Genomic DNA, 57,671 nt, shown 5'->3' on the forward strand with positions numbered 1-57,671 from the left:
TAAACATCCACCTTCATAATCAAAATAATATCAGGACTCAATCCATATGCTTTATTTTTCTAAAAATCATGCTCAACACCTATTTTTTGCGCTAACACTAATAGCTTTGGTTCCAAGCATCTGTCACGCCGAACTAGAAGAACAGATCGAGCAAGTGCTATATATTGATGCCACATTAGATGGCAATGAAGATGCATCTATTTATCCTGAAAACTGGTCAGATGAGAAAAAAATCCGCGATAAAAAATATAATCCGCATGAAGATTCTTCTCAGAATTTTTTAAGCAATACCCGCTATTTTGTGATCAATGGACAAAATGCTGTGCGCTATTATCCCTTATCGGATGCTGCAAACCCTGCACTTTTATATACCAAAGTGGGCAGTAAAAATTACTTTGCAATCGTGCAATCTTATGGGGCGACCATGCAGCCAATTATTCTTAAACCCCAATTAAGCCATAAACTGAAAGATCACCAGCTCTTTAGCATTCAGCCGCATGATAAAAACCTAGTGCTGGTTTTCCGCAGCCGATATTTTCATACTCCAGCAGAAATGGCGCGAAATATTGCTCTAGATCCCAATTTTAAAAGCTATTTATACCGCACCAGTTACGAACTGATTGAAGTGACGCCGCAAGGTAAAATCCTGCACCGCAGTCAATTTACAGCACCATCTCCAGAGAACGGTTTAGGTTTTGGCCCAAAACTCAATGAACAAAATGGCGATTACGAAGACAGCAGTATTGAATACACCACCAGCACACCTGGGGTTTATCAAACCTTACACCCTTATGACATTGACTATAGCTACGTCTATTCTCACGGAACATTCACTAAACATACACAAAAACGCCTGCTGACACCCAGTGAACGTGCAGCCATTAAACATGAGCATGGCGGTGTAAACGCTGAAAATATGCAAGATGAGTATGAAGAAGCGAACATGGATCGTGTTCCAGCACCTAGCAGCTGTTTAGAGGATTATTGGGTCTATCATGACAAGGCAGCAGCAAAAAATGTGCGTTGGGGCAATCCTTGGCTGCAGCAGCAGCCTGCTTTATATCAAACCTTTTTTAAGGATTATGAAAAAGCTAAAAGTTATACATGGCCTAAATTCAGACAGCTTTTTTGCAATTTAGAACAATAAACACTTTTAATTAAAATTCATCCTAAAAATGAAATGCTGTATCGCTTTTATGCTATTTGCCGCACCATAAGAAAGTTTTACACTTGTTTCAAGTTAAAAATATTATAGGAATAAAACCATGAATGCATACCTACACCGCAGTGATTCACGCGGTCATGTGAAAATGGGCTGGCTTGAATCTAAACACAGCTTTTCGTTTGGCAGCTGGTATGATCCAAAACACATGGGCATTAGTGCACTGCGTGTGATTAATGATGACTTGATTGATGGTCACCAAGGCTTTGGTCAGCACCCGCATGACAACATGGAAATTTTAACCTGTGTATTAAAAGGCACCATTACCCATCAAGACAGTATGGGCAATCATGGCGGGATTGCTGCCGGTGAATGGCAGCTGATGAGCGCTGGTACAGGTATACGCCATAGTGAAATGAACCAAGGCGATGAACAGGTGCATTTACTGCAAATTTGGGTCATTCCAAATGTGCGTGATGCAGAACCGACGTATCAGCAAATTCAGCTTGATCCACGTGAACACCCAAATCAATGGCATTTGATCTGTGGACCGAATGACAATGCACCGATGCATATTCGTCAAAATGCTGAAGTGAAAACTGCTGTACTTGAAAAAGGCAAAACTTTAGATGTGCAAGCAACGCAGCACATCAATTACCTGCATGTAGTTTCTGGTTCAATTCAGGTTGCAGAACATACTGTTCATGCTGGTGATGCAATTGCATTTGTAGATCCTGCTCAAATTGAAGCGCTGGACGATGCGCAAGTCATCTGGTTTGATTTGGCTGAAAACATTCAGTAATGTATGAATACAAAAAGCCTTCTTTATGAAGGCTTTTTTATTTTAGGCGCAGATGTAGAAAAGATAAACCGCGCCTAAACAGCTTAACCCATAGTACGGTTATGCAGCTGATTTTCAGCTTTACGGTTTTGCTCATACTGAACAGGATCAAATGCGCAAGCCGTTATAACACTTGTCATCAATACAACAGCCATTAATTTCAACATTTCAATGTCCTCATAGAATTGATACGGGAGATCGCACAAAACCTGTGCTTGAACTTCAAATCTTATGAGCAGGAAATATACAGACAAGTTTTAAATTTAAAAAACTGATTATTTTAATACATATAATCTATTTTTTAAATCAAAATTAAAATGAGGTTAATGCGCGAATAAAAATCAAGTTTATAAATAAATGGTCTTGCGGCAGGACTATGGCGAGACAATTAAAACTCATCCCCTTTCAGCCCCATATACATTTGAGCTCCAAAAAAGAAAACTACTTCGTTGCAGAATCATTATATAGCGCTTTTTCTAAAGATTTAAACCCTAAATTAAGCAAAGAAAACTGAGTTCAATATTGTTGTTCTATTCGTTATTTAAACTTAGACAGCAACCTAAATAAACTGATAATTAATTATAGAAGCTCACTTTATTCAATCTTTTCTATGCCTATCTGAAGTCGTTCAAAGAATTGACGAACGAGTCCATTTAAAAAATCCCATAAAAAAAAGCCCCTGAATAATCAGAGGCTTTTTGAATTTGGCGGAAGCGGTGAGATTCGAACTCACGGAGGGGTATAAGCCCTCGTCGGTTTTCAAGACCGGTGCATTAAACCGCTCTGCCACGCTTCCATGTGCGCCATAATATAAATAAATTGTGCTTTAAGCAAATGCTTTTCTTTCTTTTTATTCTGACTGATCAAAATAAAAACAGAATAATTAACATTCTTTTCAATGAATATGCCGCAAGGGCAAACATCAGCTTTTTTGCGCTCCTAAATATGAGATGAACTGGAATGTACTGCGCTGCATTTCATCAACATGCAGATTTCATAATAAAAAGCCAAGATACGCAGGTATTCTCTTCCGCGCTTATTGATGTATACGCCTCTATTATTTTAAAGTGAACGCATAAAATATTGTGCATTTGGAGTTTTTCTTGAATCGTAAATTGCTTACTGCAGAGGGCTATCAACGCTTGCAAGATGAATTAAATGATTTGGTCCGTAAAGAGCGACCTGAAATTACCAAAATCGTCTCATGGGCTGCCAGTTTAGGTGATCGCTCAGAAAATGCAGACTACCACTATAACAAAAGAAAACTGCGTGAAATTGACCGAAGAATTAGATTTTTGACCAAATTATTTGAAGTTGCGCATAAAGTGGAATACAACCCTGAGCAGGATGGCAAAGCTTATTTCGGGGCATGGGTTGAACTGGAAAATGACCATGGAGAGTCAATCAAATTCCGCATTGTAGGCGACGAAGAAATATACGGCCGTAGAGACTATATTTCATTGCAATCCCCTATGGCCAAGGCATGCTTAGGCAAAATGGTGGATGACGATATTCAAGTGAATACCCCGCATGGACTTAAGCATTGGTATATTATCAATATCGAATACGGCCTCCATGACGGTGGATAGGCTAAAATAATACGAACTGCAATTGAGTGACGCCTTACCCAATAGAAGCCCCATCACACAAGCACTCTACTAAGTCAGAGATATAAATTAGCGTATTTTATTTTTATGTAAATTTTCTAAGATTTCAATCATTTTAGATGCTCTATATTCATTCACAATTTATCAATTTGAATGCTTTGCTTTTGATTTCTTTATGATTAAAACCAGCAATAAATCATAGATATGCTTTTAATTATGGTAATTTTCAACTTTTTCAACAATAAGGAAAATTGATACACAAACAATACAAAAATATGCATTTTTGTACTCGCTTTGCCTAAAACCGTTTTATTATTTTTTTTAATTCAATAAAAACAACAATTTAAATGTTAATTTTAGAATATTTCATGTACAAAATTTGACAAGCTATTTTTTCATCTTTATTATTCGCACATCTTTTGATATCGATTGTTTTTTAATCAATACAGTTTTTTCTGTATATTTTCCCAATCTAACTTAGTCATTTTGAATGACGTCATGACTGCCCAACCCTTATCGCATTTAGCTGACTTGTAAAGTACGAAGGCAACCGCCTGTGCTTTTAGGGCATAAATACCTGTAGCGGAGACAACATGCACAGTAGTTCAACTTCTGGGTCGAGGCTTAGCCTTAACTCATTAAAATCTCTCCCGATTAAAAGCCTTGCCTTTAGTACTTTACTTCTCCCATTTCATAGTATTAATGCAAGTAAGACGGCGTATCAGTTTGATACGGTCGTAAACAACAACAAGCTGGTTGTTGTGTCTGTGGCGAATCCCACAACTGTATTTGAAGACAGTGATCATCTGCATGGCTTTGGCTATGACTTAGTGCGTAACTATGCAGAGAGCCTAAATGTGCGCCTTGAGTTTAAAACAGTGGATGACAATGCCACTGCCCTCAAATGGGTGAAACAAGGCAAAGCCAACTTCGCGATGACTACTGCAAGTATTCAAAGTATCGAAGCGAAAAAGCTGACCTCTTTTTCTGCATCTTGCGGCGATACCGCATCACTGCAAAAAAATGGTTTGAATACCGATTTGAATTGGGTATTCAAAGCTGCGGATGATCCATTAAGTGAAACGGCTAACGGCTTTATCTGCCGCTCTAAACAAAGCGGCACACTGCAGCAGCTGGCCTCATTTTATAACCGCAATGTGATCAAGCAAGAATCATGGGACATTATTCAACGCGATTTGAATAAGCGCATGCCAATTTATAAGGCTAATTTCCAGCGTACCGCCAATCAATACGATATTGATTGGCACTTGCTGGCGGCCATTGGCTATCAAGAGTCTTATCTTAAGCCAAACTCAGTATCACCGACAGGTGTGCGCGGCTTAATGATGCTGACCAACAGCACTGCGAAAGCAATGGGTGTAACCAACCGTACAGACCCAGCGCAAAGCATTCAAGGCGGCGCGAAGTATTATGACCAGATGCTGGATAGATATTCGGATATTCCCTATCCCGACCGCAATTGGTATGCCTTGGTTGCATACAATATGGGTCCAGGCGCCGTGAATCAGATTCAGAACCGCTTAAAGGCGCAAGGCAAGAATCCAAACAAATGGGTGCATCTATATGCCTATTTGGAGCGTAACAAAGCCAGCAATGGCCGTTACCGTCAAGCAGCGCAATATGTGACGCGCATCCGCGCTTACTTGGAACATATTAAAACGACGCCGCAGCTGGTAAATATTTAATATCCGCAGCTTATGGCAAAAAAAAGCTTACCTTAGGGTAAGCTTTTTTTATGAGGTGCAATTAAGCAGTTTGCTCAAGCACTTTCTTAAATAAATCTTTTTGCTCTTGGCTTGGTTTTGCGGTTTGCAATGCCATCAATTGTGACATATCGCCTTGAACTTTTATTTTGCCCGTCATGAATGCCTGCATTGCCGCAGCCATATCAAACTCAAGGAATACTTTACGTAAAGTTTCCGCATCCATGTTCAGCGTGGTTTTTGCATTGCCCGAAAGGCCTTTTTTAATCGCGCCGCCATCTAAAGATAATTCAGTATTGCCAGATGTATCTGCAACAACCAAATTGATTGCGAGAGTTGCCAATGCAGGCGGTAAATTTAGGTTACCTGCTTGAGCAGTAAGTGTTTCGACAGTTGAAAACCAATCATCAGTTAAAAAAGCAGGCATGATGTTTCCTCAATTTATTTGTACATTGTGTGAAGCCTATCCAGGCCGCATCTTTTGAAGCTATTTTGCTTGAAGCCTGTTATAGCATGTAATTAAATTTTATGCCTAAAGTTTTTTGTACGCGTCGTTCAGTTTTTAAACTTTCTATACATAAATGATAAAAATCAAAAACATAAAAAAAGCACCTTTATATAAAAGATGCTTTTTTGCAGCATTCCTGCAAATTAATCCGCAGCAAATCCTAAGTTCACCATATTAATGCGCTTGCTTTCAGCAGCGGCATCTTCAGTTGAGCAGCTTTCTTTAAAGTCAAACTCTCGTTCACTGTCCAAAGCTTCAAAATCAAACAGCTCACGGTCAGCCAGCTGTGATGGCGATACATTTTGCAATGCGCCAAAGATGCTGTGCAGGCGTTTCGGATAATCTTTATCCCATTGACGCAGCATATCGTTCAGCATGGCGCGCTGCAGATTTTCCTGCGAACCGCATAGGTTGCAGGGAATAATTGGGAATTTGCGCATTTCTGCATATTTGATAATGTCTTTTTCTTCAACATAAGCTAAAGGACGGATCAAAATATTCTTTTTATCCGACGATAAAAGCTTCGGCGGCATCGCTTTTAAACTTCCGCCATGGAACAAGTTCAAGAAGAAAGTCGCCAAAATATCATCACGGTGATGGCCAAGCGCAACTTTAGTCGCGCCAATTTCTTGCGCAAAGCCATACAAAGAGCCGCGGCGCAGGCGTGAGCAAACAGCGCAGTAAGTTTTGCCTTCAGGCGTCAGCTTTTTGGTGATGCTGTAGGTATCTTTTTCTAAGATGTAATACGGAATGTTATTTTCTTCTAAATAACGCGGCAATACATCTTCAGGGAAACCAGGCTGTTTTTGATCCAGATTTACAGCAACGACATCAAAATTAATCGGCGCGATGCGTTTGAACTGCAGCATGATATCCAGCAAAGTATAGCTGTCCTTCCCGCCTGACACACACACCATCACTTTGTCGCCTTCCTCGATCATTTTAAAATCACGGATAGCATGACCGACCTGACGGCGCAGTTTTTTCAGCAAACGATAATACGCAGAGCTGGTAGGCAGTTCTGGTTTGAAATTAAATCCTTGATCGGACTCAACTGGCGAGAACATAGACGAGTTAAACCTTAAAAAAAATACCGCGCAATTTTATCTGATTCGCAGCTTTCTCGCACCTAAAGAATTTAATTTCTCAAAATTGAAAAATCTGTGTCATGAACACGTCATGCTGCGCATGATAATTTTGAACGTTTCAGTTCATTTTTTATCCAAGATGCTTATCTTTTGGACTTTTCCACAGTTTTCCACAAAAGCTGTGGATAACTTTGTGGATTTTACAGTGCTTGACAGCTTGTCTTGCCCTGACTTTAAGGCTTCTATTTAAATTGATCATTTTTTGATCAATTTAAAATACATTTAAAAACAATGGTTTAATGCTGTCAAGTTATGCTGGCTAAAAAAAAATTAAATATTTTTTTGATTATTGATGCATCAAAATGACTTGCTTTTTACAAACTCTTTGAGAAATCTGCCGCGCATGTCTTTCCAACCGGTTTTTTTTTGTTAAACTCTGAATAACTGTTGGGGACAAAGTTTTTTTATTACTACAATGAACAATAAAATTGGACTATTTGCATTAGCGATTTGGGGCGCGGCATCTATCAGCATAGGTGCTGTTTCTGCGCATGCGGGTCAAATCTATATCTATAAAGACAATAAAGGCAGTACGCTACTGACCAACCGTAAAAGTTCTGACCGTTCACTGACTAAAGTGAAAGCCACCTATTATCCGGACAGCAATATCCACAGCTACAGTAACTGGGGCAGCAGTGAATCCTCTGTGCTGCCCAGCTACAGCCGCAATAAAAATGCCTTTGACCATATTATTAAGCAGGCATCCCAGCAGCATGGCATCGCTGAAGGGCTGATCAAAGCCGTCATGCACACTGAATCAGGCTTTAACGTTAATGCACGCTCTCCAGTCGGCGCACAAGGGCTGATGCAGCTCATGCCTGCTACAGCACGGCGCTTTAACGTATCCAATGCTTATGATCCATATCAGAACATTATGGCGGGTGCAAAATATCTGGCTTGGCTCAAGAAACGTTTTAATGGGAACACGTCTTTGGTCCTGGCTGGCTATAATGCTGGCGAAGGCAATGTGCAAAAATACGGCGGCATTCCGCCTTTCCGTGAAACTCAGGATTATGTACGCCGTGTGACCAGCCGTTTTAACAACCTGTATTCCAATGGCAGCAATATTGCCAGCGATATCCCTAGCGCTTCTCAGGATAAAATTATTGCCAGTTCTGAAAATTATCAGCCTGCGCCTTCGACAGAAATCAAAGCGCCTAAATATTCACGCCAAGTGATTCAAACGGCTGATGGCAGCTTTACTGATGCGCCTGGTTCTTATTCTACGGCCAATGCTTCAGCCTCTGCTCGAATTTATTTCAACGAATAATGACCCAACTCGGCTATTTTTATACTTTATTTACGATTTTTTCCTTGAAAAAAGCGTAAATTCACCTCATATTCAGTTTAATGATTTTTATTAGTAAATCAGATTATTTTTATCTAATATAAGGATTTTCTCAATGATGCGGATTGGTTTGTTTTTGCTGACCAACCTCGCGGTACTGGTTGTAGCTGGCATTATCTTGTCGCTCTTCGGTGTCGGCAGTTACCATGGCGCTGGTGGCCTGAACATTGGTAACCTGATGGTTATCTGTTTTGTCTTTGGTATGGTGGGTTCTTTAATTTCTCTATTCATGTCTAAATGGATGGCGAAAAAGACCACGGGTACTGAACTGATTGACCCTAACGCTCCTCGCAGCCAAGCTGAAGCTTGGCTCTTGCAAGAAGTTGCTCAGCTTTCACAACGTGCCGGCATTAAAATGCCCGAAGTGGGCATCTTCCCGTCTTACCAGTCAAATGCCTTCGCGACAGGCTGGAATAAAAATGACGCTTTAGTAGCCGTTTCTACTGGCTTGCTTGAACGCATGAACAAAGACGAATTACGCGCTGTGCTTGCGCACGAAATCGGCCACGTTGCCAATGGCGACATGGTGACCCTTGCCTTAATCCAAGGTGTAGTAAACGCTTTCGTGATGTTCTTCGCACGTATTGCAGGCGACTTTATCGACCGCAATGTCTTTGGCCGTGAAGAAGGCGAAGCGCCGGGTATCGCTTACTTTGTTATTACCATTGTATTAGACATTGTGTTTGGTATTTTGGCTTCTACAATTGTGATGTGGTTCTCCCGTCACCGTGAATACCGCGCAGATGAAGCTGGCGCCCGTTTAGCAGGCAAACAAGCAATGATTTCTGCTTTGCTCCGCTTACAGGCAGAATCAGAATTGCCAGATCAAATGCCAAAAGAAATGAAAGCATTTTCAATTGCGGAAGGTAAGGAACAAGGTTTCAGCTTTGCTGCCCTATTCCATACCCACCCAACCATTGAACAGCGTGTAGCTGCGCTGCAGCAGCTAAATTGTCCTTAATTGGCAACACGCAGATCTAAAAAAAGCCTCCAAATGGAGGCTTTTTTTAGATCTGTACTGCAGAGCCTTTATAGATAATTCGGCGCTCATCTTTTTCGTTGACTTGTATACAACGCAATAAGCTACCATTGATATCAATGATACAAAATTGCGAGATTTCCTCAAAATTTTGTATCTCGGTGATTCTAGCTGCAGGCCAATCCTGCCAATTCAACCCAGACCAATACTCATAATAGCAATGCAGGTCTTGTACCCGAATACAGGCGCTATGCCAAGAGTGTTTAGCATCCAAACTAGGATGGTGAAAAAACTCCAGCAGCATGCCGTTGCCTAAGCGCATGATCATCCATTCAGAAGATTGATAGTGCACACTTAACCCCAGATACTGGTAAAACAGTGCAGTTTCCGAAAAATCTATAGCTGGTAAGTTGGCAGTAATTTGCCCATCAAATTGCATGCTTTTATCCTGCTGCCATCGATTGATACCATTGCCAAAGCCACATGCCCCCAACCCACATCGCAAAGGCTAATAAGGCGATAAACATCAAGCCTAGCAGATCAGGCAAATGAATCCAGAACCATGCAACCACGGGATTACGCCAAAATGCAGAATTTTGCTGCTTCTTTTCGAGACTTTCGTGCAAAAACGGGTGCACAACATGCGTTTCGCTATGAATATTGTATTCTGTACGGATATGTTCATGCACCACATCTAAGGCTTTTCGGCTTGGCCGGATAAAAATATCAAACACCGTACCCAATATAGGAATAAAGCCAACTACAGCGTCTGCCATTGCCATTCTAAGCACTGGACTGAGTTTTTCCTGCGGTACACCAATCTGTTTAGCTTTATAAATGGCATAGCAGGTCAGCACAAATCCAGCGGCATCACCCGCAATTGGAATGGTGCTTAAAGCCGCATCCGCCCCTACCCCTTGTTTGGTGAACGGAATACGCACGACTGAATCCATCATATTGGCAAATTTAGCTAAATCCCGCTCTAAACGGATGACTTCCTGCTGCGATAGTTTTTTTTCTTGGGTTATAAGCGCCATGATTGATCCAAAGCCATTTAATTTATTAAAGATAATGTATTTTCATCAGCCAAAGTAGTGTCATTTCATTAACTGAAAATTGTGCAGTTTTTTTTAAAATATTGGTACTAACCCATCAAACACTGGCATCCATATCCATATAGATGTCAGTGTTTGATGAAGTTAAGGACATATTAAAGGCTTTTATTTTCAACTTTAAAACAATAATTGTGAGGCAATGAAGAGATAAATCAACACCCCTGTCGCATCGCAAATTGAGGTAACTAAAGGCGCAGATGCGCTGGCTGGATCCATGCCAATCCGATTGAGGATAAAAGGCAAACTCATGCCGATTAAACAGCCCATCATGACAATGGTCATCATACTGAGCGCCAGAACCAAAGCGACCATTTCATCGCCGCGGTAATAGCCTAAAGCAGATACAGCGAACGCCATCGTAGCGCCTAAACACAGCGCGACCAAACTCTCGCGGCCAAGCAGCATAAACCAGTCTTTGAAATGCACATCACCGGTCGCCAAAGCCCGCACCATCAGCGTTGCAGATTGTGAGCCTGCATTACCGCCGCTGCCGACTAAAAGCGGGAGGAAAAATACCAAGACAATATTGGCAGTAATAATATCTTCAAAATGCGCAATGCCTAGACCTGACAGCAAGCTGCCGAATACCAGAAACACCAGCCAATATACGCGGCGCTGATACAGTTTCAAAATAGGCCCTGTCTTTAGGCTTAGTTTGCTGTCCGCATTGACCGCGCCCACTTTCAGGAAGTCTTCCGTCGCTTCTTGGCTGGCAACATCCATGGCATCATCATAGGTTACAATTCCGACCATGGCCCCTTGCCGATCGATGATTGGCAAAGCCAGAAAGTCGTATCGAGCTATGGTTTTCGCGACTTCATCCTGATCAGTATCGACAAAAGCCGAGACCAAATGGGTCACCATGATTTCTGCAATATTCTGTTCTTCTTTGGCCAATACCAGCTGCTTTAAAGACACCACGCCTAATAATTTGCGTTCATCATCTAAAACATAAGCAAAATAAATACTTTCTGTATCGGGCGCTTCCAGACGCAGCATGCTGATTGCATCTTTAACCGATAATTCTGGCTTTAAAGTCGCATACTCTGAACGCATAATCGCGCCCGCTGTGCCCTCAACATAGGAAGACAATAGACGGATATCTTCGCGCTCCGCCTGAGCCAATGCTGGAAGCAAAGCATCCTGTTGTTCGGGGTTGAGGCTTTTAAATAAATCGGCGCGTTTATCGGATGACATTTCACCGACAATTTCCGCAAGGGTTTGACGCGGCAGCAGATTGGCAAACTTCATCTGCGTTTCGGGAGATAAATATGAAAAAACATAGCCGCGGTCTGGCAAATGCTGCAGTAAAATTTGACTGTTTTCTACAGGCAGCTGACTCAGAATGTCGGCTAAATCTGCAGCGCGGAAAGTTTTCACTGAATCTAATGCAAGCTGCATATTTTGATTTTTCAGTGCATCATTTAAAAGATATAAAAAATTATTTAGGCCCATCTAAGCCCCCTGTTCTATGATCCTGCACAGCAACAAGGGATTCATGCACTCTTTTTATTTTATGGAATGCACAGCCCCGTCATCCTGTACAAGATGAATTTCGCAATTTAAAAATATGAATGAATGACAACTTTGCCTGTCCATTTAGAAAATAAATCCTCATTAAACCGCTTATACGGCGCGCAAATACTACAAATTTTTTGCATCAAGCTCAACGCCTGATGCAAAACTATAACAAGCCAAGTGCATTAAGCTTTTTGCTTCTGTTTAAAGATACTGCGAATCAAAACGTACATAAACGGAATAAAGATCAGTACCAGTACTGTGCCAAAAATCACACCGCCTAATACGCTGACACCAATTTCCTGACGGCTGGCTGCACCCGCGCCAAGAGCAATAACCAAAGGAATAACACCTGCGCCAAAAGCCAATGAAGTCATAAGAATAGGCCTTAACCGCAGTGCTGCACCTTCCAAAGCTGATTCAACCACGCTTTGACCTTTATCTTGCGCCAGCGATGCAAACTCCACAATCAGAATTGCATTCTTACACGACAGGCCTATGGTGGTCAGCAATGCGATCTGGAAATAAATATCGTTTGGAAAACCCGCAAAATAACTGAAAATAATATTGCCGCCGATCCCTAAGGGTATTGCGCTCATCACGGCCGTTGGAATGCTCCAGCTTTCATATAATGCAGCAAGGCATAAAAAGATAAAGCCAATCGAAATCAGATAAAGCCAAATGGCCTGATTGCTGGATTTCTGCTCTTCGTAAGACAGTCCACTCCACGCTACATCAATACCTGATTCCTGATCCGCCAAGCGCTGCACATCTTTCATCGCCTGGCCAGTACTGACATTCTTCGCTGTATCTGCTTCCATCTGCAGTGCGGTATAGCCCATAAAGCGATTCACCACTTCCGGACCGCCCGTCCAATCCACAGTAGAAAACTGATTGAACGGAATCATCTGGTTTTGATCATTGCGCACATGCCAGTATTGCAAATCTTCAGGCTTTGAACGGAACGCTGCATCGCCTTGCATCATCACCCGCTTGATTCGGCCGCGGTCAATAAAGTCATTGATATAACTGCCGCCCCATGCAGCTGACAGCGTGCTGTTCACCGCTGTCGGATTTAAACCGGCAGCCATTGCCATTTTTTGATCGACATTGACTTTGAGTTCGGCTTTATCGGGATTGGATTTTTTATCCAGATTTTCAAAACTGCTGTACTGAGCTGAATGCGACTTCAAGGCCTTGAATTTGTCTTCTAAATATTCACGGCCTTTGCCGTCCATATCTCGAATCCAAAACTCAAGGCCATCTGTTTGGCCAAGTCCGCTCACGGAAGACGGCATATTGATATTGATCTGCGCATTCGGATTTTTCTTAAAATATCGTGTCGCGCGCTCGCGGATTGCCTGCGCAGAATTGTCTTGCCCAGTCCGTTCATCCCAATGCTTCAGTGCAATAAAACCCTGACCTAAGTTTTGCCCCGTACCAGAGAAATTACGGCCATAGCGGATCATCACCAGATTCACATTGTCTTTTTCATGCTCCAGAAAGTACTGGCGGATAGCCTCACCCACTTCTTTGCTTTTAGACATCGGCGCACCATCCTGCAGTTTAAACTGCACAGACAATATGCCTTGGTCTTCGCTGGGAATAAAACTGGTCGGAAGCGCACGGTAAAACAATCCAAATACAGCAATCAGCGCGGCAAACAGCACCAAGCACACTGCTTTATTTTGAATCGTCAGCTGCGATAACTTTAAATAGCGATGCTTTAAAGCATCCAGTTTTTCATTAAACCACTCTGCCCAGCGTGCAGGCTGCGGATTGGGCTTAAGAATAATCGCGCACAGCGCAGGTGTTAAAATAAGCGCAACCAGCAATGATAGCCCCATTGCCGCGACTAAAGTAATGGAAAACTGCCGATAGATAACGCCTGTAGAACCGCCAAAAAATGCCATCGGAATAAATACGGCAGTCAACACCAAAGTAATACCAATCAAGGCACTGCTGATTTCATGCATGGACTCGATAGATGCCTGTTTAGCTGTAAGCTGCTGTTCATGCATCAGCCGCTCTACATTTTCTACGACGACGATGGCATCATCCACCAGAAGGCCAATGGCCAATACCAGCGCAAACAGCGTTAAGGTATTGATGGTCATACCCGCTGCATACAAAATAGCCAGCGTGCCTAAAATTACTACAGGCACCGTAATGGCTGGAATGAGTGTCGCACGCCAATTTTGTAAAAACAGGAACATCACAATAACAACCAGCGCAACCGCTTCAAAGAGCGTTTTCACTACTTCTTTAATGGATTCCTGCACAAAAGGCGTATTGTCCCGCGGATAAACAATCTTATAGCCGTCTGGCAGCTGCGCAGATAAATGATCAACTTCCTGCTGAATTAAAGCCGATGTTTCCAGCGCATTGGCGCTTGAAGCCAGAGAAATGCCCATCCCCGCAGAGGGATAACCGTTAATGCTGTTAAAGGACTGATAATTCTCTGCCCCCAATTCCACTCGGGCCACATCTTTTAAATAGACAAAACTGCCATCGCGGGCAGATTTCACAATAATATTTTCAAATTCTTCTGGTGTTTTTAAACGTGAGCCTGATGTGACTTTGGCATTCAGATACTGGTCTTGCGCTACTGGCAAATCCCCGACTGCGCCGGCTGCCACTTGCGCATTCTGCGATTCTACCGCGCTGCGGATATCACTTGGCATTAATCCATATTGCTTCAGCAGCAGTGGATTCAGCCAAATCCGCATTGCATATTGTGAACCAAAGACATCGACCTCACCAATACCTTCAATACGGGCAATATCCTGTTCCAAATGCGTCATCATATAGTCAGAAAGTTCAATATTTGAACTCTTGCCTGTCGAATCATACAGTCCTATGACCATATGGGTATCGCCCAGTGATTTATAGACATTCACGCCTTGGCGCTGCACATCATCCGGCAAACGGTTAACCACCCCATTGATGGCATTCTGCACCTGTACTTGAGCAGTATCTGGATCAGTGCCATTTTCAAAACTGATGCTGATGCGGCTGCGCCCAGAAGAATCACTGCTGGAACTGAAATACAGCAAGTGATCAATGCCCTTAATCTGCTGTTCCAGCACCTGAGTGACACTTTCTTCCACCGTTTCTGCCGACGCGCCTGTATATGTAGCGCTGACATTAATTTTAGGCGGTGCGATATCGGGATAACGCTCTACAGGCAAATTTAAAACGGCAAACAGCCCTACCGCCATGACAATAATGGCCAGTACGCCTGCAAAAATAGGTCGATGGATAAAGAACTTAGACAGCATCAGGCTGATTCACTCGTCATATGGATTGTTATTTAAAACACTGAAGATTAATAACAAATAATTATGGATAATCAGTGACTAAAGTAAAAAAAACAACCCTCTTCTACACAAAACCTCGAAATCAGCAGCAATGTGGAGAAACTGTGAAGATCACCTGTTTCTACTGTCCGTGTATTTTACTCAGGAAAAATGACAAGAAATGTTTCTTCATACGGCAAATGGCTACTTAAAAACTGATTTTCAGGTGTTGCAGATGTGAGATTTTGATTAAATACCGTTGGGCGTAGTAGCACATTGCCATCATGCAAAGCCGTAATTTTATAAGCACCCAGCTGTATGCTTTGAAATCCTGCAGCTTGATGCATCCTAGCTGGAACTGGATCTAAAGTATTGGCTAAAGAGAACCCTGACAGCGCCGCCATCGCCATCGCCATCGCCATCGCCATCGCCATGCAATTTTTTTCCATTCTTTGCCTTTTATGCACGATATGAATATCTATTATGTTTTATTCATTATTAGAATTTTGCGGCACAATTCTGCCTGAAAATCAGCCATCTTTTTAGCATTAAATCTTTAGATCCCAGCTTTTTATATTTTTTGATCAGCATTTTTTTATAATTTCAAAGCATTTTCAGAAATCTTTCAGATTCGGAACTTAAAATAAACGAAAAATCTGAACAATTTAAATATGAACGAGACATCCCCCTTTAAAGGTAAAACAGGCGCTAAGCGTGTATTGAATGCCACTCAGTATTCATTATCTGGCTTTAAATCCGCGTTTCAAAATGAAGCGGCTTTTCGTCAAATCACATTCATCAATCTCATCCTTATTCCAGCCACATTCTTTTTAGATGTCAGCCGGACAGAACAAGCCCTAATGATTGCGGTTTGCCTGCTGGCGCTGATCGTAGAATTATTCAATTCCGCAATTGAAGCAGTAGTTGACCGCGTTTCTTTAGAACGGCATCCCTTGTCTAAAAATGCCAAAGATATGGGCAGCGCTGCACAATTTGTTACTATGAGCATTATTGCAATCGTTTGGGCTTTAATTTTATGGCCTTAATTGATTGGCTTCCCTTAATTTTACAGCAAAAATGTACAGTTCTTTGCTGAATTTTTAGCACATAAATTTAATGTTCCGAATCATACTTCGCCTTTAAATTTGCACCAATTTTCAAATACAAAAAACCCAGCTTTCGCTGGGTTTTTTGTTGAATCAGTTCAGTGCTTAGTGAGCAGAGAATTGGTTCATTGTGTTTTTAGCATCATCGTGCGCTTTAAGAGCGTTGTCACCAGAGAAGATTTCTTTGTGATCATCACCGATGTCAGAACCAGCCATTGCTTGGTGTTTAACACAAGCGATTGTGCCGCGGATTTCTTTACGTTGAACGCCAGCTACATAAGCAAGCATACCTTGGTCGCCGAAGTAACCTTGAGCAAGCTCGTGAGTAGAAAGAGCAGCTGTGTGGTAAGTCGGAAGTGTGATCAAGTGATGGAACACGCCCGCTTCACGAGAAGCATCTGCTTGGAATGTACGTACTTTTTCGTCAGCGTCAGCAGCCAATTCAGTCGCATCGTACTCAGCGCTCATTAGTTTAGCGCGGTCGTAAGCAGAAACGTCTTTACCTTCAGCAACCCAACGGTCATAAGACTGTTGACGGAAGTTTAAAGTCCAGTTGAATGAAGGCGAGTTGTTGTAAACAAGCTTAGCATTTGGAACTGTTTCTTTAACACGGTTAACCATGTGAGCGATTTCTTCAACGTTTGGCGTTGCAGTTTCGATCCAAAGAAGGTCAGCGCCGTTTTGAAGGCTAGATACACAGTCAAGTACAACGCGGTCGATTTGCGTGTCTGGACGGAATTGGTATAGGCCAGAAGCAAGACGTTTTGGACGGTGTAGTTTACCGTTACGCTTGATTAGGATTTCGTCTTCTTGAGCATCAGCAATGTCAATTTCAACAGTATCTAGGAAACCGATGTATTGAGAAGCGATGTCGCCTGGCTCTTTAACCACTGGGATTTTTTGAGTCAAGTCAGCGCCTTCAGAGTCAGTACGCGCAACGATGATACCGTCGTCAAGGCCCATTTCTAAGAATGCATAGCGAAGTGCATGGATTTTAGAGATGAAGTCTTCGTGTGGAACTGTAACTTTACCAGCTTGGTGACCGCATTGTTTAGCGTCAGATACTTGGTTTTCGATTTGAAGTGCGCAAGCGCCAGCTTCAATCATTTTCTTAGCAAGTAAGTAAGTCGCTTCTTCGTTACCGAAACCAGCATCGATGTCCGCAATAATTGGCACAACGTGAGTTTGGAAACCGTCGATTTGAGCAGTGATTTCAGCAGCTTTAGCAGTATCGCCAGCTTCGTTTGCTTTTTTAAGCGCACGGAACAAGTCGTTTAATTCTTTTGCATCCGCTTGGCGAAGGAAAGTGTAGATTTCTTCGATCAATGCAGGTACTGAAGTTTTTTCGTGCATAGATTGGTCAGGAAGCGGACCGAATTCTGAACGAAGCGCAGCAACCATCCAGCCAGAAAGGTAGATGTAGCGGCGGTCAGTTGTACCGAAGTATTTTTTGTTCGCAATCATTTTTTGTTGTGCGATGAAACCGTGCCAGCAGCCCAAAGACTGAGTGTATTGGCTAGAGTCAGCATCATAAGCTGCCATATCACGACGCATAATTGCAGCTGTGTATTTAGCAATATCTAAACCAGTTTTGAAACGGTTTTGCATTTGCATACGCGCAGCATCTTCAGGACTGATGTCTGCCCAAGTGCTGCCGAATTTTGCTTTTAATTCGCGGATTGCATCAATCGCTGTTTGGTATGTAGTCATGATATTTTCCTGTATATAATATTAGGATTTTTCTGCAGCGCGGCTAAAATCAACCCTCAATGATTTGTTCAGATTTACAGCACATCGCTTCGATGAACTTAGAGTAGATTGAGCGGAATAATTAATCCAATATCCTGCATTAATTTTCGGTATTTATTTAAAAAATGGGTAGATCAAAGTCTAATTATATTTTAACCAAAACAATATATAACTATGATTTTTATAAAAATAATATTATAAGTAAACGATACTTTTCGACTATATTTTATGCATTAGACTTAAGTCTGGTCAGTTCAAAAAAGCGCTTGCATCTTCCCAATAAATAGAAAATTGACCCAAATGACAGCACCTTTACACATAATTGCAAAGTTTATTTTTCAATCATGATGTTGCACTTTTTATACTTTGGTACAGTCCCTCAAGCTAAAGGGCTCTGCCTTTTATACAATCATATGTATGCTTTAGCCTTAAACCAATCAAATCTACAAGCACCATTTTATTGTTGCAAAAGGCGCTCAGCACAGCCTATTGCGGCTGGAGCGCTAAGGCCTTTTTTTCATCACTTTATTACACAAGCCGTGTGGCTTATGGCATAATCAAAACAATTTCATGATTTTATTTTCGGTATTTATTTTATGAATCTGGAGCGGGTCGATCTTAATCTACTAATTTACTTAGACGTTCTTCTTCGTGAAAAAAATGTGACTCGAGCAGCTGAACAGCTGGGCGTCACTCAGCCGGCAATGAGTAATATTTTACGCCGTTTGCGTAACTTATTTAATGATCCGCTTTTAATCCGTTCTTCCGAAGGCATGACGCCAACAGAACGCGCTTTAGAATTGCAGCCGCGCATCCGTGATGCCCTTGCTGACTTATCGATGATTTTAGAGCCGCGCACCGAGTTCCGGCCTTATACGTCAAACCGCGTTTTCCGCATTATGACTTCGGACTATGCCGAAGCAACACTGGTTCCGCGCCTCGTGAAAGCGTTGCGGTCAGAAGCGCCGAATGTGGTTCTGGACTTTTTAACACCTAGTGATGTGTCTTACAGAGACATGGAACAAGGTAAAGTTGATCTTGCCATCAACCGCTTTAATGAAATACCGCAAAGCTTCCATCAAGTGCTGGTTTGGCGTGACAGTTTTTCTTGCCTGCTCAACAATAAGCACCCCGCTGCAAGCAACCTGAATTTAAAAAGCTATTTAGATGCACAGCATATCTGGGTATCTAAAACCGGCATGGGGGTAGGTTTTGGCGTAAACCCAGAAAAGCAAGCTGGATTAGGCTGGATTGATCAAGCTTTAGAACGGATTGGTCAAAAACGTAAAATTTCAGTCTTTACCCGCCATTATCAAATGCCGGGGCTGTTGGCTGCAAATGTGGATTTAGTTGCAACTTTGCCGACTCGTATTGCACGCCTGCAAGCAAAAAGTCAAAACCTGCTGCTAAAAGATCCGCCATTTTATATTCCAGAATTTGAATTAAAAATGGCGTGGTGCCCGCTTTTGCATCATCACCCTGCGCACCGCTGGCTGCGTCAGCTGATTTTATATGTGGCGCGCCAAATGATTGAAGAAGAGAATCGTGAATTTTTAATAAATAACTCTCAGTTTTCCCACTATTAAACATAATTTTTCATAAATTCTTCTTTTTTAAGCCTATACTGGAGCCTGAGGAAATAATTGACTTATTCCCTCAGGTTTTTTTATGTTAAAAATATTGATAATAATGATGATCCGCAGGTGGATTCGTGAGCCTCTTCCAAAATATTGTAATCATCGTCATCCTTATTGCTGGGGCCGGTTTTTTATCCTTAACAGAAATCGCGCTTGCTGGCGCACGCAAAGTTAAACTCAAAATCCTTGCCGAAACTGGCGATGAACGCGCTCAGAAAGTTTTAGAGCTGCAAGAAAATTCTGCTGACTTTTTTGCAGCCTCCCAGATTGGTTTAAATACTGTGGCCATTTTAGGCGGTATTTTGGGTGAAGGCGCTTTTCGCCCTTATTTCTTAGAACTGGTTTCACGCTTTTATGTAGGGCAATGGACCGAATCTATCAGCTTTGCGCTCTCTTTCACTTTAGTCACGTCATTATTTATCTTATTTGCAGATCTGATGCCTAAGCGTCTGGCCATGATTGCGCCTGAAAAAATTGCGGTTTCCGTGATTAATCCTATCCAGATTTTCATTGTAGTCTGCAAGCCGCTAGCGTGGTTTATTAACGCGATTGCCAATATGCTGTTCCGCTTATTTAAAGTGAACACAACCCGCGAAGACAATATTACGTTTGATGATATTTCGGCGGTCATGGATGCAGGCGCACAGGCCGGCGTACTGCAAAAGCAAGAGCATCACTTTATTGAAAATGTGTTTGAGCTGGAAGAGCGTAATGTGCCCTCCAGCATGACCACACGTGAAAATGTGGTGTTTTTTACGCTGAAAGAACCCGAAGCCAGTATCCGTCAAAAATTAGCAGAATTTCCTTATTCTAAATTTGTCGTCTGCAGTGAAAATATTGATGAAGTGATTGGCTATGTAGATGCTAAAGATATTTTAGTCCGTATTTTAAACAATCAGTCATTATTGCAGCTGAATGAAAACACCATCCGCAACGTACTGACCATACCAGACACATTGACTTTATCTGAGGTGCTTGACCGCTTCCGCTCCACCAAAGAAAAATTTGCCGTGGTAATTAATGAATATGCGCTGGTTGTTGGTGTCATTACCCTCTCAGACATTATGATTACAGTGATGGGCGACTGGGTGACTCCAATTGAAGCTGACCAGCAAATTATCAAGCGCGATAATAATTCATGGCTGATTGAAGGCAGCACGCCGATTGAAGATATGATGCATGCGCTGGAAATTGATGAAATGCCCGACACGGACAATTACGAAACACTGGCAGGCTTTATGATGTATAAGCTGCGCAAGATTCCGCGCCCTGCTGATACCGTCATTTATGGCAACTATAAATTTGAAGTTGTGGATGTTGATCATTTTAAAATTGATCAGCTGCTGGTCACGCGATTGTTAGAGCAGCCCGATCCAGCCAAAGAAGAGTCAGAATAATCTGACTCTTCTGAATTAATTCAAATCAGCAGCAGAATTAAAAACATGATCCTTTCATTCCGAGCGCTTGCAGCCTGTTTCTGTTTTTATTCTGCTCTTTATCTGGTCTATGCTTTTTTCTTTAAGGGAAATAATCCTTTTTATATAATCGCTGCTTTAGGGCTTTTTGCAGGGTCATGGTTTTTTACGCCCTATTCTTATGAAGAACGCCAGCGCCAAGGATTCGACTCAACATTAACCTTAGGGTCTATCTTTTATCATCCCTTACTTTTTTGGGGACAATTTTTCAGCTGGCCAATTCGTATTTTGCTGTCCCTGCTCCGGGATTAAGCACTCGCTTATTGCTATTTATGCTGCAAACTAATGCCCATAACAGCCGTTGCTGGCATTGATATAAGCAGACCTATTGTTATTTAAATGTAACTCCAGCATTCATTTTTGCTAAATAGTAAAAAAACTCATTTTTGGACGGCTCGTAACTTATTCATTTATAAAAACCATTTTTTGATTAAATAGTGATGCAATTCACATTTTTGTCATATTGTTTTAGATAGCCTGTTTTTCTTCTATGCTCCTTTGTGAAAAATTACTTCATTAAATTGAAAAACTCAAAGGACTGAAAACCATGCTCACCCTCTTAGGCCTAGGCATGATTATTTGCTTCATGTATTTAATCATGTCACGCCGTATGAGCCCGCTCGTTGCGCTCACGTTAATCCCGCTGCTTTTTGCTGTTATTGCATGGTTGCTTGGTTTTTATTTTGACAGCCTGTCACACATTCAAATACATGAAATTGGCGAAATGATGATAGAGGGCGTTAAGAAATTGGCGCCTACAGGCATTATGCTGCTGTTCGCAATTTTATATTTTGCCATCATGATCGATACTGGTTTATTTGATCCTTCGGTTAAATTTATCTTACGGATGGTTAAAGGCGATCCGCTCAAAGTCATCTTAGGAACTATTACCCTCACCATTATTGTATCTCTGGACGGTGACGGTTCTACCACCTATATGATCTGTGTCGCGGCGATGCTGCCGCTCTACAAGCGTTTGCAGATGAGCCCGCTGATCATGGCCTGCTTAATGATGCTGGCAAGCGGCATTATGAACTTAACCCCCTGGGGCGGTCCGACCGCACGGGCAGCCAGCGCCTTGCATGTAGACCCAAGCGCTGTATTTGTGCCAATGATTCTGCCTATGCTGTGCGCAATTGCTTGGCTGTATTTTTTGGGCTATATGTATGGACGCATGGAACGCAAGCGCTTAGGCATCATTGAACTGGACATTAGCCATGGCGACAACATTCAGATTTCAAATAATCCAGAAGCCAACCGTGCGCATTTGCGCTGGTTTAACGGCCTGCTGACTCTTGCTTTAATGATTAGCCTGATCATGGGTGTATTGCCTATGCCTGTGCTATTTATGGTTGCACTGTGTATTGCACTGGTTGTGAACTATAAAAATATTGATTTGCAGAAAAAGCTGATTGCAAATCATGCAGGCAGCGCACTGAACGTCGTCGGTATTATTTTTGCCGCGGGTATTTTTACCGGTATTTTAGCCGGTACTGGCATGGTTGAAGCCATGTCTAAAGAACTTGTTGCTGTTATTCCAGAAAGTATGGGGCCTTATTTAGCGCCTATTACCGCTGTCATCAGCATGCCAATGACCTTCTTTATGTCGAATGATGCCTTCTATTTTGGCGTACTGCCCATTTTATCGGAAGCGGCAATGCATTACGGTATTGAGCCTGTTGAAATGGCTCGAGCGTCTATTGTCGGACAGCCAGTGCACCTGCTGTCTCCATTGGTTCCATCGACGTATTTGCTCTGCGGTTTAGCAGGAATTGAATTTGGTCAACATCAAAAATTCACCATCATTTGGGCGACGGTTACCTGCTTTGTTATGCTGGCTGCAGGATTAATTTTTGGCATGTTTCCCTTTTATTCAACCCTCGGTTAGTTCATTCACCATAAAAAAGCGCCTTAAGGCGCTTTTTTAATATTTAAATCATTATTTGCGAATCAGCGCATCGAGTACGCCTTGATAATGAATGGAAATATCTTCAGCTAATATTGTGTATGCATTATCAAACTGCACCATTGGCCAGCCTTCTTTCCAAAAAGGGAAGATATTATGCAAATCGCGGGTTACCACTGCATCTTCGCGGATAATTGCCTGCGCAACTTGGGCAAGCACTTGGGCCGTTTCAGCTCCATCAATCGCCATATAATCAATACCGCGCACTTTTAAAATACGGATACGGTCTTTTTTATAACGGATTTTTTTGCTTTGCCCCTCGTTCAGCTGCAGCGCCAAAGTCACAGCTTCTACAAATTTGTCTTCAAAAGATTGGTTTAAAGCTACCAATGCTTGTTTATGCGACTCCTGACGCCCCGCTTTACCGCCTTCACGAATAATGACTTTTGCTTCTGCGCACAAATCATCGTCTTTCATGGACGTTAAAATATCTAAGATTTCAATATCACTTAAATTTTCAGGAGATTGCTCAGCCATGGCCTGCCTTTGAATAGGTATTTAAAGCATTATTTTCTCATATTTCTGATGACAAAAGTGGAATATCTCTTGCGGGCAACCATCTAAAATTCAATTTGAAAAAATCATGCCGATAAGCAAAAAATAATTTATATTATTCAACACGTTTTACAACGCTGCTTTTTGCATGATTAAAGATAAACAGGCCGCTCTCTTTTTAGAACAGCTGAAACTGCTCTACCCTGCCGCATTTAAACATAATTATATTTTTTACGGCATGATGAAAACCAAAGGCATGCTTGATGAATTAAAAGAATTAATTCCTTGGGTGCTGGCGGCGATGATTTTTGTATCGATCAGCCTCAGTCTAGGCAGTTATCTAGAAATGCTTTGGCCGCATTTAGCCGGATTCCGCGCCAAAGGCCTTGCCGTTTTAGCCATCATGCTGTTTTTCATGCTGACTGCCCCGCTTATTATTAAGCAAATGAAGCACAGTTCAATTTCACTGTATAAGCAGCTTTGCAATACGCCTATTAAATTGGCTGGTATTATTCTGCTGCAGGCGCTGAACATTGCGTATATTGAAAGTACATTCCTGCAATCGGTACTGTTTTTCTTTGCCTTAAGCTTTGGTTTTGTGCGTTTTTACAAAGAGAATCTGTTTCGGGAGCATAGCGACAATCTGCAATTCCACTACCTGCAAGAAGCTCGCCGCGTATGCTTTTGGTCTTATAAGCAAATGCTGAAAATTAAATGCCAGCTTTTTTTCTGTCAACGGAATTCAGAAAAGTCTGAATTGTTAAAACAAAAACTGAAGCATCTGCAAGAACTGCATGCGCAAACCATGCGTTTCGAAAACCAGCTGTGCAAAAGCTTTAAACACATTGATCTAGAAACTTATTTAGACGATTTAATGAAATAGAAGATTAATCTGCAATTGAGCCTTCTATTTCATTTCTATTGCCTGTGCCCTTATGCCGACTGCGCTAAGCTGTGCACAGGCTGTAATTGCACTTTTGACGCAGATGTTACATCCGTATCGCTGTTGCATGCCGTCAAACTGATATAGATAAACCTACAGCGCCGAAACCCGCTAAAGTGCGTTGAATCATTTCACGGCGTGTCATTTTTAATTTTCATCTTATCGCGACCTATTTTTTTTAAATCAGGCTAGAACAATATGGCTGCAATTTAATCTCAATTTAATTAAGCAATGATAAAAATATCTCCACAGTATATTCTGCACAAAAAATTGAGCTCATTTTTAAATATAAATGACTGTTTTGGCTGTATTTAAATCAATTGTGCTGATTTATGCTTGCCAATCTAAGTTTCGTCTATTAATATTGCGCACATGCCCGAGTGGTGAAATCGGTAGACACAGGGGATTTAAAATCCCCCGCCCACAAAGCGTGCCAGTTCGAGTCTGGCCTCGGGCACCATTTTAATACTTCTTAAAATGGTGCAATAAAAAATCCAGCATTAAGCTGGTTTTTTTATGTCTGAAATGTAACAACGATAAAACTTAAAATCACGATTATTCAATATTTTGATATAAAAATATCACCGTGTATCTCAATTATTCGTTAGCAAATGATAATACTCCCGCTATCGATCAAAAAACCATTCTATGGTCTTCTTATAGACTCATTCGCATTGAAGAATCATCAACTCCACCTTCTAAGCTGCTAAACAATAGATGCTGAAGCGTTCAGCCATACATCTAAAGATGCAGCATATTAGAAAAATGATGCAGAAATATAATAAATTTACGCTTTGTTAAATTCAAATACAGACATGAAAAATGCTGAGTGTGTGATGACAGTGGATAATACTGCAGAAAAATACCCGAATAGAACCTGTCATCCCACTGAATTATTGAATCATTGCAGCAAACAATCTGACGTGAATCACTCTTGAGCGCATCAAATTCAGAGCGTGTATTACCACTCTCTATTTGATACTAACTCTTCCATTTCAATATCCATATAGCCATGGTCTTGCGCTATCATCATCATCGCTTCAGCAATATAATCCGCAGCGCTATCATCTAACGATGAATCCAAATCTTCAAATTGCAGCTTCATGGCATTAATAGCAATCACTGCCACATGCGCATGGTGATATACATCACCTTCTGACAATTCAGACTTGGCCAATTTTTTTGCAAACTGTTCGATGTGCTGCTTTACTTCAGCAACAAGAATATCTGGATAATATTCATCATCAAACATAGGGAGAAGTAATTCTGCAAGCATTACAGGTACTCTAAACACACTAAACTTTAAGCGTGTGTATATAACATACCCATACAAAATTACCAACTAAAACCCATATAAATTGAAATTTACAGCATTTTTACAGACTGCTTATTCAAATATCTGCAATCAATGCGCAGATTCCATCGCTTTCCATACATTAATGGCATCTGTCATAGCTTTGACGTCATGCGCGCGAACCATGCACGCGCCTTGCTGTATGCTGAACATATGCGCAGCCACTGAACCCACAGCGCGGTTTTGTGCATCTGCACCATTTAAGGCTTCACCTATAAAACGTTTCCGTGACAAGGCTGATAAAATTGGATATCCCAATTCATGCAGTTTATAAAATTCATTCAGCAATTTCAGATTTTGAGATGCATTTTTTGCAAAGCCGAAACCGGGATCAATCATAATATTTTCTGGCTGTACGCCAGCTTCTAAAGCATCATCTATACGCTGCTTCAGCTCTGCTATCACATCCAGAGTTACATCTTCATATTGATCCAGATTATTCATGGTGGTCGGCTCACCGCGCATATGCATAATCATCACAGGGATATTCAGTTCAGCAGCAGTTTTTAAGGCATTCGGCCGAGTTAATGCCCGTACATCATTCCAGATATGTGCTCCCGCATTAACCGCAGCACGGATTACCGCTGGCTCTGAGGTATCAATTGAAATTACAGTATTCAGCTTTGCCAGCTCTTCAACAACTGGCACTACACGGCCGATTTCTTCTTCTATAGGCACTGCAGATGCGCCTGGACGTGTTGATTCGCCGCCAACATCAATCACTGTCGCGCCATCAATAATCATTTGCTTAGCATGCGCAAGCGCCTGCTCTTTGCCATTATGCCTGCCGCCATCGCTAAAGGAATCTGGTGTGACATTTAAAATCCCCATAACATGCGGTACAGACAAATCTAAAGATAAATTGCCGCACTTTAAGACTTTATGGGGTAATGGCATCAGCTGCATTGGAATACTCCTTCTATTCTGCATGCATATTAACAATATTCTCTAAACCCAAGCTGAAAACTTTTCAAACACCGCTGGAATTTTCAGCAAAAAAAAGCCTCAATAAATTGAGGCTTTTTCCAAACTGAATGTACTGTGCGGATTAGTTCGCTGGCAATGGCGGCGGAGTCGCAGGACCATCAGCTGCAGCAATATCCACTACAGGATTATCTGCTACATAGACTTTTGGCGGCTGCGGTTCACGGCCTTCCATAATGTCGCGGATTTGCTCGCGGTCAATGGTTTCCCACTCAAGCAACGCTTTAACCATTGCATGGGCAATATCTTTATTGCCTTCCAAGATATCGCGCGCAACACGGTACTGCTCATCAATAATACGGCGCACTTCAGCATCAACTTGCTGCTGAGTTGCTTCTGAAATTGTACGGCTGCCAATGCTGCCCATGAAAGATTGCTGAGAATCATCTTCATAGACCATGACGCCTAACTTATCAGACATACCATATTTAGTGACCATTGCACGCGCCATTTTGGTCGCGCGTTCAAAGTCGTTTGAAGCGCCAGTCGACATTTGGTTAATGAAGACTTCCTCTGCAATACGGCCGCCAAACAAAATTGAAAGTTCATTCAGCATTTTGTCTTTGTAATGACTGGTTTGGTCATGTTCAGGCAGCTGCCATGTCACACCCAAAGCCCAGCCGCGCGGCATAATCGTTACTTTATGCACAGGGTCAGTACCCGGTAAAATTTCTGCAACAATCGCATGGCCTGCTTCATGGTAAGCGGTAGCGCGTCGCTCTTCTTCGCGAAGCACCATCGATTTACGCTCAGGACCCATGTACAGCTTGTCTTTTGCATCTTCAAAGTCATGCATATCGACAGTATTTTTATTGCGGCGGGCAGCAAATAATGCAGCTTCGTTCACAAGGTTTGCCAATTGCGCGCCAGAGAAGCCTGGTGTACCGCGTGCAAGTACTTTTACCTCTACACCAGTGGTAGATGGCAATTTTTTCATATGTACATTTAAAATCTGTTCACGGCCTTTAATGTCTGGCAGACCCACCATCACCTGACGGTCGAAACGCCCAGGACGAAGCAATGCTTTATCCAAAACATCTGCACGGTTTGTAGCAGCAATAACAATAATGCCTTCATTGCCTTCAAAACCGTCCATTTCGACCAGCATCTGGTTCAATGTCTGTTCACGCTCATCATGACCGCCGCCAGTGCCTGAACCGCGGTGACGGCCCACTGCATCAATCTCATCAATAAAGATGATACAAGGCGCGTGGCGTTTAGCCTGTTCGAACATATCGCGTACACGAGATGCACCGACACCCACAAACATTTCGACAAAGTCAGAACCTGAAATACTGAAAAATGGAACTTTCGCTTCACCTGCAATGGCTTTTGCAAGCAAGGTTTTACCAGTACCTGGAGGACCTACCATCAGCACGCCGCGCGGAATAGTTGCGCCAAGGCGTTTGAATTTAGTCGGATCTTTCAGGAAATCGACAATCTCAACCACTTCCTGCTTTGCTTCATCACAGCCAGCAACATCAGTAAACGTGACTTTGATCTGATCTTCAGACAGCATCTTGGCTTTAGATTTGCCGAAACTCATCGGGCCATTTTTACCGCCAGCACCGCCACCCATGTTGCGCATAAAGAACATGAACAGCAAAATGATGAGAAGCACTGGGAAACTAGCAATGAGAAGCTGCATTAACAGACCTTGACGCTGAGGCGCAGTGCCTTCAACAACAACGTTGTTTTTAATCAGGTTCGGCATCAGTTCAGGATCTTGAACCGCTGGACGAATACTTTCAAATTCAGAACCGTTAGATTTCTCACCACGGATTCTTTCACCATCAATTATGACTTGTTTAATTTGACCAGCATTCACCGCTGCCACAAACTCTGAATAGTTCATCGCAGTCGGCTGATTGCGGTCACTGACGTTGCTGAATATAAGTACCAGCACACCCAGTATGACGAGCCACAATACGGCATTCTTAAAAAGATCGCTCAAAGCTTTATTCCCATATCATTAATTTGATCATGCCCTATAAAAGGGTTGACCCTAATATTTACGCTGCAGACCAGCTTTGCAATTAGTTAAAAAAGTACAAAATGCACAATTTTTAACGCGTTGGCAAGTAGACTTTACTTGAAACCCTTCTTGCGTCCTTGACCAATTAAAAACACTTCTTTAGAACGGGCGCGTGAAGCAGCGGGTTTCGCTGTCTTCAATACGTCAAAATTATCGACAACTTGCTTGCGGAACTCATCAAAACCAGTACCTTGGAACACTTTCACCAAAAACTGGCCTTTAGGCCCTAGCACTTTGGTTGCAAAATCCAGCGCAAGCTCACATAAATAAATTTGGCGAGGTTGATCTACAGCCTTATTACCTGATGTATTGGGGGCCATATCTGAAATTACAACGTCTACCGTACGTCCGTTTAAAATTTTTAACAAATTTTCGAATACTTCTTCTTCTCGGAAGTCACCTTGCAAGAAAGTAACATCTGGCAATGCGTCCATTTCCAAGATATCCGATGCAATGACCAAACCTTTGTCACCCACCAGTTTGCCGGCAATCTGCGACCAGCTGCCCGGTGCTGCACCCAGATCCACCACGATCATGCCGGGTTTGATCATCTTGTATTTTTCTTGAATTTCGAGAAGTTTATAGGCGGCTCGCGCACGATAACCTTCCTTTTGCGCTTTTTTCACAAAAGGATCATCTAAATGTTCCCGCATCCAGTCTCGGCTGCTCTTGGATAATTTTTGATTGGTAATACGCGTCGCCATAAAACTCTAAATAAAATAATCTTCTAAACTCTGATTGTACGTGAAAAACACGCTGTTTGCAGTATACATGTGTATCTAAATGGTGGTTAAAAGCCAGTTTTTTTCAATATTTCGCATCGATATTTTCGTATAATCTAAAGCGTTTAAACTCAGCTTTTGCTATAATAGGCCGTTTTCAAATTTAGGTTACATTTATGGCGTCTTTATCTATTCAAGAGCGCAAGCGTTTACGTCAAATCGGACATGCTCTAAACCCTGTGGTTATGGTGGGCGACAAAGGCTTAACTGAAAATGTAATTGAAGAATTGGCCCGCGCTTTAAACGACCACGAACTGATTAAAGTGAAAATCGTTGCTGAAGACCGTGAAGCCCGCGCTGCCCTAATTACTGAAGTTTCAGAAGCTTCTGGTGCTGAAATTGTACAGACGATCGGCAAAATTGTATTGCTGTATAAAAAAGCAGCCAAGCAAAATGCCAAATTGTCTAATTTAGTCCGTCATGCTCATTTATCTAACTAATCCATAGAATGGCTAGTTATGATCTAAGCGCTTTTGACCGCCGCTTTCAGGCAATTTCGCTGGTCGGCGCAATTGAGCAGCAAGGCCAGTACGCATTGAATGTGGGCTTCTGGCTGCGCGACCCCAATCAATGGGTGCAATGGCCTGAAATGGCTGCGTCCAACCCGCGTCAGGATTTTCTGTGGGAACAGACCTGCTTTGAAATTTTCATTGGCGTACATAATGAAGATTTCTATCGTGAAATCAACCTCTCCCCTTCTCAGGCATGGCAAGCTTATCAATTTGAAGAATACCGCTTCCCTGAAGATATGCCGCCGCCAGCTGCATATGATATTGAACTGAATCAACTCAAGCGCACACACTATGGCTTGAATGTCAGCGTCGATCTGACAGAATTCATGCTGACGCATAAACTGAAATGGTCTGACATGTATCTCGGCTTATCTGCTGTATTGAAAACCTCACAAGGCGATCAATACTACGCAATGCAGCATAGCAGCCCAAATGCAGATTTTCATAATAAGCGCGATTGGCTGCATCAGTTTTAAACAAAAGCCAATCTGCAATAGATCAAGCAAAAGCTCAGCCTTTTGCTTTTTTTATTTATAAGCCCGTCATAGATAAATCTAATATCAATACAAAGCATCTGATTCTATCAAGTGCAGCAGCAAATCAGCGCTATTGCGGACCTTAGATTATTTTCCTGCATTAGATCTATGCGATTGAAAGCGTGACTAAGGATTGCATATTGCTCAATGTCATTTATATGAACTTATTTAAATAATCTGAATGCTTCATGCAGCGTCTGCGATGTATTTATTATGTTATTGAGCACTATACTGCGTTTTATACGCTTCATTTTTTATTTGATTCAATTAAAACAATACATCCATGTACTGTTCTTCATTAAAATTCAGCTTGAGCGCTTAGCTTTTTAATACATCTTTAGTTTCGGCTGCTTGATCAGCTTCAGCTTTCACATTCGATACTTTCTTCCATGCTTCCAAAGTATGCTCTTTTGAACGCTTATAGGTTTCAGTCAGCTGATCTTTATGTTTCAGTGAAATTTGGCTGACATCCTCTTTCAGTTCTTTGCTTAATTTAGAAATATCATCAAGCACTGCATTGAATTCTGTTTTTACAAATTCTTTCAGCTCAGTAAGATCTTTCTGAGATGAACCTAATTGAGTTTTCAGCAATTCAATCTTCTGCAGCAAATCCTGCTTGAATTGGCGCAGCTGATCTTGCACGCTGGCATTCAGCTGTTTAGCCTCTGCTTGAATTTTTTCTTTGCTCTCTATTACCGCTTCTGCAACTTGTTCAGTGGCTTCTTTCGTCGCCTGCTCAAGCTGCTCAGCACCATCTGCCGCGATGGTTTTAAGTGTTTTAACAGTTTCAGTTGCCTTTGGAGATGTCGCCATGTGCTTATACCTATAGTTATTGATGACTTTTTAAGCATATTCCAAATTGATAAATTTTAACTTCTGATTTGTCAGACAATAATTAAATGCTTACATATTTTTAAAGACTAAAAAACAAACTTTCAAGCAAAAATCAAGCCTAATATCTAACTTATTCAGGATATTTTCAATGGACTTTTGAGGCTTTCATGCGTATAGTACGCTGTTAAGTTCAAGCGAGCAGACATAGGGAGGGTAGGTTTTAAAGCAGCCTTCCTTTTTTTTCGTCTACTCGCTTTTTTACAGCCTAAATTTCAGGAGCTTTGGTTTGAGCACCCCAGCAATTTTAGCCCTTGCCGACGGAACTATCTTTAAAGGTACTTCTATTGGCGCAACGGGTAGTACGACTGGTGAAGTCGTTTTTAATACAGCAATGACTGGCTATCAAGAAATTTTGACTGACCCTAGCTATGCACAGCAAATTGTAACGCTGACTTACCCGCATATCGGTAATACAGGCTGCAACGATGAAGACGCTGAGTCAGGTCGAATTCATAAAGTATGGGCCAACGGTTTAATTATCCGTGACCTGCCTTTATTGCACAGCAATTTCCGTTCAACGCAATCATTAGGTGAATACCTAGAGCAGCACAACGTTGTTGCTATTGCAGACATCGACACCCGTAAACTGACACGTATTTTACGTGATAAAGGCGCGCAGAATGGTTGCATCCTTGCTGGCGAAAATATCACGGCAGAAGAAGCTTTAGAAAAAGCTCGTGCATTTGGCGGTTTAAACGGTTTAGATCTTGCGAAAGAATGCTGTGACCCTGAAGGTTTTGAATGGACAGAAGGCTCTTGGGCACTTGGTAAAGGTTTCGCTCAACCAGAACTTAAATTCCATGTTGTTGCATACGATTACGGTGTCAAAACCAACATCTTACGTATGCTCGCAGACCGCGGCTGTAAATTAACTGTCGTGCCTGCGCAAACTCCTGCTGCTGACGTGCTTGCGTTGAATCCAGATGGAGTGTTCCTTTCGAACGGCCCTGGCGATCCAGCTGCATGCGACTATGCAATTGAGGCTGTAAAAACAATTGTAGAAGATGCCCGCAACGTACCAGTATTCGGTATTTGCTTAGGCCATCAAATTCTTGCACTTGCATCAGGTGCAAAAACTGTGAAAATGCCTCACGGCCACCACGGTGCTAACCATCCTGTACAAAATCTTGAAGATGGCACAGTGATGATTACTTCTCAGAACCACGGTTTCGCAGTAGATACAGATACGCTACCGGCCAACTTGAAAGCTACGCACAAATCACTGTTCGACCAAACCTTACAAGGTATGCATCGTACAGACAAACCTGCGTTCAGCTTCCAGGGACACCCTGAAGCAAGCCCTGGTCCACATGACTGCGCACCATTGTTCGATCATTTCATCGAACTTATCAAAGCATCTAAGAAGTAATTAAGGAAGCGATCATGGCTAAACGTACAGACATTAAAAGCATCTTAATTATTGGTGCGGGTCCGATTGTGATCGGTCAGGCATGTGAGTTTGACTACTCAGGTGCGCAAGCATGTAAAGCCCTTCGTGAAGAAGGCTACCGTGTAATTTTGGTGAACTCTAACCCAGCCACCATTATGACTGACCCAGCAATGGCAGACGCAACTTACATCGAGCCGATCACTTGGCAAACTGTAGCTGCAATCATTGAGAAAGAACGCCCAGACGCAGTTCTTCCGACAATGGGCGGTCAAACAGCATTGAACTGTGCACTCGCACTGGATGCCAACGGTATTTTAGAAAAATACAATGTTGAATTGATTGGCGCGAGCAAAGAAGCGATTGAAAAAGCGGAAGACCGTAAACTTTTCGATATCGCAATGCGCAAAATTGGTTTGGAATGCCCTCGCGCTGATGTTGCAGAAAGCATGGAACATGCTCTTGAAATCCAAGCGCGTTTCGGCTTCCCTGTAATTATTCGTCCATCATTCACCATGGGCGGTTCAGGCGGCGGTATTGCGTATAACAAAGAAGAATTCATTGAAATCTGTGAACGCGGTTTCGATCTTTCTCCAACCAAACAATTATTGATCGATGAATCTTTAATTGGTTGGAAAGAGTACGAAATGGAAGTTGTTCGTGACAAAAACGACAACTGTATCATTGTATGTACCATTGAAAACTTTGACCCAATGGGCGTGCACACTGGTGACTCAATCACTGTTGCTCCTGCGCAAACATTGACAGACAAAGAATTCCAGCTTCTACGTAATGCATCTTTAGCAGTGCTTCGTGAAATTGGTGTTGAAACTGGCGGTTCTAACGTTCAATTCGGTATTAACCCGAAAGACGGCCGTATGGTTGTGATCGAGATGAACCCGCGTGTTTCTCGTTCATCTGCCCTTGCATCTAAAGCAACTGGTTTCCCAATTGCGAAAATCGCTGCGAAATTGGCTGTAGGCTACACCCTTGATGAGTTGAAAAACGACATCACTGGCGGTACAACACCTGCATCTTTCGAACCAGCAATTGACTATGTTGTTACTAAGATTCCTCGTTTTAACTTCGAGAAATTCCCGCAAGCTGACGCAACTTTGACTACACAGATGAAATCTGTCGGTGAAGTCATGGCGATTGGCCGTAACTTCCAAGAGTCTGTGTCTAAAGCGCTTCGCGGTCTTGAAGTTGGCGCATGCGGTTTTGATGAAAAAATCGCAGTGGGCACTGAAGGCGCACGTGAAAAAATTCTGGTTGAATTGAAAGTTCCAGGTCCAGAGCGTATTTGGTACGTGGGCGATGCATTCCGTCACGGCTTTACTTTAGATGAAGTATTTGCTGCAACAAACATCGACCGTTGGTTCTTGATTCAAATCGAAGACATCATCAAAACTGAAAACCAAATCAAAACTTTAGGTTTTGGTGATTTGAATGCAGACAACATCCGTTCATTCAAACGTAAAGGTTTATCAGATCTTCGCATTGCGGACTTGATGGGCATTTCACAAAAGCAATTCCGTAAACACCGTTGGAACTTGGGCGTGACTCCAGTTTACAAACGCGTAGATACATGTGCAGCAGAGTTTGAATCTGACACAGCTTACATGTACTCAACTTACGATGAAGAATGTGAAGCGAATCCTTCTAACCGTGACAAAATCATGGTGATCGGCGGCGGTCCTAACCGTATTGGCCAAGGGATCGAGTTCGATTACTGCTGTGTACACGCGGCGCTTGCTATGCGTGAAGACGGCTACGAAACCATCATGGTGAACTGTAACCCTGAAACGGTTTCTACGGATTACGACACATCTGATCGCTTGTACTTCGAACCAATTACTTTGGAAGATGTACTTGAAATCGTACGTATCGAGAAGCCTAAAGGCATTATCGTTCAGTACGGCGGTCAAACACCTTTGAAATTGGCTCGTGCGCTTGAAGAAGCAGGTGCGCCAATTATCGGTACATCACCTGATGCAATTGACCGTGCTGAAGACCGTGAACGTTTCCAGCAAATGATTCAACGTCTGCAACTTCGCCAACCAAACAACAGCATCGTAAAATCTGCTGAAGAAGGCATGGCTGAAGCGTCTAAAGTGGGCTACCCGCTTGTAGTACGTCCATCATACGTGCTTGGCGGCCGTGCGATGGAAATCGTTTACAACGATGACGAATTGAAACGCTACTTACGTGATGCGGTTCAAGCATCAAATGAAGCGCCAGTTCTTCTTGACCACTTCCTTGATGATGCGATTGAAGTTGATGTGGACTGCGTATCTGACGGTAAAGACGTGGTGATTGGCGGTATTATGCAGCATATCGAACAAGCAGGCATTCACTCAGGTGACTCTGCATGTTCAATTCCGCCTTACTCTTTATCTAAAGAAGTTCAGGATGATATGCGCCGTCAAACTGTTGCCATGGCGAAAGAGCTTGGCGTAATCGGTTTGATGAACGTACAGTTTGCGGTTAAAGGCACTGATGTATACATCTTAGAAGTGAACCCGCGTGCATCACGTACAGTTCCGTTCGTTTCTAAATGCATCGGCGAATCTTTAGCGAAAGTGGCTGCACGCTGTATGGCGGGCCAATCTCTAGAATCTCAAGGATTCACTGCAGAGATTATCCCTGAGCACTTCTCTGTAAAAGAAGCTGTGTTCCCATTCAACAAGTTCCCTGGCGTAGACCCTATCCTTGGCCCTGAGATGAAATCGACTGGCGAAGTTATGGGTGTAGGCAAAACTTTTGGTGAAGCATTCTATAAAGCTGTGTTAGGCTCTAACGACCGTTTACCAGGCTTGCCAACTGAAGGCGAAGTGAAGCACGCATTCTTGTCTGTACGTCATTCAGACAAGCCTCGCGCTGTCGGTATTGCCAAACAGTTAACAGATCTAGGCTTCAAAGTGATCGCGACTGGCGGCACTTATGATGTGATTAAAGAAGCAGGTATTGAATGTGAACGCGTGAATAAAGTCACTGAAGGCCGTCCTAATATTGTGGACCGCTTGAAAAACGGCGAAGTTCACCTCATTATCAATACAACTGAAGGCAAACAGGCTCAAGAAGATTCATTCTCGATCCGCCGCTCTGCACTTCAAGGCAAAGTGTATTACACTACCACCTTGAATGGCGCAGATGCTGTATGCCAAGCTTTAGCAATCAAATTGCCAATGGATGTTTACCGTCTGCAAGACCTTACTAAAGGTTAATTAAGTTACTGATAAGACCCGTCACCTTATCGGTGGCGGGCTTTTTTATTTTCTAAACCTGTATTTTCTACATACCAATTTATGAGGGACAACAATGCAACGTTATCCTATGACTCCCGAAGGCAAGGTTGCCTTAGAGAAAGAATTATATCAATTAAAAAGTATTGATCGTCCGCGTATTACAGCCGCTATTGCTGAAGCACGCGAACATGGGGATTTAAAAGAAAACGCGGAATACCATGCTGCCCGTGAACAGCAAGGCTTCTGTGAAGGCCGCATTCAAGATATCGAAGGCAAATTAGGCGCATGCCAAGTGGTTGATATCAACACACTTGAACAAAATGGCCGTGTTGTTTTTGGTGTAACGGTGACGATTGAAAACCTAGATACCGAAGAGCAAAAAACCTATAAGATTGTTGGCGATGACGAAGCAGACTTTAAGATCAACAAGATCTCTGTAAACTCTCCAATCGCTCGCGGCCTTTTAGGTAAGAGTGAAGGCGACGAAGTAAAAATCGTGACTCCGCAAGGCGAAGTAGAATACGAAATTGTGAAAGTTGAATATCTTTAATTATTAAAGATTTTAACGCCAGCCCCTCCTTATGAGGGGTTTTTTATTATCTAAAATTAAATTTTTAAAAATCCTGAAGCAAATATCTCAAAGGCCTGTAAAGCTTGCGGCAAGGCGTATACTGGATCCTCACTAGATGCAACCCATAATGCCGCATTCATTGCAGCCCCATTTAATAAAACGGCCGCAGCAATAGGCTCCACTGCTTTTAATTTACCCTCAGTCAACAATTGTTCAACACATACTTGTGTTGATTGCAGGCACTTATTCTGACTTGGCCAATGTGCAGGATCACCCAATACTGCTGGACCATCACGTAACACAATGCGTTGAAATTCAGGATTGAGAGCATGTTCAATATAGGTGCGACCTTCTAGCAATAAACCCCGCCATAAATCCTGTTTGTCGTGTAATTGCTGTTGTGCGGTCAATGCCATTTCTGAATCAATTTGATCTACCACTACAGCAAATAAACCTTTTTTATCCCCAAAATGATGATACAACGCACCGCGTGTGAGCCCAGCTTCTGCTGTGAGCTTATCCATAGAGGTTTCGGCATAGCCATATTCTGCAAATGCACGCCGCGCCACCTCAATCAATTTTTTGCGGGTTTCCGCCATTTTTTGTTCACGTACAGACATGCAACGCTCTCATTAATTATTATCAAAATTTTATTGACATACATAGCGTATGTCAATTACGTTATTAACATACGCTACGTATGTTAAATTATTCATCTAATCTTGAATGAGAAATATCATGACCAGAACAGCTATCTTTCCGCAAAATCGCCATGCTTTATATGAACAGCATGGATATTCTGCTGCTATTCAATCCCAAGATTTACTTTTTATTTCAGGTCAGGTTGGTAGCCGCGCAGATGGCACACCTGAACCCGAATTCGAAAAACAGGTGGAACAAGCATTTGAAAACTTAGCTGACACTTTAACAGCAGCGGGTTGTAGCTTTGATGATATTGTCGATGTCACAACTTTCCATACAGATCCAGAACAGCAATTTGAAACCATTATGAAAGTCAAAAATAAGATTTTTACACAAAAGCCTTATCCTAATTGGACAGCAATTGGCGTAAATTGGCTGGCAGGTTTCGATTTTGAAATTAAAGTCATTGCGCGCATACCTAAGGCTGAAATTCCAGCCTAATTACCCGAGATTGCTAGTCGCTTGAGTACCTTTTTAATATTATTCCGCAAGTAAAGATACCTCTTCGCTATAATGATTTATCCGCATTTGTTGTCTGCCTGCTATGACTGAAAAATTGATTAATTCCCCTGTGAAGCATTGGTGTGAATTCGAGTTTATCTCCAAAACAGTGAAGAACCCGAATATTCATATCAAAGGCAATTACAGCTATTACTCTGCGTATTGGGATCAGGGCTTTGAACGCTGTGTCGTGCGCTATTTGCATGATAAGCCAGCAACTCCAGAGAAACCCATTGATCAGCTCTATATCGGCAATTTCGTCTGTTTTGGCGCAGAATGCGTGATTATGATGGGTGGCAACCAATTGCACCGCACAGACTGGATTTCGGCCTTTCCGTTTGATACACGCAGTTTTGTGCCTGCTGGCGATACGGTTATTGGCAATGGCTGCTGGATTGGTTCACGCGCCATGATTATGCAAGGTGTGACGCTTGGCGAAGGTGCTGTGATCGCTACAGGTGCAGTAGTGACCAAAGATGTGCCACCTTATGCAGTCGTAGGCGGTGTGCCTGCGAAGATTATTAAATATCGCTTTCCAAAGGAAGATATAAAAAAACTGCTTTCTCTTAAGCTTTACGATTTAGATGAAAAGCAGTTTTTAAAGATGCGGGAACAATTGCAGACCAATGATGTAAATACTTTGTTCAAACAATCTGATTAGCATTAAGTTTGCTTTTGATAAGCAAGCAATGCAGTGCCTGCCTCTCTTATTAATGCTATCGTGTCTTGATACAGCGAATAGTTATATTCTAAGTCAGATAATGCTTTGTCATAATATTCCTGTTTTTCATATTCTTTTTTACTGCACTCTTCCTTATATGCTTCATAACATTCAGTTAAACTTTTTAGATCTAGACTTAATGCATAAATCATCATCTTATCTTTATAACTTAATTGAATGATAGTATCCTCAGGCATATCTCCATATGCCCATGCCTGTAATGTTTTTAAATTCCCATTTCCCAAATGTGCAAAAATAAAACTGACATAACCATTAAATCCATTAAAAAATTTCCGGATTTTGGTCTGCTCGTCCCAACGACCAACCAATAAATATTTAATTTCATTTCTTCCAAATCTATCTATGAGATGCGTACGAATCTCCTCACTTCGTAATCTTAAAATAAGTTCCTCTTTTAATAATTTTTTTTGCTCTTGAGGTATAAAATGATTGGTTAAATCCATTGTAAATGAAGTCATTGGGCTAGTTGTCAGCTTTCCAAAACTCATTTTTAATTGGTAAAAGATATCCTCAACTTGATCTATAAAAAGGCACGCGCGGTATCCCTCATCTGGTGCCAATTCAGGATACTCAACATTCCGGCTTGGACTAATAAAATCATGTCCAGTATTATAAATATATAATTTTAAGTTTTTTGCATATGGGTGCTGTGCTGCCCATAACCGTACTAATTCTTCAGCTTTTTTTATATTACAAGGTGGTTCAATATTTTCTAGATTAAAAATTTGTGAATCTGTTGTTAATGGTTTTAAAAATGAAGTAAGTACACCTTCAACTGCACCTACAGGTATTTGTGAATTACCAACTCCCCAGACTGAAAAATAAGGCTCATAGAAACCAACGTCCGATGCCTGCACTGCTTCATAAAATACACGGTAAAGCGCACCTCCCTGAGCAAGAATATCAAAGTTCTCTATTTCTAATATTGCCCAAGCTTGGTCTTTTAAGCCTTGCTGCAAACCTATAGCCCACTTTTGTACTTTTTCAGAAAAAAATTCACTGTATTGCGGGGCTGTTACTTTTGTAACAATATAATCAATCCATGACTGTAATGCATTTCCATTACTCTTAGTGCCACGATATTTCTGATACAACTCATAAGCTGCACGTTCTGAATCGTTGATATCAGGCATATTTCCCGTAAAAATTTCAGGTTCCCATAAGTAAACAGCACCTAATGACATAATTTTCCTTATATTTTAATAATTTATTTAAAAAGATTTTATATATCGAATAAAACTGCAAATCAACAATCCAATCGTCAAATTTCGATGCTAAAAAATAGAATTGAATTTAGAACTCTTTAATTTTTTTATAGTTTTATCATTTTAATCTGAATATTTTCCCCAGATGACATAGTTATAAACCTAACTAGGCTCTATAAATAAAGCCCATCAAAACAAAAAATAATAGGACATGGAATGCCTTATAACATCAACAAAACCGGTATTTTTGCTTTAGCTTTGCTGGCCGCCATCGTCGCCACACTCTGCGACGCCAACCACGTCTTTACTCAAACACTTAGCTACCCCACTCCCCTATTTTTTCAGCAAGCTTGGTGGGTCTTTCCAGCCTTTTTCATTGCCTTTTTATTTATGGCAATCAATTACCTATTTTTAAGTCATGCACTTAGACAAAAAATAGATGTGGCTCAAAGCACAACACATGGTAACTGGCACAATTTATCCGAAGATTTAACAGCATTTGCCTGCATATATCTGCTCAGCGGCTTTGGCAATTTTCACCCTGCTTTATTGTGCTTTATTTTTTACTTCACCTTTATTATTCGGCAGGCTTTCACTTACGAGCGATGCTGGTTATGTCTATTGGCCATTTTATTGGCCATAGGCGGCATGTTCTTTGAAGGACTTTTGGCAGAATTTGGCTTAGTGGCTTAGTGGCTTAGTGGCTTAGTGGCTTAGTGGCCTATCGGCATAGCGACATGTTTAATGTGCCCTATTGGTTAGGCGGCGTATACATGCATGGCGCATTTGCTTTACGCTCTGGTATGCGGGCACTGGTCTATAAATAGCTTAAAATTTAGACGCCAAATTTCAGGCAAAAAAATACCGCGTTTTGGAACGCGGTATATGAAAATGGTGGCTATGACGAGACTTGAACTTGTGACCCCCGCATTATGAGTGCGGTGCTCTAACCAACTGAGCTACATAGCCAAAAACTGTGCGCGCATTATGTGGTTTTATCCTAAGTACGTCAAGTACCTAATGCGCTTAATTGATCAAAATTTGGTGAAGTGAGCCGATAAGCCGGGTTCTGTCGTGAACGATCATTCCTCTAGGCGTACAATCACTCGTACGCTCAAGCGACCTACCCGGATCCAGCACGGGCCGTGCCTCAGGATCCCTATTTGGTCTTGCTTCTGGTGGGGTTTACCTTGCCGTGAACTGTTACCAGACACGCGGTGCGCTCTTACCGCACCCTTTCACCCTTACCTTCGAATCTAATTGCTTAGAAACATAATGAAGGCGGTCTACTCTCTGCTGCACTTGCCGTCGGCTTTCGCCGCCCAGGCGTTACCTGGCACCCTGCCCTATGAAGCCCGGACTTTCCTCCCCTGCTTCAATCACGGAGATTTCCACAGCAGCGATCGTCTGGCTCACTTCGAGCGGGATGATATCAAAGAAACAAACTAATTGCTGGATGTTTTCTGTGCAATTAGTTTTTCATATTTTGCAAAAAGTTCATCCTGTGTTTCTGCATGGCTCGGATCCAGTGGAATACAATCTACTGGACAGAACAATTGGCATTGCGGTTTATCATGATGCCCGACACACTCTGTACATAAATCTGGGTTGATCTCATAAATGACCTCGCCCATAAAAATCGCCTCATTGGGGCATACAGGTTCACAGACATCACAATTGATGCATTCATCGGTAATATATAAAGACACACTACTCGCCTTGTTGAAATTTGCGCTTAAAGGCTGCGTCAACATTTGCTGGAACAAACTTGGTCACATCGCCTTTTAAACGGGCAATTTCACGCACTAAAGTGGATGAAATAAATGAATACTGCTCTGACGGCGTTAAAAATACAGCTTCAAAATGCGGATCCAGCTGGCGGTTCATATTCGCCAATTGAAACTCGTATTCAAAATCGGATACGGCGCGCAGTCCACGCAGCACAGCTGTCGCATTTTGCTCATGAAAAAAATTCACCAGCAGGCCATCAAAACCTACAAATTCTACATTATTCAAATGGCTTAATGACTCTTTTGCCAGCTCTACACGCTCTTCCAGACTAAACAATGGATTTTTATGGTGACCAATCGCAATTGCAACCACCACTTCATCAAACATGCGCGCTGCACGGGTGACTAAATCGATATGGCCATTGGTGATTGGATCAAATGTGCCCGGATAAATTACGCGTGTTTGAGACATCCATTTGTACTCAGTTTGTTTTGTAGATCTTTATTTTAGCAAAATCTTGTTTTTGGGAGAAGAAACTCCATCAATTTAAACAATCCATAAACATATAAGTTCGGGTACAATAGGCCTAACTTTGGAAGTTTCTGATTATGTCGAAAGTAACTGTAGTTAAAAAGAACAATGGCGGAACGATCGCGCAGAATAAACGCGCGCGCCATGATTTTTTCATTGAAGATAAATTTGAAGCCGGCCTTTCGCTGCAAGGCTGGGAAGTAAAGTCATTACGCGCTGGCCGCATGACTTTGACTGAAAGCTATATCACCTTCAAAAATGGTGAAGCGTTTTTATTTGGCGCACAAGTACAGCCGCTATTAAGCGCATCTACGCATATTGTTCCTGAAGCGCGCCGCACACGTAAACTGCTGCTCAGCAAACGTGAAATTGAAAAATTGCTTGGCGCAGTCAATCAAAAAGGCTATTCATGCGTGCCTTTGGCATGCTATTGGAAAGGCCGCCTAGCCAAACTGGAAATTGCGCTGGTTAAAGGTAAGCAGCTGCATGATAAGCGTGCAACTGAAAAAGACCGTGACTGGCAGCGTGATAAATCGCGGATTATGCATAAATAAAATGCACCAGTTTGAATATAAAAAAGCCTCCAATTAAGAGGCTTTTTTATATTTTAGGCTATAGGTGTTCTGAGCAGGGTTATCTGCTTAAAGGGCAGCCTAACAAAACTTCAATCCGCCAAAACAGTTGGATTTTACCTCCTGATTGCCCAAGACCTGATTTCGCAACGTTAATGCTGCAGCGCCAGAACTGGACAAATCCAGTGATCCTACATTTTTATAAATCGGCAAGCCCAAAGCCGCCCCCACCGATGATCCGAGTGGAATATAAATCGGTTCTTTATTTAAAATTTCCGCTGTTACATAACCCGTAATTGATTCCGCACTCAGACGAAATCCTTTCACTTCTCGAGTGGAAACCTGATTTGGATTATTAATGGCAAATTCAATAAACGGATTTTTCAGTTCTGCACTGGTGGATGCCCGCTCAGCATTCAAAGTTAAATTGTCCTGCGCATCCATGCCATTGGCTTTGCCGCTGATCGCCAAATTTGAGATATCAATATCACAGCCGCCTGCGCCATTATCTCTGCCACATTCATTGTTCAGGTTTTTAGCTTTGCATCTACTTCCATCATGGCCTCTAAGCCCAGTTCCACTGGTATTTACATAAAATGAAGGGGAAAATGCAATTCCAAGGAACAAAAAAGCCAAAAGAATAATTAAATCTTTTGACTTTTCATTTATTTAAATATTTTTTTAAAATAAATTATTTGAATTTATTTAACAATAAACCTATGTATTCACCAAACCAAACGGCGGTATCCAAATCACCTTTAGGCGGTGTGACTTCTACAGGCGCATTGTCTGACTGTGTCATTAAGCCCAAAAAGCTCGACATTCGGTTTAAATCTGTTGTGCTGCGCCCTGTTGGCATCATGGGTAAACCAGACCACAACATGCCATGCTGCATAGCAAATAAATTAATCTGCTGCAAAACTGCAAGCTTATCGCCGCTTAAACCGCCGCCATTGGTAAAGCCCGCTGCCAGCTTGCCTTGCCATGTCCGCGCCAGCCAGCGTTTAGACGACTGTTCCATGAACTGTTTCAGGCCAGAGGTTAAGCTGCCCATATACGTTGGACAGCCAAAAATAATGGCATCCGCTTGATCAAGCACATCCCAGTCGACATTTTCAATGTTCATACTGTGCACAGTCACGCCTGTTTGTAAGGCGCCTTGCGCGATGGATGATGCAACTTTTGCGGTATGACCATAAGGGCTATGGTAGACAATTGCGATAGATTTGGAAGATACAGATGCAGTTAAAGACATAATAATCAAAAGTCTACAGATTCAGTCAAGTTTAGCATTTTCATGCCATAAACACGAATGTTGCCATGCGCCCTGTTTTTGAGGCTCTGCGGTAAGAGTAGTAATCATCAGGCTGCTGATAAGAGCACTGATCACCGCCTAAAACAGTTTTAACGCCATGCAACGCTAAGATATAACGGGCAATAGCATATAAATCTGCATAAAATTTGCCTTCTTTAAGCCCTGCTTTAAAGGCACTGTCCAGCTCAGGATATTTTGAGCAAAACGCTTGCTTCACTTCAGCGCCAATTTCAAAATTGTCCTGACAAATTGCCGCGCCCAGCCATGCCCATGCAGGCGGACTTTGCATCTCAGCAATGGAGTTTTCAATAATGCCGCCAGCCAAACCGCGCCAGCCCGCATGCAGGTTGGCCACTTCTGTGCCGTCCGCATTGCCCAATGCCACAGGCAAACAATCCGCCGTCATCATCATCAAAGCATGGCCAGCTGTTTGTGTGACCAGCCCATCACCCTCAAGCGCATCAAAAGGCATTTCTGCATTGATGGTGCGGCAAATGGTGCTGTGAGTTTGCGTCATCCAGGTAATTTTATTCACGCCATGTTCAGAAAATTCCTGCAGCAGCGCCATGCGGTGACGCTGTACCCGCTGCGTATCATCATTGACATGCAAAGCCAAATTAAAGCCCGCCAACTCAGCCATGGCTGAAGGCAGCGCCTGATCGTGCTGTACTCGAGTTTGCCCCACAAAAACACCTTGAGGCAGCCCTTGAACAAATTGCATGTCATTTTCCTTATTCATATTGCAAATACATGATGATGGAGCTTTGAATTAATACGCTTTGTTTTCCGTGCGCAGTACTTCAACCAAATTGGTCAAATCTTCTGGCCACGGCGCTTCAAACAGCATTTCTTCGCCGCTGCGCGGATGCACCAAGCCCAGTTTTACTGCATGCAAAGCCTGACGCTTAAACGCGCGCAAAGTTTCCGCCAATAAAGGAGAAGCTCCCGCTGGAACACGCACACGGTTCATATATACTGGATCGCCCACCAAACCGTGACCGATATAGCTGAAATGCACACGGATCTGATGGGTACGGCCTGTTTCCAAGCGCGCTTGAATACGGGTGAAATTCTGGAAACGCTCTTTCACATTGTAATGCGTTACCGCTTCTTTACCGCCCGGCAATATCGCCATTTTAATGCGGTCTATCGGATGGCGCTTAATAGGCTCATCAATCGTGCCGCCCGCAATAATCGCGCCATAAGCCACTAAATCATATACACGGTATACCGATTTTTTTGCCAGCTGCTTACTCAATGAGAATTGCGCTTCTAAGTTTTTCGCTACAACCAAAAGTCCAGATGTGTCTTTATCGATACGATGCACTAAGCCTGCGCGGGTCAGCTCTACAGATTTCGGGTAATGATGAAGCAATGCATTCACTAATGTGCCAGAGCCATTTCCTGCCCCAGGATGCACAACCATGCCAACAGGTTTGTTAATGACAATAATGTCGTCATCTTCATACACAATGTCTAAAGGAATGTCTTCAGGCAGGCTGCGGGTCTGCGCTTCCAGCTCAACCTCGAGCGTAAGCAACTCATCGCCCTCAGATTTATACTTTGGCTTGACGCTGTTACCATTCACTAACAAATGGCCTTCTTTCAGCCACTGCTTCAGTTTTTCACGGGAAAAATCAGGCCATACTGTTGCCGAAACTTGGTCGATACGCTGTCCGAAAAAGCTGTCATCCAATTGAAATTGCAACGATAAACGTGTTGCAGTTGAGTCTGAAGTATGGTTATCTGCATCCTCAGAATCTTCAAGCAAATTGAAGTCGGTTTCAGGGATATTTGGATTAGAAGATTGTGCTTGAGTCATTTGATCATTCAGGCAAAAGTGGTTTAATAGTGCAATTGTAGCTCATTGCCAGTATTAACAGAGGAATTTTTATGTCGCTACCACATTATAAAAAGACAATGCTTGCTCTAACCCTCGGCATTGCAACAGCAATGGCAGGCTGCAGCAGTAATCCAAAAAAAGATGTGGTTGATACTGGTCCGCAATCCAGCGAACAGGTTTATATTGAAAAAGCTAAAAAAGCGCTTGATCGTCATCAATATACAGATGCAGCAAAACATCTGGAAGCTTTAGAAACCTATTATCCAACTGGCAGCTATTCAACGCAGGCTCAGCTTGAGCTTTTGTATGTCAAATTCCAGCAGAAAGATTATGAAGCGGCAATTACTATGGCCGACCGCTTCATCCGCATGAACCCGCAGCATCCAAATGTAGACTATGCCTACTATGTTCGCGGCGTTTCGAATATGGAACAAAATTATGACGGCCTGATCCGTTATACATCACTCAAACAGTCGCACCGTGATGTAAGCTACCTGAAATTAGCCTATCAAAATTTTGTCGATTTTATCCGCCGCTACCCATCTAGTGAATATGCAGTAGATGCTGCGCAGCGTATGAAATTTATTGGTCAAGAACTGGCAGAAAGCGAAATGAACGCTGCCCGCTTCAATATTAAGCGTAAAGCGTATTTGGCTGCTGTAGAGCGCTCATTATGGGTAATTGAACACTATCCGCAAACACCGCAAGTGCCAGAAGCGCTCGCTACCGTAGCTTACGGCTATGACAAGCTGGGCGACAAAGCGACTGCACAGCAATATATTGACGTACTGAAGCTGAATTACCCAGATCTAGTTAAATCTGACGGCAGTGTCAATATGCGTGCAGCGCGCAGTGAAGGCAGCTTCTGGAACCGTGCAACTTTAGGCGTTTTAGGCAAAAGCGCCAGCACACATTCAGAGCAGGATGAAGTAAAAAACACCGGCAATGAAGAACAGCGCAGCTTAACCAACCGCCTATCTTTTGGCTTATTGGACCGCCCAAAAGCGGAAGCAGCTGATATTCAGCAGCCTGTAGAAACAGACGCGGCAACACCAGCTGAATAAATCCAGTATTTCAGATGATTTTTCATAAAGGGCAAGTTATCATACTTGCCCTTTATCATTTCAGACACACGCTATTCAAAGCTTGATTGGAATGCTTAAAAAGGCTACAAATGATAAATTGGCGCCTTAAGCCAATTGCTTGCAAAAGCTCGCGCCATGACTTCAAAATGGCAATTTCCCTACTGAATTAAAGATATATTGATAGCACAGCATGGCCATTCCTCAGCATACCATTGATCAAATTTTGGACCGCACCGACATTGTCGATGTCATTGGCCAATTTGTGAAATTAAAAAAGACTGGGCGAACCTACTCAGGCTGCTGTCCGTTTCATCAAGAAAAATCGCCGTCGTTTCATGTTTACCGCGATAAACAGTATTTCCACTGCTTCGGCTGTCAGGCCAACGGCAATGCCATCCGTTTTTTAATGGATATCGGCAGCCGCAATTTCATCGAAGTGATGAAAGACCTGTCGAGCCAAACAGGCATTGAATTGCCTAAAGACAATTTTGATTCCAATAAATTAAAATATAAGCGCGAAGCGCCGAAGCCTAAAGCGCCAGCTCCCGCTGCTCAGCCAGCGCCAGCAGAGACTCAAGCAGCTGTAAAAAAAGCGCCGAATGCTGGCATCCCTGCTTTTGAGCATGACCCCTTTGCAGAATTTCAGCAGCAGGATGATGCGTTTTATGGCAATGATCCTTTTGCCGCATTTGATCAGCCGGCTGCGTTTGAACAAGCACAGCCTGACGGCAACCTCTATGATCTGCTGGAAAATATTGCTCAGTTCTATGAACATCAGCTGCCCAACAGCAAGATCGCGCAGCAGTACTTCAAACAGCGCGGCCTTTCTGCGGAAACCATTGCCTACTGGCGTCTCGGCTATGCGCCTGAAGACTGGCAGCATTTAGAAAAAGCCTTTCCGCAGGATATTGAGGGCTTAAAGCTGCTGGGCTTAATCCGCACCAGCGATAGCGGCCGTGACTTTGACTTGCTGCGCGAACGGGTGATCTTCCCTATTCGCGATGCCAAAGGCCGTGTAGTTGGTTTTGGCGGACGTGCACTGAACGACGAGATTAAACCCAAATACATTAACTCGCCAGACTCTGAAGTTTTCCATAAAAACCAGCTGCTATATGGCTTATACGAAGGCCGCAAGCAAAAAGCCAATGACTGGCTGATGGTCGAAGGCTATATGGACGTCATTGCCCTACAGCAGTACGGTATTGCAGGCGCCGTTGCGACTTTGGGAACCGCAAGCAATACAGAACATTTAAATATTCTGTTTAAGCAAAATAACCGCATTACTATTGCTTTTGATGGCGATGCTGCAGGTCAAAAGGCTGCGCGCAGAACTTTGGAAATTGCTCTGCCGCTGCTTAATGACGGCCGCGAACTCAAGTTCTTTGTCTTGCCCAATGAACATGACCCAGATTCCTTAATCCGCCGTGAAGGTATTGAAAACTTTAGACGGCTGTTAGATACAGCGCCTTTGCTGTCTGAATTTGTCTTTGCGCATTTAGCGCAAAATTTTGATGTCACAAAACCCGAAGGCAAAAGCCAAGTAATGGGTGAACTCAAACAGCTCACCGAGCTGCTGCCTAAAGGCGGCTCTTACCGTTACCTGCTGCAGCAGTATTTCCGTGAAAAACTGGGCTTTAGCCGTAAGTGGCAGCCGCAGGTCAACAACGACGCCTCACTCAGTTTCAGCACCAAAATTGATGCCGAAGAATATGTGATTGCCATTCTGATCAATCACCCTTATCTCTACATTCATTTTGAACCGCTGCGCGCCATTGTTTCGTCAGACTTGCTTCTGTTTAATATCTTGAATATTTTTAATAGCATTTTTGACGATTTGCCAGATGACCCAGAACTGTCACGCTATTATGTTCTGGGCGCATGTGCAGCCTATCACCATGAATTGCATAATATTTTAGAAAATGCCAATATCAGTGACTATACTTCATCACCTGAACAGGCTGACAAATTGGCTGCCGATTTTTCAACCAAATTGCAGTACGAGTTTTTACAGCAAAAATTGAAATCTAAGAAATTTTCCAGCTTGTCTGAGATGCGCAACCTAAAGCAAAAAATTTATGAAATCAGCAAAAAAAGATCTCTGACGCTGCTGGATGACTAAAGCTAAAATTATTGCCATTCACTTAAAAAAAATGCGCTCAATACAAGAACCTCATCATTTTTTTGGCTTGCGGCGGTGCTGCGTAATATCCATAAGCTCCTGTTCCAGCATCTCAAAATAGGACGGGTCTTCTGCCGTAGCGGCATGGCGCAGCACAATAGATGTAGGATGCAGCAGCTTATTAGTTAACCGCTGCGAAAACTCTTGCAGCACGTGTTCAGCAGAATCGCCATGCTGCAAACGGCTTAAAGCATGCGCCAGCTCTTCTTCTCTCAGGCTATTGCCATAATCACGGTATGCATGAATGGTTTCCCCCGCTAAATTGACTTTTTGCTGTGTGACCAGCTCGGTCGCCAATTGGTTGACCATCACCTCCGCTTCTACCGCGGCTTGACGGCGCTGCGCGAGATTTTCATCAATCACGCTTTGCAGATCATCTACCCCATACAGATAGACACCATCCAGACTTTCTACTTTTGCTTCAATATCACGCGGAACGGCCAAATCCACCAAAAGCATTTGCTTATATTTACGCTTCTTTAACGCCGCTTTTACATCTTTAAAATAAATGACTTGATGCAAGCTGCCCGTGCAGCTAGAAATCACATCAGCACGGTATAAATGATCCGCCAGCTGATCAAACTCAATAATTTCTACATCTACACGGTGCGCAATTTCCTGCGCCAGCTCTTCTGCGCGGCCGCGGGTACGGTTGCAGATAATGATTTTACCTACCCCCATTTCCGCCAAATGCTTGGCCACCAAGCTATTCATTTCACCAGCGGCCACCACCATGACCGTTAATTGTTCGGGTTTGCTGAACACCTGCAGCGCCAACTGCGCCACAGCATAGCCCATAGAAACAGCATGGCTGCCCACAGCAGTTTCTGAGCGCACACGCTTAGCGGCATAAAATGCGTATTCGAAAATCCGGTTTAAATTGCTAGAGACTGTAGCCGCATCTTTGGCAAGTGATAAGGCCGATTTAACCTGACCTAAAATTTGCGGCTCACCCAGCATGAGCGAATCCAGCCCGCTGGCAACCCGCATCAGGTGCGTTACCGCTTGCGCATTTTCGTAGCGGTATACATGATTTGACAATTGTTTAACATCAAGATGATTTGCTTGGGCGAGCCAATTCAATACCATGTCTGCATTATCAGACATCGCATATACTTCGGTTCTGTTACATGTAGACACCACCACCATATCATTCAGGTGTTCGGCATGGCTTTGCTGTGCAAGCAACCCGCTTAATTTTTCAGGATTAAACGCGATTTTTTCACGCAGTTCTACAGAGGCGGTTTGATGGTTGACACCCAATGCAAAGAAAGACATATCAGATCATCATTTCGCTAAATTTATGCTATTGTGCAACATCGGTGTCATAAAAAGCATTACTTGGATCAAGAAAAATTGCGTCAAACAAATAGCCGGCTAAACGGTTCGACAATTAAGCAGTATTCTACCACATTCTTGCTGGTCGGTAGCATGGCTTCCAGTGCTCAAGTTCGAGCATTTGGAGAAGTTTACCACGCCAATTCAAATTATGATGCCATAAAACAAAGCATGATTGCAGAGTTTGCTCTTGCTTATGATGACATCCCCACCGCATTGCATAACTATACTGTTCTCGCAATTAAAAGCAATTCTACTGCCGTTAAACAGCGCGCATTGAACATTGCGCTAGAACAAAATGATTTACAGGCCGCTTTGGACATTGCCACACATTGGGTTGTGCAAGAACCAGAAGATGTGCCTGCGCTGTTTTATCTGTCGCATATTGCATTAAAAGCGCATGAGTATGAACTGGCAGCGGATACACTAGATAAAATTTTAAATATTGATCCCAATGCAGATCTTGAACAGATTTTGGCCGGAATTGCCCCAGAATCTGCAGATGACCGTGATTTTCTAATCCGCGCCTTGCGCGCCAGCAAAGAAAACCGCAACCCCTCTATTTTAGTGCTGATTGCTGGTCTAGAAGCTCAAAATGGTCAATTTTTTGACGCGCTGAACACCGTGAATCTCGCCTTAAAAAAACGCCCTAAAACCACGGGTTATATTTTAATGAAAGCCAACTTACTGCTGGCTCTAGGCGATGAGAAAGCCACGCTTGAATGGTATGAAAAATCCAGCAGAAAGCACCGCAGCAATTTAGAAGTACGGCTCGCAGAAGCTAAATATTTGGTCAAAATGAATGAATCAGAACAAGCGCTGCTCAAGCTTGAAGAGATCATCAAAAAATGGCCTAAAGCCGAAGAAGCGCTGTTTCTTGGCGGATTAACCAGTATTGACTTAGAACAATATGAAAAAGCTGAAAAGTATCTGGTCGAACTGCGCTATTCAGCACAATATCAAAATGAAGCCTATTATTATTTGGCAGTCAATGCGGAACGCAAACAGCATTTTGAAACGGCAAAAGCCTATTACCGTCTGGTAGACGGCAGCCTATACACCGTGTCACGCCGCAATATGATCAATATTTTTGCACAGCAAAATAAGCTGCCGGATGCCCTGCGCTTTTTAACGCAAGAGCGCGTCAATTATCCTCAGCACGCCAGTTTTTTATATCTTGCACAGGCCGATATTTTAAAACGCATGAACAATAAAAAAGCTGCCATGCGCCTTTTAGACGAAGCCATTAAAAATTTACCCGATGATCCTGAGCTGATTTATGCCGAAGTGCTGATTCTCGACCCCTTTCAGGAGCGGGATAAACTCGATAAATTATTGACTAAGCTTTTAAGTATTGAACCGAACAGCCCAACCTACTTAAATGCCTATGCATACACGCTGGCATTGCAAAACAGAAGGCTGGATGATGCCCGCAGATTTGTAGAGCACGCATTAGAATTTGCGCCAGAACAGGCCTCTATTTTAGATACGCTAGGTTATATCTGCTTTTTGCAAAACGACTTTGCCACTTCTGCAGAAGTGCTGAAGAAAGCTTATGAGCTGAGCGGCAGCGTTAAAATTGGGGTGAACTATGCCCGCTCTGTGTATATGCAAGGCAACATTGCAGAATTTAGCCAAGTGTTACAACAACTCAAACAAAAACACCCGAATGATCCTCAATTGGATCAGCTCAATGCATTATTGTTACCCCAGCACATGAAAAAGAGTTAATTTCAGCCTATGCGTACTATTTCAAAATTCTGCTTATCCCTGATGGCTGTCAGCAGTTTGGCATTAACGGGGTGTCAGCAATATATCAAACCGCAAGAACAGCCGCCTGCGTCAGGCATTGAAGCGCCAGATCAATTTAATCTGCAAGGCAAAATAGGTGTACGCACACCGCAGCAGTCTGGCAGCGCGTTTTTTACTTGGGCGCAAGAGCAGCAAGACTTTGATATAGAGCTGAGCGGCATTTTAGGGGTAGGCAAAACCCAGATTAGCGGTAAAGCAGGCGAAGTGACGCTAAACAGCGCAAAAACAGGCTTAGTCAGTGCGGCAACACCGGAAGAGCTGCTGGAACGGGCAACAGGCTGGCAAGCCCCGATTACGCATTTAGTCAAATGGGTGCAGGCAAAACCTGCGACTCAGCAAGCACAGCTGAACAAAGATGACAGCGGACGTATTGCGCAGATTCAGGAAGATGGCTGGCAAGTCGATTTAAGCTATGCAGACAGCGCAACCTTGCCGAATAAACTGATTTTGAAGCAAGCGCTTGAAACAGGTAAAGAAAACCGTATTACAATGGTCATTCAAAACCGCTAAGTCTAATTTTTAAGCCGATATACTTATGATTCGAGTTTCTTCTCCAGCCAAACTGAACCTGTTTTTGCATATTACTGGCCGCCGTGCAGACGGCTACCATGAATTGCAGAGTATTTTTCAGCTCATTGACTTAAGCGATTGGCTGGAATTTACACAAACAGAATCCTCCCAAATCACGATTGAGGGTTTAAGCAGCGTCGATCTGGAACAAAACTTAATTTATCGCGCGGCACAAATGCTTCTGCCGTATGCAAAACAGCCAACTGGGCTGAATATCCGCATTGAAAAAAACATTCCTATGGGTGCTGGACTTGGCGGCGGGTCATCAAATGCTGCATCCACCCTCATCGTGCTTAACAAATTATGGCGCTGCGGTTTAAATACTGAACAACTGGCCGCATTAGGCCTCAAGCTGGGCGCAGATGTGCCGATTTTTGTACATGGGCAGAATGCATGGGCAGAAGGCATTGGTGAACACTTAACATTCATAGACTTAGATCAAAAACAATACATTGTGCTAAAACCTGATTGTTTTATCAGCACTCAACTGCTTTTTTCACAAAAAACATTGACAAGAGACACGAAGCCTACTAAATTTTGCGCCTATCAGCTAACGCCGTTTAGTTTTGGCAATAACTTCGAACCTGTGGCAAGAAGTTTATATCCAGAAGTAGACGAAGCAATGCAGTATTTAGATCAGTTCGGTACGGCAAAGCTTACAGGTACAGGTGCTTGTGTTTTTGCTGAGGTAACAGAGAATATGAATGTTGATGACATTCTGAAAAACGCGCCTTGTAAATCTTACTTGGTCAACAGTTTAGCAGAATCGCCATTGCGTCATTTCGAAGTTTGATAGGGGCGTCGCCAAGTGGTAAGGCACCGGGTTTTGATCTCGGCATCCGTTGGTTCGAATCCAGCCGCCCCTGCCATTAAATTCACCTGTAGATGTATGTTGTATTAAAGGGGCGTCGCCAAGTGGTAAGGCACCGGGTTTTGATCTCGGCATCCGTTGGTTCGAATCCAGCCGCCCCTGCCATTTAATACAGCACATCAAATTAGGGGCGTCGCCAAGTGGTAAGGCACCGGGTTTTGATCTCGGCATCCGTTGGTTCGAATCCAGCCGCCCCTGCCATTTTCTCAAAAAAGACAGAACATACTTTTGTGAATAGCCTGTTAAATCACCTTGACAAAACAGCTCATAAATATTAAAGTTCTGCCGCATTAGGGGCGTCGCCAAGTGGTAAGGCACCGGGTTTTGATCTCGGCATCCGTTGGTTCGAATCCAGCCGCCCCTGCCATCTATTTCCATACAAATCAACCGCCAAGGGTGCTTCATGCCCAATCTTGTCGTTTTTAGTGGAACCGCGCATCCACAATTCGCTCAAAAAGTCGTTAGCCACTTACACATTCCACTAGGTGCTGCTGCTGTTTCTACCTTTTCTGATGGTGAAATCGCTGTAGAAATCACTGAGAATGTACGTGGTAAAGACGTATTTATCGTACAGCCTACTTGTGCCCCAACTAATGATAACCTGATGGAAATCTTAGTTATGGCAGACGCGCTTCGCCGTGCAAGTGCTGGCCGTATCACTGCTGTCATTCCTTACTTCGGTTATGCCCGTCAAGACCGTCGTCCTCGTTCATCACGTGTGCCAATCACCGCTAAAGTTGTTGCAGATATGCTGACAACTGTAGGTATTGACCGTGTTGTAATGATTGATCTGCACGCAGACCAAATCCAAGGTTTCTTCGATATTCCTGTAGACAACATCTACGGTACGCCTGCATTGCTTGCTGACTTACGCCAACAGTCTCATGACAACCTAATGGTTGTTTCTCCAGACGTAGGCGGTGTAGTCCGCGCTCGCGCAGTTGCGAAGCAAATGGGTGATATCGATCTTGCAATCATCGACAAACGCCGTCAAAAAGCGAATGAATCACAAGTCATGCATTTGATTGGTGATGTAAAAGGCCGTGACTGCGTTATTGTAGATGACATGGTTGATACAGCAGGTACGCTATGCAAAGCTGCTGATGCACTGAAAACATTTGGTGCGCGCCGTGTTGTTGCTTATGCAACTCACCCAGTTCTTTCAGGCAAAGCCATTGAGAATTTGAAAAATTCTGTAATTGATGAATTAGTCGTTACTGACACGATTCCTCTTTCAGAAGAAGCTCAAGCTATTGGCAAGATTCGCCAGGTTTCAGTAGCAAGTATGGTTGCTGAAACAATTCGTCGTATTAACAACGAAGAATCTATTAGCGCAATGTTCGATTCTTATCTATAATATAGCGCTAAAATTTCAAAACCCTGCTTAACGCAGGGTTTTCTATCGCTGAACTGGTCGAAAGTTCAGCTCAATCAAAACTTAAATAGGATGTCTATCATGGCAAACTTCGTATTAAACGCAGCAGCACGTGAAGAAGCAGTTCAAGGGAAAGGTTCGAGCCGCCGCCTTCGCCTGCAAAACAAAGTACCAGCAATCATCTACGGTTCAGGCGAACCTGTTGCTGTAACTTTAGAACTTCGTGAGCTTGTTAAAGCTTTAGAAAACAATGCATTCTTTGAAGAAGTTGTTGAAATCAAAGTTGGCGACAAAACTGAAAGCGTTAAAATCAAAGCGTTACAGCGTCACCCAGCTAAAAACACTCCTATGCACGCTGACTTCGTTCGCGCGTAAGTGTTTATTGGTGTAATTAGTGTCTAATATTTCACTGATTGTCGGTTTGGGCAACCCTGGTAAAGAGTATGCCCAAACCCGCCATAATGCAGGCTTCTGGTTCGTAGAACGCCTTGCAGATCAATATGGCATTTCCCTCAAAGCTGACCCAAAATTCAACGGAATCAGCGGTCGCGGTAATATCGAAGGTCAAGACGTTCGTTTGTTATTACCCACAACTTTTATGAACCTTGTTGGTAAAAGTGTTGTCCCCTTCGCTAAATTTTATAACATTGCTCCCGAAGCAATGCTCATTGCTCATGATGAACTGGATATGAATCCCGGTGTTATCCGCCTTAAAACTGGCGGCGGTCACGGCGGTCATAATGGTTTGCGTGACATTGTTCCTCATACTGGTCCAAACTTCCATCGCCTGCGTATTGGAATCGGCCATCCTGGTTCTAAAGAGCGTGTCTCAGGACATGTCTTAAGCAAAGCGCCAAGCAGTGAACAAGATTTAATGGACAATGCCATTCACCATGCTTTAAGCCGCATTAAGATGCTGGTCAATGGTGAAATTCAGCCTGCCATGAATCAAATCAATGCTTACAAACCAAACTGATAAGTCCATAAATTGTTGAACAATGCTGCTTGCTATACAGCAATTTTAAAGGCAAAATGCGCTTGCCTGATTGCTGAACCAGCAAGTTCAGATTGATTCAATCATAAGATCAAATCTTGTGTCCACCAAGGAGACGCTAGTCATGCTATCTCGTTTATTAAAAGCTAAAATTCACCGTTGTGTAGTAACGCAAGCAGAATTGCATTATGAAGGCTCTTGCGCGATTGACGGTATTTTATTGGATTTAGCCGGTATCCGTGAATATGAAGAAATTCATATGTGGAACGTAACTAACGGTAAGCGCTTCACGACTTATGCAATCCGCGGTGAAGAAGGTTCTGGCATTATCTCTGTAAATGGCGGCGCTGCGCACCAAGCAGATATTGGCGATCTGATGATTATCGCAACTTTTGGCGACTTCACAGAAGCAGAAGCAAATGCACATAAACCGCGCTTAGTTTATGCAAACCCAAATAATACTGTGAATCACACAGCGAACTGCATTCCAGTTCAAGTGGCTTAATTTTAAGCACATTCAGATTTTAAAAAGCCTGCTTATATGCGGGCTTTTTTATGGGATGAATCACATGATTTGCCAATGTCATCCAAATCACTTTCATTCACACATCAATGAGCGGCAGAACGAGAAATTAACTGCGCGGACCTTTCCACCACGCTTGCTTCTGCTCGCAATGCAGTGCCTGTAAATTCCCCCCAACTAATCCCGCCAAGAGCGGCTGCCCATTCGCTTGCACTTTCAGCTCTGCAAATTGCGCATCGCGGTAACATGGCTCTAAACCTTCGGCAAATAGAAAACTGCGCGATGCTGGATATAGGCCTTCAAAAGTGTTTTCTGGGTTTTTTACTATCAGTTTTGCCGAGGCATTGGGATATGCAGTTAAAAGATTCGGATTAAAACTGGTTCGAATCACCTTTCGCTGCGAATCAAGCTGCACATAGGTTATTACGCTCTGCTGATTCAGAAAGTAATCTATTTTCAAATGTTCTGACGAGGCATGCTCATCAACTCGGTCATCTGTTAATTCCATGGCAGGCGGTAGACCGCCAAAATAAAGATGATAATTGAGCGCCATGTAGTCGCCTTGAATCATAGAGCGCGGATCCACTGGTTTCAGTCTGACATAAATACTCTCGCTGTTTGATAAGTGCCATTCATGGCGAATAATCAGCACTGAAAAAAATACGATACTGAACACAGCTAAAAACAAAGGGAGGCTTTTTTTGAATACTTTTTTCATGGCATTTCCCCTTCCGCACTCTTAGCCATCGATGCAAGCAGCCATGCCATTGCCAACAGCAAAATGCCGGAAATCAAAATACTCAGGCTCTTCAGTAAAAAGCTTAATCCCAAATTGTAGTACAGCATCCACAAACTAAAG

The 57,671-nt window shown here is 42.8% G+C and carries 56 protein-coding genes, 7 tRNA genes and 1 other RNA gene (1 of these 64 only partly in view); 35 read left to right on the forward strand and 29 right to left on the reverse strand.

From position 1 onward, the window contains the following. Positions 1–46 precede the first annotated feature (46 nt). The gene (locus tag B9T34_RS01120; protein WP_139841237.1) at positions 47–1,147 is read left to right on the forward strand and encodes a hypothetical protein; all 1,101 of its coding nucleotides are present in this window, start codon (positions 47–49) and stop codon (positions 1,145–1,147) included. A 118-nt stretch (positions 1,148–1,265) separates the two neighbouring features. Further along, positions 1,266–1,964 (forward strand): pirin family protein, encoded by a 699-nt coding sequence (locus B9T34_RS01125; protein ID WP_086211329.1) that lies wholly within the window; start codon positions 1,266–1,268, stop codon positions 1,962–1,964. A gap of 83 nt (positions 1,965–2,047) precedes the next feature. Here the strand turns inward: B9T34_RS01125 and B9T34_RS19085 are convergent, their stop codons facing one another. Further along, positions 2,048–2,170 (reverse strand): hypothetical protein, encoded by a 123-nt coding sequence (locus B9T34_RS19085; protein ID WP_265733468.1) that lies wholly within the window; start codon positions 2,168–2,170, stop codon positions 2,048–2,050. A 538-nt stretch (positions 2,171–2,708) separates the two neighbouring features. Beyond that, positions 2,709–2,799: transfer RNA gene (locus B9T34_RS01130), tRNA-Ser, on the reverse strand. A 307-nt stretch (positions 2,800–3,106) separates the two neighbouring features. On the opposite strand from B9T34_RS01130, the gene greB reads away from it, so the two are divergent. Together greB and B9T34_RS01140 are read left to right on the forward strand one after the other, a co-directional pair. Beyond that, positions 3,107–3,592: a transcription elongation factor GreB gene (gene greB / locus B9T34_RS01135; protein WP_086211330.1), complete on the forward strand. Its 486-nt coding sequence runs from the start codon at positions 3,107–3,109 to the stop codon at positions 3,590–3,592. A 611-nt stretch (positions 3,593–4,203) separates the two neighbouring features. Next, positions 4,204–5,316 carry a transglycosylase SLT domain-containing protein gene (locus tag B9T34_RS01140; RefSeq protein WP_086211331.1) on the forward strand — a complete coding sequence of 371 codons (1,113 nt, stop codon included), beginning with the start codon at positions 4,204–4,206 and terminating at the stop codon, positions 5,314–5,316. Positions 5,317–5,377: 61 nt separating this feature from the next. Here the strand turns inward: B9T34_RS01140 and B9T34_RS01145 are convergent, their stop codons facing one another. Further along, positions 5,378–5,761, reverse strand: a complete 384-nt coding sequence (locus B9T34_RS01145) for an SCP2 sterol-binding domain-containing protein (protein ID WP_086211332.1) — start codon at positions 5,759–5,761, stop codon at positions 5,378–5,380. Between the two features lie 224 nt (positions 5,762–5,985). After that, positions 5,986–6,909 carry a tRNA 2-thiocytidine(32) synthetase TtcA gene (gene ttcA, locus B9T34_RS01150; RefSeq protein ID WP_086211333.1) on the reverse strand — a complete coding sequence of 308 codons (924 nt, stop codon included), beginning with the start codon at positions 6,907–6,909 and terminating at the stop codon, positions 5,986–5,988. A 496-nt stretch (positions 6,910–7,405) separates the two neighbouring features. Between ttcA and B9T34_RS01155 the strand changes: the two genes are divergently transcribed. Together B9T34_RS01155 and htpX are read left to right on the forward strand one after the other, a co-directional pair. Continuing rightward, positions 7,406–8,260: a lytic transglycosylase domain-containing protein gene (locus B9T34_RS01155; protein WP_086211334.1), complete on the forward strand. Its 855-nt coding sequence runs from the start codon at positions 7,406–7,408 to the stop codon at positions 8,258–8,260. A 133-nt stretch (positions 8,261–8,393) separates the two neighbouring features. Further along, on the forward strand, positions 8,394–9,299 hold the full coding sequence (htpX, locus tag B9T34_RS01160) for a protease HtpX (RefSeq protein ID WP_086211335.1): 906 nt from the start codon (positions 8,394–8,396) through the stop codon (positions 9,297–9,299). Positions 9,300–9,345: 46 nt separating this feature from the next. Here the strand turns inward: htpX and B9T34_RS01165 are convergent, their stop codons facing one another. From B9T34_RS01165 to B9T34_RS01185, 5 genes are all read right to left on the reverse strand, one after another. After that, positions 9,346–9,756: a hypothetical protein gene (locus tag B9T34_RS01165; protein WP_086211336.1), complete on the reverse strand. Its 411-nt coding sequence runs from the start codon at positions 9,754–9,756 to the stop codon at positions 9,346–9,348. A 4-nt stretch (positions 9,757–9,760) separates the two neighbouring features. Then, the gene (locus tag B9T34_RS01170; RefSeq protein WP_086211337.1) at positions 9,761–10,354 is read right to left on the reverse strand and encodes a DUF4112 domain-containing protein; all 594 of its coding nucleotides are present in this window, start codon (positions 10,352–10,354) and stop codon (positions 9,761–9,763) included. 195 nt (positions 10,355–10,549) lie between these two features. Further along, positions 10,550–11,887: a magnesium transporter gene (gene mgtE / locus B9T34_RS01175; protein ID WP_086211338.1), complete on the reverse strand. Its 1,338-nt coding sequence runs from the start codon at positions 11,885–11,887 to the stop codon at positions 10,550–10,552. A gap of 248 nt (positions 11,888–12,135) precedes the next feature. Further along, complete coding sequence (locus tag B9T34_RS01180) at positions 12,136–15,231, reverse strand: multidrug efflux RND transporter permease subunit (protein ID WP_086211339.1); 3,096 nt, start codon at positions 15,229–15,231, stop codon at positions 12,136–12,138. 176 nt (positions 15,232–15,407) lie between these two features. After that, on the reverse strand, positions 15,408–15,698 hold the full coding sequence (locus tag B9T34_RS01185) for a hypothetical protein (RefSeq protein WP_086211340.1): 291 nt from the start codon (positions 15,696–15,698) through the stop codon (positions 15,408–15,410). A gap of 222 nt (positions 15,699–15,920) precedes the next feature. Between B9T34_RS01185 and B9T34_RS01190 the strand changes: the two genes are divergently transcribed. Continuing rightward, positions 15,921–16,295 carry a diacylglycerol kinase gene (locus tag B9T34_RS01190; RefSeq protein ID WP_086211341.1) on the forward strand — a complete coding sequence of 125 codons (375 nt, stop codon included), beginning with the start codon at positions 15,921–15,923 and terminating at the stop codon, positions 16,293–16,295. Positions 16,296–16,460: 165 nt separating this feature from the next. On the opposite strand, the gene B9T34_RS01195 is transcribed toward B9T34_RS01190, so the two are convergent. Further along, positions 16,461–18,065: an isocitrate lyase gene (locus B9T34_RS01195; RefSeq protein ID WP_086211342.1), complete on the reverse strand. Its 1,605-nt coding sequence runs from the start codon at positions 18,063–18,065 to the stop codon at positions 16,461–16,463. A 635-nt stretch (positions 18,066–18,700) separates the two neighbouring features. Here B9T34_RS01195 and B9T34_RS01200 point away from each other — a divergent pair. The 4 genes from B9T34_RS01200 to B9T34_RS01215 all read left to right on the forward strand — a co-directional run bounded on the left by B9T34_RS01200 (position 18,701) and on the right by B9T34_RS01215 (position 23,104). After that, positions 18,701–19,690 carry a LysR family transcriptional regulator gene (locus tag B9T34_RS01200; RefSeq protein WP_086211343.1) on the forward strand — a complete coding sequence of 330 codons (990 nt, stop codon included), beginning with the start codon at positions 18,701–18,703 and terminating at the stop codon, positions 19,688–19,690. A gap of 125 nt (positions 19,691–19,815) precedes the next feature. Next, positions 19,816–21,138, forward strand: coding sequence for a hemolysin family protein (locus B9T34_RS01205; protein ID WP_086211344.1), 1,323 nt, complete (start codon positions 19,816–19,818; stop codon positions 21,136–21,138). A 45-nt stretch (positions 21,139–21,183) separates the two neighbouring features. Beyond that, on the forward strand, positions 21,184–21,468 hold the full coding sequence (locus B9T34_RS01210) for a hypothetical protein (RefSeq protein ID WP_086211345.1): 285 nt from the start codon (positions 21,184–21,186) through the stop codon (positions 21,466–21,468). Positions 21,469–21,763: 295 nt separating this feature from the next. After that, positions 21,764–23,104: a CitMHS family transporter gene (locus B9T34_RS01215; protein WP_086211346.1), complete on the forward strand. Its 1,341-nt coding sequence runs from the start codon at positions 21,764–21,766 to the stop codon at positions 23,102–23,104. Positions 23,105–23,155: 51 nt separating this feature from the next. Here the strand turns inward: B9T34_RS01215 and B9T34_RS01220 are convergent, their stop codons facing one another. Next, entirely contained in the window at positions 23,156–23,659 is a 504-nt protein-coding gene (locus tag B9T34_RS01220; protein ID WP_086211347.1) for a hypothetical protein, read from the reverse strand. Between the two features lie 166 nt (positions 23,660–23,825). Here B9T34_RS01220 and B9T34_RS01225 point away from each other — a divergent pair, with 166 nt between their 5' ends. Then, complete coding sequence (locus tag B9T34_RS01225; protein ID WP_086211348.1) at positions 23,826–24,560, forward strand: hypothetical protein; 735 nt, start codon at positions 23,826–23,828, stop codon at positions 24,558–24,560. 434 nt (positions 24,561–24,994) lie between these two features. Beyond that, positions 24,995–25,080, forward strand: a tRNA-Leu gene (locus B9T34_RS01230). A gap of 501 nt (positions 25,081–25,581) precedes the next feature. On the opposite strand, the gene B9T34_RS01235 is transcribed toward B9T34_RS01230, so the two are convergent. The 4 genes from B9T34_RS01235 to rlmE form a co-directional block, all read right to left on the reverse strand. Next, entirely contained in the window at positions 25,582–25,896 is a 315-nt protein-coding gene (locus B9T34_RS01235; RefSeq protein WP_086211349.1) for a DUF5713 family protein, read from the reverse strand. 129 nt (positions 25,897–26,025) lie between these two features. After that, complete coding sequence (gene folP / locus B9T34_RS01240) at positions 26,026–26,880, reverse strand: dihydropteroate synthase (protein ID WP_086211350.1); 855 nt, start codon at positions 26,878–26,880, stop codon at positions 26,026–26,028. 142 nt (positions 26,881–27,022) lie between these two features. Next, positions 27,023–28,912 carry an ATP-dependent zinc metalloprotease FtsH gene (ftsH, locus tag B9T34_RS01245; RefSeq protein ID WP_086211351.1) on the reverse strand — a complete coding sequence of 630 codons (1,890 nt, stop codon included), beginning with the start codon at positions 28,910–28,912 and terminating at the stop codon, positions 27,023–27,025. Between the two features lie 134 nt (positions 28,913–29,046). Then, positions 29,047–29,697, reverse strand: a complete 651-nt coding sequence (gene rlmE, locus B9T34_RS01250; protein ID WP_086211352.1) for a 23S rRNA (uridine(2552)-2'-O)-methyltransferase RlmE — start codon at positions 29,695–29,697, stop codon at positions 29,047–29,049. Between the two features lie 194 nt (positions 29,698–29,891). On the opposite strand from rlmE, the gene yhbY reads away from it, so the two are divergent. Both yhbY and B9T34_RS01260 read left to right on the forward strand, forming a co-directional pair. Then, positions 29,892–30,215, forward strand: a complete 324-nt coding sequence (yhbY, locus tag B9T34_RS01255) for a ribosome assembly RNA-binding protein YhbY (protein WP_086211353.1) — start codon at positions 29,892–29,894, stop codon at positions 30,213–30,215. An 8-nt stretch (positions 30,216–30,223) separates the two neighbouring features. Beyond that, a complete protein-coding gene (locus B9T34_RS01260; protein ID WP_086211354.1) occupies positions 30,224–30,763 on the forward strand; it encodes a DOMON-like domain-containing protein in 540 nt (179 codons plus the stop codon). 378 nt (positions 30,764–31,141) lie between these two features. On the opposite strand, the gene B9T34_RS01265 is transcribed toward B9T34_RS01260, so the two are convergent. After that, complete coding sequence (locus B9T34_RS01265; RefSeq protein WP_086211355.1) at positions 31,142–31,636, reverse strand: hypothetical protein; 495 nt, start codon at positions 31,634–31,636, stop codon at positions 31,142–31,144. A gap of 307 nt (positions 31,637–31,943) precedes the next feature. Here B9T34_RS01265 and carA point away from each other — a divergent pair, with 307 nt between their 5' ends. From carA to greA, 3 genes are all read left to right on the forward strand, one after another. Continuing rightward, complete coding sequence (carA, locus tag B9T34_RS01270; RefSeq protein WP_086211356.1) at positions 31,944–33,086, forward strand: glutamine-hydrolyzing carbamoyl-phosphate synthase small subunit; 1,143 nt, start codon at positions 31,944–31,946, stop codon at positions 33,084–33,086. A 14-nt stretch (positions 33,087–33,100) separates the two neighbouring features. Beyond that, positions 33,101–36,331: a carbamoyl-phosphate synthase large subunit gene (gene carB / locus B9T34_RS01275; protein WP_086211357.1), complete on the forward strand. Its 3,231-nt coding sequence runs from the start codon at positions 33,101–33,103 to the stop codon at positions 36,329–36,331. Between the two features lie 94 nt (positions 36,332–36,425). After that, positions 36,426–36,902 (forward strand): transcription elongation factor GreA, encoded by a 477-nt coding sequence (gene greA / locus B9T34_RS01280; RefSeq protein ID WP_086211358.1) that lies wholly within the window; start codon positions 36,426–36,428, stop codon positions 36,900–36,902. Positions 36,903–36,958: 56 nt separating this feature from the next. On the opposite strand, the gene B9T34_RS01285 is transcribed toward greA, so the two are convergent. After that, positions 36,959–37,543 carry a TetR/AcrR family transcriptional regulator gene (locus tag B9T34_RS01285; RefSeq protein ID WP_086211359.1) on the reverse strand — a complete coding sequence of 195 codons (585 nt, stop codon included), beginning with the start codon at positions 37,541–37,543 and terminating at the stop codon, positions 36,959–36,961. Between the two features lie 118 nt (positions 37,544–37,661). Between B9T34_RS01285 and B9T34_RS01290 the strand changes: the two genes are divergently transcribed. Both B9T34_RS01290 and B9T34_RS01295 read left to right on the forward strand, forming a co-directional pair. Further along, positions 37,662–38,066, forward strand: a complete 405-nt coding sequence (locus B9T34_RS01290) for a RidA family protein (protein ID WP_086211360.1) — start codon at positions 37,662–37,664, stop codon at positions 38,064–38,066. Between the two features lie 103 nt (positions 38,067–38,169). Then, a complete protein-coding gene (locus tag B9T34_RS01295; protein ID WP_086211361.1) occupies positions 38,170–38,787 on the forward strand; it encodes a CatB-related O-acetyltransferase in 618 nt (205 codons plus the stop codon). Between the two features lie 2 nt (positions 38,788–38,789). Here B9T34_RS01295 and B9T34_RS01300 read toward each other — a convergent pair whose 3' ends face one another. Then, positions 38,790–40,052, reverse strand: coding sequence for a hypothetical protein (locus B9T34_RS01300; RefSeq protein WP_086211362.1), 1,263 nt, complete (start codon positions 40,050–40,052; stop codon positions 38,790–38,792). A gap of 237 nt (positions 40,053–40,289) precedes the next feature. On the opposite strand from B9T34_RS01300, the gene B9T34_RS01305 reads away from it, so the two are divergent. Further along, on the forward strand, positions 40,290–40,766 hold the full coding sequence (locus B9T34_RS01305) for a hypothetical protein (protein WP_228147385.1): 477 nt from the start codon (positions 40,290–40,292) through the stop codon (positions 40,764–40,766). 199 nt (positions 40,767–40,965) lie between these two features. Here the strand turns inward: B9T34_RS01305 and B9T34_RS01310 are convergent. The 4 genes from B9T34_RS01310 to coaD all read right to left on the reverse strand — a co-directional run bounded on the left by B9T34_RS01310 (position 40,966) and on the right by coaD (position 42,275). Next, positions 40,966–41,042 (reverse strand) — tRNA-Met (locus B9T34_RS01310). 73 nt (positions 41,043–41,115) lie between these two features. Beyond that, positions 41,116–41,492, reverse strand: an RNA gene (gene rnpB / locus B9T34_RS01315) — RNase P RNA component class A. Between the two features lie 26 nt (positions 41,493–41,518). Next, positions 41,519–41,782, reverse strand: a complete 264-nt coding sequence (locus B9T34_RS01320) for a YfhL family 4Fe-4S dicluster ferredoxin (protein WP_086211363.1) — start codon at positions 41,780–41,782, stop codon at positions 41,519–41,521. A gap of 1 nt (position 41,783) precedes the next feature. Next, complete coding sequence (coaD, locus tag B9T34_RS01325; protein ID WP_086211364.1) at positions 41,784–42,275, reverse strand: pantetheine-phosphate adenylyltransferase; 492 nt, start codon at positions 42,273–42,275, stop codon at positions 41,784–41,786. Positions 42,276–42,412: 137 nt separating this feature from the next. Between coaD and smpB the strand changes: the two genes are divergently transcribed. After that, entirely contained in the window at positions 42,413–42,889 is a 477-nt protein-coding gene (gene smpB, locus B9T34_RS01330; RefSeq protein ID WP_086211365.1) for an SsrA-binding protein SmpB, read from the forward strand. Positions 42,890–42,988: 99 nt separating this feature from the next. Here smpB and B9T34_RS01335 read toward each other — a convergent pair whose 3' ends face one another. The 4 genes from B9T34_RS01335 to rluD all read right to left on the reverse strand — a co-directional run bounded on the left by B9T34_RS01335 (position 42,989) and on the right by rluD (position 46,044). Continuing rightward, complete coding sequence (locus B9T34_RS01335; RefSeq protein ID WP_139841238.1) at positions 42,989–43,378, reverse strand: hypothetical protein; 390 nt, start codon at positions 43,376–43,378, stop codon at positions 42,989–42,991. A 220-nt stretch (positions 43,379–43,598) separates the two neighbouring features. Next, positions 43,599–44,162, reverse strand: coding sequence for a flavodoxin family protein (locus B9T34_RS01340; protein WP_086211367.1), 564 nt, complete (start codon positions 44,160–44,162; stop codon positions 43,599–43,601). A 40-nt stretch (positions 44,163–44,202) separates the two neighbouring features. Further along, positions 44,203–44,943, reverse strand: a complete 741-nt coding sequence (gene pgeF / locus B9T34_RS01345; RefSeq protein WP_086211368.1) for a peptidoglycan editing factor PgeF — start codon at positions 44,941–44,943, stop codon at positions 44,203–44,205. A 48-nt stretch (positions 44,944–44,991) separates the two neighbouring features. Beyond that, positions 44,992–46,044, reverse strand: coding sequence for a 23S rRNA pseudouridine(1911/1915/1917) synthase RluD (gene rluD, locus B9T34_RS01350; protein WP_086211369.1), 1,053 nt, complete (start codon positions 46,042–46,044; stop codon positions 44,992–44,994). Between the two features lie 71 nt (positions 46,045–46,115). Here rluD and B9T34_RS01355 point away from each other — a divergent pair, with 71 nt between their 5' ends. Together B9T34_RS01355 and B9T34_RS01360 are read left to right on the forward strand one after the other, a co-directional pair. Beyond that, complete coding sequence (locus B9T34_RS01355) at positions 46,116–47,129, forward strand: outer membrane protein assembly factor BamD (RefSeq protein WP_086211370.1); 1,014 nt, start codon at positions 46,116–46,118, stop codon at positions 47,127–47,129. 211 nt (positions 47,130–47,340) lie between these two features. After that, positions 47,341–49,269: a DNA primase gene (locus tag B9T34_RS01360; RefSeq protein ID WP_086211371.1), complete on the forward strand. Its 1,929-nt coding sequence runs from the start codon at positions 47,341–47,343 to the stop codon at positions 49,267–49,269. A gap of 54 nt (positions 49,270–49,323) precedes the next feature. Here B9T34_RS01360 and hemA read toward each other — a convergent pair whose 3' ends face one another. Further along, positions 49,324–50,607, reverse strand: a complete 1,284-nt coding sequence (hemA, locus tag B9T34_RS01365; protein WP_086211372.1) for a glutamyl-tRNA reductase — start codon at positions 50,605–50,607, stop codon at positions 49,324–49,326. Positions 50,608–50,685: 78 nt separating this feature from the next. Between hemA and B9T34_RS01370 the strand changes: the two genes are divergently transcribed. The 11 genes from B9T34_RS01370 to panD all read left to right on the forward strand — a co-directional run bounded on the left by B9T34_RS01370 (position 50,686) and on the right by panD (position 56,794). After that, positions 50,686–52,398 carry a tetratricopeptide repeat protein gene (locus tag B9T34_RS01370; protein ID WP_086211638.1) on the forward strand — a complete coding sequence of 571 codons (1,713 nt, stop codon included), beginning with the start codon at positions 50,686–50,688 and terminating at the stop codon, positions 52,396–52,398. Positions 52,399–52,407: 9 nt separating this feature from the next. Beyond that, positions 52,408–52,989: a lipoprotein insertase outer membrane protein LolB gene (lolB, locus tag B9T34_RS01375; protein ID WP_086211373.1), complete on the forward strand. Its 582-nt coding sequence runs from the start codon at positions 52,408–52,410 to the stop codon at positions 52,987–52,989. A gap of 25 nt (positions 52,990–53,014) precedes the next feature. Next, positions 53,015–53,842 (forward strand): 4-(cytidine 5'-diphospho)-2-C-methyl-D-erythritol kinase, encoded by an 828-nt coding sequence (gene ispE / locus B9T34_RS01380; protein ID WP_086211374.1) that lies wholly within the window; start codon positions 53,015–53,017, stop codon positions 53,840–53,842. 1 nt (position 53,843) lies between these two features. Next, positions 53,844–53,918, forward strand: a tRNA-Gln gene (locus tag B9T34_RS01385). A gap of 32 nt (positions 53,919–53,950) precedes the next feature. Further along, positions 53,951–54,025, forward strand: a tRNA-Gln gene (locus B9T34_RS01390). 21 nt (positions 54,026–54,046) lie between these two features. Further along, positions 54,047–54,121, forward strand: a tRNA-Gln gene (locus B9T34_RS01395). Positions 54,122–54,212: 91 nt separating this feature from the next. Further along, positions 54,213–54,287, forward strand: a tRNA-Gln gene (locus B9T34_RS01400). 36 nt (positions 54,288–54,323) lie between these two features. Further along, on the forward strand, positions 54,324–55,277 hold the full coding sequence (locus B9T34_RS01405) for a ribose-phosphate pyrophosphokinase (RefSeq protein WP_086211375.1): 954 nt from the start codon (positions 54,324–54,326) through the stop codon (positions 55,275–55,277). A gap of 99 nt (positions 55,278–55,376) precedes the next feature. Beyond that, a complete protein-coding gene (gene rplY, locus B9T34_RS01410) occupies positions 55,377–55,670 on the forward strand; it encodes a 50S ribosomal protein L25 (RefSeq protein WP_086211376.1) in 294 nt (97 codons plus the stop codon). 19 nt (positions 55,671–55,689) lie between these two features. After that, positions 55,690–56,271 (forward strand): aminoacyl-tRNA hydrolase, encoded by a 582-nt coding sequence (gene pth / locus B9T34_RS01415; protein ID WP_086211377.1) that lies wholly within the window; start codon positions 55,690–55,692, stop codon positions 56,269–56,271. A 142-nt stretch (positions 56,272–56,413) separates the two neighbouring features. Next, positions 56,414–56,794 (forward strand): aspartate 1-decarboxylase, encoded by a 381-nt coding sequence (panD, locus tag B9T34_RS01420; protein ID WP_078192181.1) that lies wholly within the window; start codon positions 56,414–56,416, stop codon positions 56,792–56,794. Positions 56,795–56,921: 127 nt separating this feature from the next. Here the strand turns inward: panD and B9T34_RS01425 are convergent, their stop codons facing one another. After that, positions 56,922–57,530, reverse strand: a complete 609-nt coding sequence (locus tag B9T34_RS01425) for a GDYXXLXY domain-containing protein (RefSeq protein ID WP_086211378.1) — start codon at positions 57,528–57,530, stop codon at positions 56,922–56,924. Continuing rightward, a protein-coding gene (locus B9T34_RS01430; RefSeq protein WP_086211379.1) for a DUF2157 domain-containing protein crosses the window boundary here: on the reverse strand, positions 57,527–57,671 show its end. It continues 1,685 nt past the right edge of the window; the window shows 145 of its 1,830 coding nt (coding positions 1,686–1,830); its start codon lies beyond the right edge, outside the window; the stop codon is at positions 57,527–57,529. Before B9T34_RS01430 ends, B9T34_RS01425 begins: the two co-directional genes overlap by 4 nt.

This window comes from Acinetobacter sp. ANC 3813, from assembly GCF_002135435.1.
Classification (GTDB): Bacteria; Pseudomonadota; Gammaproteobacteria; order Pseudomonadales; family Moraxellaceae; genus Acinetobacter.

Excerpts from the sequence above, each read along its gene's own strand:
- rlmE (WP_086211352.1), bottom strand. The coding sequence starts at position 29,697 with ATGGCGACGCGTATTACCAATCAAAAATTATCCAAGAGCAGCCGAGAC.
- B9T34_RS01195 (WP_086211342.1), bottom strand. The coding sequence starts at position 18,065 with ATGACTACATACCAAACAGCGATTGATGCAATCCGCGAATTAAAAGCA.
- yhbY (WP_086211353.1), top strand. The coding sequence starts at position 29,892 with ATGGCGTCTTTATCTATTCAAGAGCGCAAGCGTTTACGTCAAATCGGA.
- smpB (WP_086211365.1), top strand. The coding sequence starts at position 42,413 with ATGTCGAAAGTAACTGTAGTTAAAAAGAACAATGGCGGAACGATCGCG.
- B9T34_RS01295 (WP_086211361.1), top strand. The coding sequence starts at position 38,170 with ATGACTGAAAAATTGATTAATTCCCCTGTGAAGCATTGGTGTGAATTC.
- panD (WP_078192181.1), top strand. The coding sequence starts at position 56,414 with ATGCTATCTCGTTTATTAAAAGCTAAAATTCACCGTTGTGTAGTAACG.
- B9T34_RS01290 (WP_086211360.1), top strand. The coding sequence starts at position 37,662 with ATGACCAGAACAGCTATCTTTCCGCAAAATCGCCATGCTTTATATGAA.
- pgeF (WP_086211368.1), bottom strand. The coding sequence starts at position 44,943 with ATGCAATTTGTTCAAGGGCTGCCTCAAGGTGTTTTTGTGGGGCAAACT.
- B9T34_RS01200 (WP_086211343.1), top strand. The coding sequence starts at position 18,701 with ATGAATCTGGAGCGGGTCGATCTTAATCTACTAATTTACTTAGACGTT.
- carB (WP_086211357.1), top strand. The coding sequence starts at position 33,101 with ATGGCTAAACGTACAGACATTAAAAGCATCTTAATTATTGGTGCGGGT.
- folP (WP_086211350.1), bottom strand. The coding sequence starts at position 26,880 with ATGCAGCTGATGCCATTACCCCATAAAGTCTTAAAGTGCGGCAATTTA.
- rplY (WP_086211376.1), top strand. The coding sequence starts at position 55,377 with ATGGCAAACTTCGTATTAAACGCAGCAGCACGTGAAGAAGCAGTTCAA.
- greA (WP_086211358.1), top strand. The coding sequence starts at position 36,426 with ATGCAACGTTATCCTATGACTCCCGAAGGCAAGGTTGCCTTAGAGAAA.
- B9T34_RS01165 (WP_086211336.1), bottom strand. The coding sequence starts at position 9,756 with ATGCAATTTGATGGGCAAATTACTGCCAACTTACCAGCTATAGATTTT.
- B9T34_RS01305 (WP_228147385.1), top strand. The coding sequence starts at position 40,290 with ATGCCTTATAACATCAACAAAACCGGTATTTTTGCTTTAGCTTTGCTG.
- B9T34_RS01235 (WP_086211349.1), bottom strand. The coding sequence starts at position 25,896 with ATGCTTGCAGAATTACTTCTCCCTATGTTTGATGATGAATATTATCCA.
- B9T34_RS01425 (WP_086211378.1), bottom strand. The coding sequence starts at position 57,530 with ATGAAAAAAGTATTCAAAAAAAGCCTCCCTTTGTTTTTAGCTGTGTTC.
- B9T34_RS01125 (WP_086211329.1), top strand. The coding sequence starts at position 1,266 with ATGAATGCATACCTACACCGCAGTGATTCACGCGGTCATGTGAAAATG.
- B9T34_RS01360 (WP_086211371.1), top strand. The coding sequence starts at position 47,341 with ATGGCCATTCCTCAGCATACCATTGATCAAATTTTGGACCGCACCGAC.
- B9T34_RS01260 (WP_086211354.1), top strand. The coding sequence starts at position 30,224 with ATGGCTAGTTATGATCTAAGCGCTTTTGACCGCCGCTTTCAGGCAATT.
- B9T34_RS01140 (WP_086211331.1), top strand. The coding sequence starts at position 4,204 with ATGCACAGTAGTTCAACTTCTGGGTCGAGGCTTAGCCTTAACTCATTA.
- B9T34_RS01215 (WP_086211346.1), top strand. The coding sequence starts at position 21,764 with ATGCTCACCCTCTTAGGCCTAGGCATGATTATTTGCTTCATGTATTTA.
- B9T34_RS01170 (WP_086211337.1), bottom strand. The coding sequence starts at position 10,354 with ATGGCGCTTATAACCCAAGAAAAAAAACTATCGCAGCAGGAAGTCATC.
- B9T34_RS01180 (WP_086211339.1), bottom strand. The coding sequence starts at position 15,231 with ATGCTGTCTAAGTTCTTTATCCATCGACCTATTTTTGCAGGCGTACTG.
- mgtE (WP_086211338.1), bottom strand. The coding sequence starts at position 11,887 with ATGGGCCTAAATAATTTTTTATATCTTTTAAATGATGCACTGAAAAAT.
- B9T34_RS01285 (WP_086211359.1), bottom strand. The coding sequence starts at position 37,543 with ATGTCTGTACGTGAACAAAAAATGGCGGAAACCCGCAAAAAATTGATT.
- B9T34_RS01355 (WP_086211370.1), top strand. The coding sequence starts at position 46,116 with ATGTCGCTACCACATTATAAAAAGACAATGCTTGCTCTAACCCTCGGC.
- B9T34_RS01405 (WP_086211375.1), top strand. The coding sequence starts at position 54,324 with ATGCCCAATCTTGTCGTTTTTAGTGGAACCGCGCATCCACAATTCGCT.
- B9T34_RS01145 (WP_086211332.1), bottom strand. The coding sequence starts at position 5,761 with ATGCCTGCTTTTTTAACTGATGATTGGTTTTCAACTGTCGAAACACTT.
- ttcA (WP_086211333.1), bottom strand. The coding sequence starts at position 6,909 with ATGTTCTCGCCAGTTGAGTCCGATCAAGGATTTAATTTCAAACCAGAA.
- lolB (WP_086211373.1), top strand. The coding sequence starts at position 52,408 with ATGCGTACTATTTCAAAATTCTGCTTATCCCTGATGGCTGTCAGCAGT.
- htpX (WP_086211335.1), top strand. The coding sequence starts at position 8,394 with ATGATGCGGATTGGTTTGTTTTTGCTGACCAACCTCGCGGTACTGGTT.
- B9T34_RS01120 (WP_139841237.1), top strand. The coding sequence starts at position 47 with ATGCTTTATTTTTCTAAAAATCATGCTCAACACCTATTTTTTGCGCTA.
- ispE (WP_086211374.1), top strand. The coding sequence starts at position 53,015 with ATGATTCGAGTTTCTTCTCCAGCCAAACTGAACCTGTTTTTGCATATT.
- B9T34_RS01190 (WP_086211341.1), top strand. The coding sequence starts at position 15,921 with ATGAACGAGACATCCCCCTTTAAAGGTAAAACAGGCGCTAAGCGTGTA.
- B9T34_RS01210 (WP_086211345.1), top strand. The coding sequence starts at position 21,184 with ATGATCCTTTCATTCCGAGCGCTTGCAGCCTGTTTCTGTTTTTATTCT.
- hemA (WP_086211372.1), bottom strand. The coding sequence starts at position 50,607 with ATGTCTTTCTTTGCATTGGGTGTCAACCATCAAACCGCCTCTGTAGAA.
- rluD (WP_086211369.1), bottom strand. The coding sequence starts at position 46,044 with ATGACTCAAGCACAATCTTCTAATCCAAATATCCCTGAAACCGACTTC.
- B9T34_RS01185 (WP_086211340.1), bottom strand. The coding sequence starts at position 15,698 with ATGGAAAAAAATTGCATGGCGATGGCGATGGCGATGGCGATGGCGATG.
- B9T34_RS01220 (WP_086211347.1), bottom strand. The coding sequence starts at position 23,659 with ATGGCTGAGCAATCTCCTGAAAATTTAAGTGATATTGAAATCTTAGAT.
- B9T34_RS01300 (WP_086211362.1), bottom strand. The coding sequence starts at position 40,052 with ATGTCATTAGGTGCTGTTTACTTATGGGAACCTGAAATTTTTACGGGA.
- B9T34_RS01225 (WP_086211348.1), top strand. The coding sequence starts at position 23,826 with ATGATTAAAGATAAACAGGCCGCTCTCTTTTTAGAACAGCTGAAACTG.
- B9T34_RS01340 (WP_086211367.1), bottom strand. The coding sequence starts at position 44,162 with ATGTCTTTAACTGCATCTGTATCTTCCAAATCTATCGCAATTGTCTAC.
- B9T34_RS01155 (WP_086211334.1), top strand. The coding sequence starts at position 7,406 with ATGAACAATAAAATTGGACTATTTGCATTAGCGATTTGGGGCGCGGCA.
- coaD (WP_086211364.1), bottom strand. The coding sequence starts at position 42,275 with ATGTCTCAAACACGCGTAATTTATCCGGGCACATTTGATCCAATCACC.
- B9T34_RS01265 (WP_086211355.1), bottom strand. The coding sequence starts at position 31,636 with ATGGCGACATCTCCAAAGGCAACTGAAACTGTTAAAACACTTAAAACC.
- B9T34_RS19085 (WP_265733468.1), bottom strand. The coding sequence starts at position 2,170 with ATGTTGAAATTAATGGCTGTTGTATTGATGACAAGTGTTATAACGGCT.